The sequence below is a fragment of the Sphingobium sp. genome (assembly GCF_032153725.1).
GTDB lineage: Bacteria > Pseudomonadota > Alphaproteobacteria > Sphingomonadales > Sphingomonadaceae > Sphingobium.
On sequence record NZ_JALDYQ010000048.1, the window covers coordinates 1 to 41439 of the forward strand.

The window sequence follows — 41439 nt, forward strand, 5'->3', positions numbered from 1 at the left end:
GCTGGTGCGCGGGGCGTTGGTGATGAAGCGCTTGGTGCCGGTGATGCGGTAAGTGTCGCCATCCTGAATGGCGACGGTGCGCAGTGAGGCCGCGTCGGAGCCAGCCTCCGGTTCGGTGAGGCCGAAGCTGGCGATCGCTTCGCCAGTGGCGAATTTGGGCAGCCACTCACGCTTCTGTTCCTCTGTGCCGTCCATGACGATGCCCTGGCTGCCGATGCCGACCGTGGTGCCGATGACCGAGCGGAACACGACCGAGGCGCGGGTGATTTCGCGGATGATCGCTGCTTCCTCCGCCATGGTGCAGCCAAGGCCGCCAAATTCCTCTGGCACGGAGATGCCGAACAGGCCCATGTCGCGCATCTGCTGGATGATGCGTTCGGGGACGGCGTCGGCTTCCTCCACCTCATCCTCGGCGGGGATCAGCTTTTCGGCGACGAAGCGCTGGACGGTGGTGCGGAACAGCTCGAACGTCTCGGCGTCCATGGTGCAATCTCCTCTCTGGAACTTCAGTAAGCGACGTCCGCCACCATGGCGTCCATTCCGTCGCAGCGAATGGCGCGGCAGCGGCCGCCCTCATCCTCGCGCAGCAATATGCTCTGCCCCTGGAAGAGCGGCGCGACGGCGCGGAAGGAGAAGCGGCTGGGGGTGCGTCCCCCGCGCCGCGCATGGCCGAACAGTTTCGCGGCGGTGAAGGGGCCATGGATCACGAGGCCGGGATAGCCTTCCCCCCCGGTCGCATAGGGCAGGTCATAATGGATGCGGTGGCTGTTGAAGGTGACGGCGGAAAAGCGGAACAGGTCGACCGTCGAGGGGGTCCATGCCACGTCATCCGCCTCCGCGGGGAAAGCGGCGGGCGCGATCGCGGGCGTGGCGGCGCCGGCATCGCGATAGACGATGGTCTGGACCTCGCGCAGGCGTTCGCTGTCGGCCTGGAGGATGCGATGCTCGACGGTCAGCAGGACCAGTTCGCCGCTGCGCCCGGATTTATGGACGACATCCTGCACGATGGAGATGCGGGTGGCGTCCCGATCGAGCAATAACGGCCCGCTGAAGCGCATGTCCGATGCAGCGAACATGCGGCGGGGCAGGCTGACCGGGGGCAGGAAGCCGCCGCGCCGGGGGTGGCCGTCCGTGCCGATCCGGTCGGCGGCGGCGACAGGCAGGAAGAAGGCCCAATGGGCGAGCGAGGGTTGGACTTCCTCGACGTTGAGTTGTTCGCCTATGGCCGCGGCGTAGCGGGTGAGGGCCTGGACATCGAGTGGTTCAGTGCGGCTCTCGGTCCTGCCGATCCAGCTGCGCCAATGGGCGATATCGGCGTCGGTCACGCTCATGCCACCAGTCCTTCATCATGCAGCCGTCCGATGGCGCCGCTGTCGAGGCCGAGGACGGAAGCGAGGACCTCATCGGTGTGCTGGCCCAGTTTGGGCGCGATGGCGACAGGGCCGCGCGCTTCGTTTGCCAGCGTGCCTGCCGGACCGGATGCGGGATAAATGAGGCCGCTCGGATGGCTTAGCGTTTGGAACAGCGGGTTGGCGGTGAACAGGCGCGGATCGGTCGTCACGGCCTGATGCAGCGTCTGATATTCGCCCCAGGTGACGCCGCCTGCGTCGAAGGCGGGTTTGAGCGCTTCGGCCGTCCGGGTGGCGAAGGCAGTTTCGAACAGGGGGAAGAGGCGGGCGCGATGGGTGAAGCGCGTGCCCTCGTCCTTGGCGAAACTGATACCCAGTTCGGTTTCGATCGCGCCGATCGCATCGCTGAGGTCCAGCGTCTTGAGCAGGCCGGTCCACTGGCGGGGGGTGATGGCGACGACGATCAGCCGCCTGCCGTCCGCTGTCACGAAATCCCGTCCGAAGGCGCCGAACAGGTCATTGCCCATGCGGGGGCGATCACCGGCGGACAGGACTTCCGCGACCGATCCCAGATGCGAGAGGCTGGAAGCCGCCAGATCGGACAGGGGAACGCGGATTTCAGCGCCCTCTCCGCTGATCCGGCGGCGGAGCAGGGCGGAAGTCATGGCAAAGGCGGCATAGGCCCCACCCAGCAAGTCCCATGCGGGAAGCACATGGTTGACCGGGCGATCGTCATCGGCTGGGCCGGTCATCTGCGGCACGCCGACCGCCGCGTTGATCGTATAATCCACCGCCGGCGATCCATCCGCCCAGCCCATCACCCGCACGGTGATGATATCGGTGCGCCGGGCTGCCAGTGCTTCATGACTGAGGAAGCCCTTGACCGGATAGTTGGTGAGGAACAGCCCGGCATTCTCCCCCGGCGCGGTCGCCAGCGCCACCGCCAGTTCGCGGCCTTCGGGGCGGCCAAGGTCCAGGGCGATGGATTTCTTGCCCTTGTTCAGCCCCTCCCAATAGAGGCTGTCGCCATTGGGCGCGACCGGCCAGCGGCGATGGTCCGGGCCGCCGCCGATCGCGTCGAAGCGGATCACTTCCGCGCCCATCTGCGCCAGATGCAGGCCGCAGGACGGCCCGGCGATGAAGGCGGCGCCCTCCACGACGCGCAGGCCTTTCAGCAATTCATACATAGGCTTATCCCAGCTTTACCATGGTGCGGCCGATATTCGCGCCGGTGAACAGGCCCCAAAAGGCGTCCAGCGCCCTGTCGATCCCTTCATAGACGGTTTCCGCCGAGGCCATTTGCCCGGTGGCGTTCCAGCCCGTCATCCGCTCCACCATCTCGGCCTCAAGGTCCATATGGTCGAGCGCGATGAAACCCTCCATGCGGATGCGCTTGGTCATGATCATGGTCAGGTTGCGCGGCACGACCGGCGCGTCGGTGACATTATATTGCGAGATCATGCCGCACACGGCGAAGCGCGCGAAATTGTTCGCCAGCGACAGCGCCGCCTGCAAATGATCGCCGCCGACATTCTCGAAATAGACGTCGATGCCGCTGGCGCCGATGGCTTTCACCTCGCGGGCGAGCGCCTTGGTGAGATTGGGTTCCGCCTTATAGTCGATGGCGGCGTCGACCTTCAGCACGTCGCGCAGGAAAGCGGTCTTTTCCGGGCCGCCCGCCGATCCGATCACCTTGCAGCCGATATTGCGCGCGATCTGGCAGGCGATCGAACCCACCGCGCCCGAGGCGGCGGAGACGAACACCACGTCGCCCGCCTTCAACTGCGCGATCCGCATCAGCCCGGCATAGGCCGTCAGCCCCGGCATTCCGGCGAAGCAAAGGTAGGCCTGAGAAGGCAGGGCGGCCTTGTCCCGCTGCTGGAGCGCGCTGGCGGGGGCGTTGAAAACCTCCCGCCAGCCGAGGCGCGAAAAGACGAGGTCGCCCGGCGCGAAAGCCGGATCGTTGGAGGCGATGACCTCCCCGATCGCGGGCCCCTCCATCGGCGCGTCGAGCGCGAAGGGCGGGACATAGCTTTTGGCGTCGCTCATCCGCCCGCGCATGGCGGGGTCGACCGCCATCCAGAGGTTGCGCACCTGCACTTCGCCGGGTCCGGGTGGGGGCGCGTCGATGGTGACGGTGGCGAAGTCTTCCGCTTGCGGCGTGCCGACAGGGCGGCGCTTCAATTGAATTTCACGCGATTGCATCGACCCCGCCTCAATAGCCATTGAGCCGCGCCCAACGCTCGCGATGCCAGGCGGTCGAGCCATAGCATTGCGCCGCCACCCGCGCGCGCTTCAGATAAAGACCCGCATCATGCTCATGGGTCATGCCGATGCCGCCATGCAGCTGGACCATCTGCGCCGAAATATTGTGCAGCGTCTCTCCCACCGTCGCCTTGGCCAGCGAGGCGAGGGCGGGAAGGGCGGGATCGTCCGCATCGATGGCGTCCAGCGCCACCTCCACCGCCGAACGGGCGAGCTGCAATTCCCCGAACATCTCCGCCGCGCGATGCTGTAGCGCCTGAAAGGAGCCGATGATCGCGCCGAATTGCACGCGGGTCTTGAGATAATCGAGCGTGATGTCGAAGGCCTGGGAAGCATTGCCCAGCATTTCCGCCGCAAGGCCTATGGCCGCCCGGTCGAACAGCGTGTCGAGCAGGTCGGCGCCCTTGCCCACCTCGCCCAGCACGGCATCGGCGCCCACGGCCATATCATCGAAGGTGAACAGGGCAGGTCGGCGCGCGTCGATCTGGTCCAGTGCCTGGCGCGTCAGGCCGGAAGCATCGCATTCCACCAGAAAGAGGGTGATCCCGTTCCGGTCGCCCGGCGCGCCGCCGGTGCGGGCGGCGGCGATGGCGAAGGTCGCGATCATGCCGTCCTGCACGGGCCGTTTGATCCCGTTCAGCACCCAGCCGTCGCCGGAAGCCTTCGCCGTCAGCGCAATCTTCTCGCGCCCATGCTGTGGCCCTTCCTCCGCCGCCAGCGTGCCGATGGCCGATCCATCGGCTATGCCCGGCAGCCAGCGCGCCTGCTGCGCCGCCGTGCCGCCCAGCCGCAGCGCAGACGCCGCCACCAGCCCGGAACTCAGCAGCGGCGAAGCGCCAAGCGTCCGGCCCAGTTCCTCCAGCACCAGCCCCATGCTGCGATAGCCGAAATCCGATCCGCCATGCGCTTCCGGCACCAATATGCCGGCCCAGCCCATCTGCGCCATCTCTGCCCAGGTTTCAGGATCATGGCCCCGCGCATCGGGCCGTCCGCCGCCATCATGGCCATAGAGCGACCGCAGCGCCGTCACGGGCAGGCGATCGCGCACCCATTCCGCCGCCATGTCCTTCAGCATCTGCTGTTCTTCGTTCAGCATCCTCCCGATCCCATCCTTATCGTTTCTCAGGCCGGCAGTTCCAGCGTGCGCTTCGCCGTGATGTTGTTCTGGACTTCGTAGCTGCCGCCGTAGATCGAGAAGGCCTTGCTGTGCAGCCAGGCCCGCGCCGCTTCCTGTTCGGCTTCAGTATAATGCTCGTCCGACCAGCCAAGGCCATTGGCGCCCATCAGTTCGATCAACAGTTCGGCCCGGTCCTGAATGATCCCCGACCAGAGATTCTTGAGCGCGGACACGCCATTGCCGGGGCCGCCGCTGTTCGCTTCCCGCGTCAGGCGCGCGACGGTCGCCAGATAGGCTTCGTGCCGCATCGCGTTGCGGACCATGCGCGTCCGCAGATCGGGACTGTCGATGCGTCCCTGCGCATCGGTTCCGCAATATTCATGGGCCAGCGGGGCGAGGGGCGTGATTTCCGCCTTCACGTCCGACAGGCTGTTGCGTTCGAACTGGAGCAGGCGCTTGGCGATGGACCAGCCCTGATTGACCTCGCCCACCAGATTGCCCTTGGGCACCTTCACATCGTTGAAGAAGACCTCGCAGAAATGAGTGGAGCCACTGATCAGGATGATCGGCCGGGCCTCTATCCCTTCGGATTTCATGTCGATCAGCAGGAAGCTGATGCCGCCCTGCTTCCGGCTGGTGTCGGTGCGGACGAGGGCGAAGCACCAGTCGGCCTGATCGGCGCCCGATGTCCATATCTTCTGTCCGCTGACCAGCCAGTGATCGCCCATGTCGATGCATTTGGTCTGGAGCGAGGCGAGGTCGGACCCCGCGCCCGGCTCCGAAAAGCCCTGGCACCAGCGCCGTTCATTGGTGGCGATGAAGGGCAGATGCGCCTGCTTCTGTTCCTCGCTGCCATATTCCAGCAGCGTCGGGCCGAGCATCATCGTGCCATAGCTGCGGATCGGGTTGAATCCGCCGATCGCCGCCAGCTCCTCGCCAATGATCTTGCCATGCGCTTCCGTCAGGCCCGCGCCGCCATAGCGCGGGTCCCATGTCGGCACGCCCCAGCGCTTTTCCGCCATGCGTTCGCGCCAGAGGCACCAATCGGCGTTGGATTCCGCCGCGCGCCGGTCGCTGACGAAATGGATGGACGGGGCATTGGTCAATGAAGGCGGGAAATTCGCCTCCAGCCATGCGCGCGCTTCCTCGCGGAATAGCTGCGCTTCCTTTCCCTCCAACCCGGCCATGCATCCTGTCCCTGTTCCTGCGCATGGGAGCATCCTGCTTCCATGACCGAATCCTTATGCCAATTCTGCACCGCTGGCTAGGCATAAATTGCACTAGAGGATAAAATTGGCGACGATCGGCCTTCATCATGACGGTGATGGTTGACAGGCTGCTCCTGCGCCATAAACTGTACTCAAATGCAAAATTCATGAGATCGGTCGATGCCTCCGGCGATTCGCGGGGGCGCCGTCCGCACATAGGAGAGAGCGCATATGGAAACCTTTGCGTCCCAACCGGTTCCGGCCCATGTTCCGCCGGCCATGGTGGGGGATTTCAGTCTGTTTTCCTCCCCCGGCATGCAGCCGACGCCCAATGGCGATCCGCAGGCCGCGGCGGCGATCGTGCATCAGGGACCCCGCATCTTCTATTCCCCGGTCAACACCCGCGACGGGCGCGGCACCTGGGTCATCACCCGCGCGCAGGATCAGCGCCGCGTGTTGCAGGACCCGGAAACCTTCTCTAGCCACCGCAGCATCTTCGCTTCGGCGCTGGGCGAAAACTGGCCGATGATCCCGCTGGAACTCGACCCGCCCGAGCATGGCAGGTTCCGCTCGCTGCTCAATCCGCTGCTGTCGCCCAAGCGGGTGATGGCGCTGGAAAGCGCGGTGCGCGAGCGGGCGATCTTCCTGATCGACAGGATCGCGGCGGCGGGCACGAGTTGCAATGTGATGGAGGATTTCGCCTTTCCCTTCGCGGTGAACATCTTCCTGCGCTTCCTGGGGCTGTCGGACGATCGGCTGGACGAATTCGTTACCTGGGCCAATGAGTTGCTGCATGGCGATAATGTCCAGCGGCCCGCTGCGGCCCGCACCATCATCGCCTTTATCGATGAGTTGTCCGCCGAACGGCGCAAGCGGCCGGTCGACGACTTCATGTCCTTCCTGGTCCAGTCGAAGATCGATGACCGGCCACTGACCGATCAGGAAATCCGCGGGACCGGCGTGTTGCTGTTCGTCGCGGGGCTGGACACGGTGGCGGCGGCGATCGGGTTCGACCTCAATTATCTGGCGCGGCATCAGGACGATCAGGCATTGCTGCGCGGCGATCCCTCCCGCATCGTGCTGGCGGCGGAGGAATTGCTGCGCGCCTATCCGACCGTGCAGATGATCCGGGTGGCGACGAAGGATGTGGATTTCGAAGGCGCGCCGATCCGCAAGGGCGATTATGTGTCCTGCGCGACGATGATCGCCAATCGCGATCCGCTGGAGTTTCCGCATCCGGAAAAGATCGACCTCACGCGGGAGGATAATCGCCACACCGCCTTCGCTTATGGTCCGCATCGCTGCCTTGGGTCGCATCTCGCCCGGCGGGAGATCGTGGTCGGGCTGGAGGAATGGCTGAAGCGCATCCCCACATTCCGCATCAAGCAAGGCACCGCGCCGATCACATTTGGCGGACATGTGTTCGGCATTGAAAACCTGATCCTCGACTGGTCCTGAGGAGGAGGAGAAGTCCCATGAAAATCATCGTGCACAATGACAAATGCCAGGGCCATGCGCGTTGCTGGGCCATGGCGCCCCATATCTTCGAACTGGATGATGAGGGCTATATCAAGCCCGGCGACATCGACGTGGCGGAGGCGGACGAGAAGCTCGCCTGGAAGGGCGCGAAATCCTGCCCGGAACGGGCGCTGGAGATCGGGAAGTGAGGGGCTGAAGGAATGGTGTACTCCTGCGAAGGCAGGAGCCCAGTTCAGAGGGCGGGACTGGGTTCCTGCCTTCGCAGGAACACGGTGCTCAAGTCCTGATCCAGACGCCCTTGGTCTGGAGATAGGCGTCGATATGCTCGAAGCCGCCCTCGCGCCCGAAGCCGCTCATCTTGTAGCCGCCAAAGGGCACGGACGGGTCCATCGCGAAATAGTGATTGACCCAGATCGACCCTGCCCGGATGCGCTTCACCGCGGTCATGGCCTTGCCTATGTCCTTCGTCCACACGCCGCCCGCCAGGCCGAAGCGCGTCGCATTGGCGCGGGTGATCACCTCATCGAAATCGTCGAACGGCATGATGCAGGAGACGGGACCGAAAATCTCCTCCCGGGCGATCCGCATCTCGTCCTTCACATCCGCGAAGATGGTGGGCGCCACCCAATGGCCCTTGTTGAAATCGCCGCCCGTCACCCGTGCCCCGCCCGTCACCAGCCGCGCGCCTTCCTGCGGGCCGAGTTCGAGATAGGAGGAGACGCGGGCATATTGCTTCGCTGACACCAGCGGGCCGATCTGGGTATCGGGGTCCAGGCTGGGACCGACATTCAGTCCTTTCGCGAAGGTGGCGATGCGCTGGACCATTTCCTCATAGACCGGGCGCTCCACGAAGAGCCGCGTGCCCGCCGCGCAGACCTGTCCCGAATTGTTGAACACGCCCATCGCCGCTGCTGGCGTCGCCATGTCGAGATCGGCATCGGCGAAGATGATGTTGGGCGACTTGCCGCCCAGTTCCATCGTCACCTTCTTCACCGTTCCGGCGGAGGCGGCGATGATCCGCTGGCCGGTTTCGCAGGAGCCGGTGAAGGCGATCTTGTCGACATCGGGATGGGCGGAGAGGGCGCCGCCGGTGCCGCCCGCGCCGGTCACGACATTGACGACGCCCGGCGGCACGCCCGCCTCCAGGCAAAGCTCGCCAAAGCGAAGCGGGCTGAGGGAGGCATCCTCGGCGGGCTTCAGGACGATGGTGCAGCCGGTCGCCAGAACTGGCCCGACCTTCCACGCCGCGCTGAACAGCGGCCCGTTCCAGGGGATGATCGCGCCGACCACGCCGACCGGCTCGCGCAGCGTGTAGGAGAGCAGGTCGACCGGAAAGCTGTTGGACAACGTCTCGCCATGGATCGCTGTCGCCGCGCCCGCAAAATGGCGCAGCGATCGTTGCAGCATCCCGCGCAATCCCCGCGCTGCGGTGATCGGGCGGCCCATTTCGATGCAATCGAGCAGGGCCAGATCATCGAACTCCGCGTCGACCAGATCGGCAAGCTTCAACAGAACGGCTTGCCGGTCGGCGGGCTTGAAACGGCTCCATGGTCCTTCAAAGGCCATGCGGGCGGCGCGGACGGCACGGTCCACATCCTCCGCACCCGCCAGCGCCAGTTCGGCCACCAGTTCGCCGGTGGACGGGCTGAAGCTCTGGAACGTCTCGCCCGAAAGCGCTTCGACATGCTTGCCGTCGATCAGCAGCTTCTTGAGCTTGCCGTCGATAAAGGCGGGGCGGCGGGTTTCGATCATCGGATCATCCTCTGGCAAGAGCGTCATGGGCGCGGCGCATGGAGGCGCGGCCGAAAGCGAAAAGAAGCGCGGCGGGCAGCAGCACACAGAACACGCTGATGACGAGCGACAGACCGACCTTCATCTCGTCGCCCAGCACTTTATCCGTGACGAGGCCGATAAAGGCAGGGCCGCCCGCCATGGCTATCAGCCCCGATGCCAGCACATAAAGCGCCGACACGCGCCCGCGCAGATATTGCGGCGTCACGACCTGCACCGTCGCGGGTCCCATGCTGGAGGTCGAGAGGATCAGCGCCATGAAGCACCAATAACAGGCGACTGTCGCCCAGGGGCTGCTGACCAGAAAGGCGGCGATGCCGAAGGGCGCGGCGGCCAGCACCGTCAACAGGCACCAGGAGAGATGCGCGTCGCGCTTCCCCCGGCGATACAGCCGGTCCACCGTCCAGCCATGCAACGGGATCAGCGCCGCGGCGCCGATCTGGGCGAGGCCAATCACCGGACCGATCCGGCCCGGCTCCCAGCCATGGACCCGCGCCAGATAAACCGGCGTCCAGAGCTGGAAGCCGATGGTCGCGGCATAGGCAAGGCCGAAGCCGACGAACGTGGCCAGATAAAGCGGTTTGTACTCGCGCATATAGGCCCATGCCTCGCCATAGCCTGCACCTGTGCCGACCGCCTTGCGCCGGGGCGGTTCGCGAAAGACGAAGACAAGGAAGGCGAGAGCCAGGCCGGGCGCGCCGGTCATGATGAACACCTGCTGCCACGGCTGGAGCAGGCCGAAGACCGGCCAGACGGCGGGTCCCGCCTTCATCGCGGCGGCGACGATCGGGCCGCCGAACAGAAACACGATGCCCGCGCCCATCACCCCGCCCATGATGAAGACGGACATGGCGAGCGACACCTTGTGAGACGGAAAGCTGTCACCGACGACCGAATAGCTGCCGGTGCCGAAGCCCGATTCGCCCGCGCCGACGCCCGCGCGGGCCATGGCGAGCGCGGCAAAGCTGCCCGCCAGGCCGCAACTGGCCGCGGCGATGCTCCACACCGTCACCGACAGATAGAGCACGACTCGGCGGCTGAACCGGTCCAGCGCCATGCCCAGCGGAATGGCGCAAAGGCAGAAGAGAATGGCGAAGGCCGGACCCTGCAAAAGGCTGATCTGAAGATCCGAAAGACCCAGATCCTTTTTGATCGGCCCCACCATTAAGGCCATGATATTTCGATCGGTTAATGATAGGATGTAGAGCAGGAACAGGATCGCGACCGTCAACCAGCCCATGAGAGGCGAAGGAAAGCGGTCCTGCTCAAGGAGAGGGGTGGTGATGTCGGATGAGGCATCTCCGTGCGTGCTGCTTGATCCAGGCGATGCCGGCATCGTCGTGGTAGCCTGCATCATGGCTGCGCAATCCCTCTGGAACTGGCGCGCGCTGGCTGATGGTCCTGCGGCAAGGCTGCTCTCCATATCTTATCCGGCCACATCTTATCGGGCGGTCCTCCGTCCGGGCTTCGCCGCCTGGGCCTCTATAACACACATTTTTGCACAGCAGGTCAATATGTGTTCCGCAACGCGCGCTCGTGGCGGGGGCGGCGGGTCGGCTGGGTTCGCGGATTTCGTTGAAATTTCGGGAAAGGAGCAAGAGACGGGATATTTGGAGTAAACTTTTCCCACCGGTGCAAAATTAGTTGACATCAGCTTCGGGTGGGATAACTATAAAAGTGCACACGGGGATAATAATGATCAAGCCGGGTGGCTTTGCCTGGTCAAGATCATGCAGGGAGAGGAAAAGGAAAGATGACGAAGAACAGCCTGTTCGTATCGTCGCTGGCCGTGAGCGCCAGCATCATCGCGATGGCGGTGCCCGCATGGGCGCAGGAAACCGCCGCAGCGGCACCCAATCAGGAAGAAGCGACGCCCCAGGCCGCAGGGCCGGCGAACAACGCCGATATCGTCGTGACCGGTTCGCGCATCGTCCGCGACGGTTATACCGCGCCGACTCCGGTGACGGTCGCCTCGACCGAGGAACTGGCGAAGACGACGCCGTCGGGCGTGGCCGACGCGCTGAACAAGCTGCCGCAGTTCAACAATTCGCTCAGCCCGTCCAAATCGGCCAACAACTTCTCGAACCTGCCGATCCACGGCAATGTGCTCAACCTTCGCGGCCTGGGCACGCCCAGCAACAACCCGAAGGGGCCGCTGCGCACGCTGATCCTGTTCGACGGCATGCGGGTGTCGCCCACCGAATATGTCGGCACCATCGATACCAACGTCCTGCCGCAGCTGCTGATGCAGCGCGTCGACGTGGTGACGGGCGGCGCTTCGGCCCAATGGGGGTCCGATGCGGTCGCAGGCGTCGTCAATTTCATCCTCGACAAGAAGTTCACCGGCTTCAAGGGCGTGGCCCAGGCCGGCGTCGACCAGCGCGGCAATAATGGCAATCAGCGGCTGGGCGCTGCCTGGGGATCGGATTTCGCGGGCGATCGCGGCCATGTGCTGCTGAGCGCGGAATATTCCAACAGTCGCGGCATGCTGCGGCAGGATCGCGACTTTTCGACGCAGGGCTATAATTTCGTCGGCAGCGTGACGAGCACCTGCACGCTCGCCGCGAATGGCCAGTCCCGGACGTGCACGGCGGCGCCGGGGACCGCCGCCAATCCCTATGCGATCGCGTCGGATATCCGCATTTCCGCCCTTGCCGCCAATGGCCGCATCGTGGGATCGAGCGTGGTCGGCAATCCGTTCGTGGGTCAGGTCATCAACAATGACGGTTCGACCCGCGCGTTCAACCTGGGCACCGTGGTCGGCACCACCGGCTTCCAGCAGGGCGGTGACGGCTACAAGATTCCGAACGACACCAACGCGATTTCTCCGCTCAAAAATTATAACGGCTTCGGCCGCATCAGCTATGACCTGACGGACGACATCAATTTCTTCGTCCAGGGCGTTTATGCCCGCAGCAAATATCATTATTTCACGCAGGGCAACTCGCTGATCCCGGCAACGGAATCCGCCCGCATCTACAAGGGCAATCCCTATCTTTCGACGGCGCTGGATTCGGCGCTGGCAACAGCCAATGACTATTATGTCGTGGGCCAGCAGGATGCGGGGCAGCCCAAGCCGATCGCTTACGAAAAGACCGATTACTGGACGGCGACGACGGGCCTCACCGGCAAGTTCGCTGATTTCAACTGGCAGGTCACCTATAATCATGGTGACTCCAAGCATTCGATGGACAATGTCGGCCTGTACGACAATCAGAAGCTTTATGCGGCGCTGGATGCCGTGCGTAATCCGGCCAATGGCCAGATTACCTGCCGCGTCCTCCTCGATCCGGCCTATGCCTCGAAATTCGCGGGCTGCCAACCGCTTGACGTGATGCATGGCGATCCGTCCAAATCGACCCCGGCGGGCTATGCCTATGCCACCGGCACCTCGAGTTATCGGGCGCGCTTCAAGCAGGATGCCTTCGCCGCGAATATCAGCGGCAGCCTGTTCGATCTGCCCGCCGGTCCCGTCGATGTCGCGGTGGGCGTCGAATATCGGCGCCAATCGCTGCGGCTGACCAGCAACGCCGATCCGGCGCTGCTCGACACCAATGTCGAACGCGAGGCCTATTTTGCGGGCTTGCGCGGCGTGCCTCGCGCCGAATCCGCGACGGTTCCCTATCCGACCGGGCCGATCAACACGCTGTTCTACTGGCTGACCAATGTAGGTTCGGGCGCGGGCAAGCTGAACGTCAAGGAAGCCTATGCCGAAGTCGCGGTGCCGATCCTGAAGGATGCGCCCTTCTTCAGGGAACTGAGCGTCAATGGCGCGATCCGCGTCACCGATTATTCGACGTCGGGCACGGTCAAGACCTGGAAGGTTGGCGGCACCTGGAAGCCGGTCGATGACCTGCTGCTGCGCGGCACCTATTCGCATGACATCCGCGCGCCCAATCTGTTCGAGCTTTATGCGGGCGCGCAAAGCGGCATCGGTATCGTCAACGACCTTAAGAATGCCGCCGGAACCTATGGCAGCGGCCTGAATGTCAACACCAACACGGTGACGGCAGGCAATCCCGATCTGAAGCCGGAAGTGGCCGACACCTATACCTTCGGCGCGGTGTTCTCGCCCAGCTTCCTGCGCGGTTTCTCGGCCTCGATCGACTATTATAATATCAAGGTCGACAAGCTGATCGACTCCCTGTCGGCGCAGCAGATCCTGACCAACTGCCTGAATGCAGGCGGCTCGGGCGTGGCGGAGTGCGATCTGATCGATCGCGCGTCGCCGACCAGCTTCCCTTCGTTGGTCCACCTGACGCCTGCGAACATCGCCTTCCTGAAGACGGCGGGCATCGACTTCGATTTCACCTATCGCACGGCGGTCGGGAACGGTGGCCTTGGCGTTCGCCTCTACCTCAACTATCTCGACAAGTTCGATGCCCAGCAATATGCGGGCGCGCCGGTCGCCCATTATGCGGGCGTCAGCGTCGTCACCAGCAATCCGCAGGGCTTCCCGCGCTGGCGCGGCAATCTGACGGTCGATTATACCAACGGGCCGTTCGGCCTGACCATCGGCGAGCAATATATCGGCAAGATGCGGCTTGATATTCCGGGCGGCGCCACGCCGATCCAGTTCGTCAATCCGAAGGTCAAGCCGGTCTGGTATACCGACCTGACGCTGCGTTACACGATCCCGAACGGCAACGGCAATTTCGAGTTCTTCACGACGGTCAACAACCTGTTCGACAAGGACCCGCCGCTGATCCCCGGCACCGTTCCGGGCGTCAACCCGCCCACCAATATCTCGGTGTACGACATTGTCGGCCGCGCCTTCACGGCGGGCGTGCGCGTCAAATTCTAAAGCTCTTCCGGGCGAGGGAAGCGGGGCGGGGGCAGCGATGCTCCCGCCCTTTTTCCGTGTCTAAGCCTCTGATCCGCGCCCATATGTGTTCTGGGAGCGGCGGGCTGCGTTGCATCCTTGCTGCGCGCGGCGGTATGTTGCGCTGCGTCAATGGTCGGCTGGGTCCGGCCACTTGGGCATCGGGCTCGGTCGCCTGAGGTCCAACCCATGATGAGGGGTGAGGGTCCATATATCCGGGGTTTTCCGGAGTGGAATCGTGCGCCTCTTTGATCATCGGTTGACCGTCGGTCGAACTGCCGTTTGAAGAAGGAGAATATTGATGCGGATCGTTATGACCGGATCGGGCTATGTCGGCCTGGTTTCCGGCGCGTGTCTCGCGGATTTCGGCCATGATGTCATCTGCGTGGACAAGGATGCGCGCAAGATCGAACTGTTGCAGGGGGGCGGCGTGCCGATTTACGAGCCCGGCCTGGCCGACCTGATCGCCCGCAATGCGAAGGCGGGGCGGTTGACCTTCACCACTGATCTTGCCGGATCGGTTAGTCAGGCCGATGTGGTGTTCATCGCCGTGGGGACGCCCGCCCGCCGGGGTGATGGCCATGCCGACCTCAGCTATGTCTATGATGCCTCGCGGGAGATCGCGGCCAATCTGAAGGGCTTCACCGTCATCGTCACCAAGTCGACTGTCCCCGTCGGCACCGGCGATGAAGTCGACCGCATCATCCGCGAAACCAATCCCGATGCCCAGTTCGCCGTCGCGTCCAACCCCGAATTCCTGCGCGAAGGCGCCGCGATCCAGGATTTCAAACGCCCCGACCGTATCGTCGTCGGCATTGAGGACGAACGCGCCCGCCCGGTGATGGAGGAGGTTTACCGCCCGCTCTATCTCAACCAGGCGCCGATCCAGTTCACCGGCCGCCGCACCAGCGAGCTGATCAAATATGCCGCCAACGCCTTCCTGGCGATGAAGATCACCTATATCAACGAGATGGCCGACCTGTGCGAAAATGTCGGCGCCGATGTTCAGCAGGTGGCGCGTGGCATTGGCCTTGATAACCGGATCGGTTCAAAATTCCTCCACGCCGGGCCGGGCTATGGCGGCTCCTGCTTCCCTAAGGACACGCTGGCGCTGGTCAAGACGGCGGAGGATGCGGGCGCGCCGATCCGCCTCATCGAAACGACCGTGGCGATCAACGAAAGCCGCAAGCGGGCCATGGCGCGCAAGGTGGTGGCCGTATGCAACGGTTCGGTGCGGGGCAAGACGATCGCCGTGCTGGGCCTGACCTTCAAGCCCAATACCGACGACATGCGCGACGCGCCGTCGATCGCGATCATCCGGGCCTTGCAGGACGGCGGCGCGCAGGTCCGGGCCTATGATCCGGAAGGAATGGACGCCGCGCGGACGATGATGTCCGACGTGGAGTTCTGCGACAATCCCTATGTCGCGGCGGAAGGGGCTGCGGCGGTCGTGCTCGTCACCGAATGGGATGCGCTGCGGGCGCTCGATCTGCCGCGCCTCAAGGCCAGCATGAGCGGTGATGGACTGGTCGATCTGCGGAATATTTATCGCCCTGCGGACGTCGAAGCGGCCGGTTTCACTTATGTCAGCGTCGGCCGTGGCGCCACGCCCGAGTTTGAGGAACTGCTGCAGGCAGCGGAATAGGGTGCAAACAACCCCCCTCCCGCTTGCGGGAGGGGGGAAGCGCGTGTCTTTCACGAAAAAGGGGGCAATGTCCGCAAATCATACCGGATTTGCAATAAAGCCTGGTTTCCCTCATTTTCCTTTACGTATTCCAGCAATTCGTCGCAAATAATCAAACATTGCGACGAGTCGTTATTGACCGGAAGTTTTTATTAACCTTCTTAGAAGACCCTATTGGGGTTTAACTTCGGGGGTCGCAAAATGCCTGTCAAAATGACTGGCTCCATTTTTGGAGCCGGAATATCCGTTTTTTGCATTTTCGCAGCGGGCGCCGCTACGATCATGACTAATGGATCGACATCGAATACGACGTCGACAACAACCACAACTTCGCAGTCGTCCACGACCGCAAGTTCGACATCCACAACGACGTCGACGGCGAGTGGTTCCACCACAGCGGAAACGGCTTCGGATTTTTCCGATTTCGACTTCGCCAATGGGACGAGGTTGCCGGAAAAAGCCACGCTGTCGCTGGGCAATGCCAGCTTCCGGCCCGGCAGCGGCGTCGCCTATGTGCCGGTTACGCTGGATCGGCCGACGCCCAATACGGTGATCGCCCGCGTCGTCACGGTCAATGGTTCGGGCACTTATCGCGCGCTGTCGGGTTATAACTACCAGACCGTCGACACGGTGGTGATATTCCGTCCGGGCGATCCACTGGTCCAGAGCGTCGCCGTGCCGATCATCGCCGCTACGGATGGGCAGCAGTTCCAGCTCAAGTTGCGCGAGGTGCCCTGGGGCGGCCTCCAGGGTCAGGCGACCGCGACGATCACGGCCAGCAGCACGGCCGGAGCGACCGCCAGGGCGACGGGGACCTTCCGCGAGCCGCGCAAATTCGCCGCGACCGGCACGCTCCAGTTCGAATTGCTCAAGGAAACGCATAAGCGCTCGCCCGATGGCGGGTGGGATCGCTGGGCGACCTCCCTTGCCAATGGCCGGACGCAGACCGCCAATGGGGAAACGGGGCTGTATCTCGACTCTTCGCTGTTTCCGGGCATCGAAGGTCCGGTCTATTGGGGCGCGAACGGGCTGGTGCTGCACAGTCAGAAGCTGAAGACGCCGATCAGCTATGGCGGCCAGACCTGGTATTATGGGTCGTCGGTGCTGGATGGCCGCAATTTCCTGGCGTCGCAGATTGGTTATGGCCAATATGAATGGGAAGCGAAAATGCCCAGCCGCCGGGGTTCATGGCCGGCCTTCTGGCTGGTTTCGACCAGCGGATGGCCGCCGGAGATCGATATTTACGAGGGCTTCGGCTATCAGAGCTATTGGGATTTCGACCGGCATGTCGCGCACACCATCCATGTCGGCGCCAACAGCACCCGCTATGATGCGCGGGGGGTTACGATCCAGACGCAGCAGGCCTATGGCCTGAGCGGCTATTCGCAGGATTTCCATCGCTTCGCCGTGGATATCCAGCGCGATTACATCACCTGGTTCGTGGACGGCGTGGAAACCTACCAGTCGGTCAACCCGTTCAGGGGCTTCCGCTTCTATCCGATCATGGACGTCGCGGTGAAGACGACCGGTGCTTATGACGACGGTTCGGGCGACATGACCATCAGGAGCTTCAGCATCTACAGCGCGCCATAATGGTTCTGGGCGCCTCCTGCGAGGGCATAGAGGCGCCCCCAGCTCTTGATCCACTGTCCGGCAATGTCGACGCGGCGCGCGCCGGGCAGCAGCATGGCGGTGAGCCCCGCCGTGCGCAGGGCGAGAATGGCGAGCGAGCGGGCGAGCAGCTTCGCCGTTCCGGCGCGGCCGGGCAGGGCTTTCCGCCGGGCCATCGTTTCGGTGCAGCCAATGCGCCACATGCGGCGCAGCACCCAGGACAGGCGCGCCCGTTCCACCGGCACCCATTCGCTGACCCGCGCATCGGGCGACCAGCCGAAACGCGCGCCCGCGTTGCGAAGCCGGGCCAGGAAATCCAGATCCTCGCCGCCGCTGCGGTTGAAGCGGGGGTCGAAAAAGGGCGCATCGATCATCGCGAATGCCCGGCGGCTGACCAGCAGGTTGTTGCTGGCCCACAGCATCGGTGTGGCCCCCCATGGCCGTTCTTCCGGACGGAAGACCAGGGTTTCCCTGGCCCAGCGCGGCGGATGGCCGACAAAGCAGCTGTCGACCGGCCCGGCGACGACATCCGCGCCGACCTGCGCCTGGCAGATCAGCAGCGCGTCCAGCCAGCCCGGCTGGGGCCATTCATCATCGTCGATCATCGCGACGAAGCGCATGGCGGGATCGGAGAGCGCCGCATCGGCAATGGCATTGCGCACGGCGCAGAGGCCCGGCTGCCCCACCGTCAGCAGCGTCAGGGGCAGGGCATAGCCGTCTGCCTGCAGTTGCTGCGCGACGGCCGCGCCGTCCTGTCCGTGGGGATCATTGTCCGCGACCAGAACCATCACATCATGGCGGCCCGCCACGCCCGGCAGGGTCTTGAGCAGATGCGCGAGCCGGTCAGGCCGGCGGAAGGTCGGGATGGCGATCCATATGGCAGGCATCAGGCGGTTGCCTTCCGCGCGGGCTTGCGCGACCGGCCGCCGCGCTGGAGCCATTTGACGAGCCGATGCCCACGCACCTCGACCAGCGCATAGCTCGCCCAGCAGAGCAGCCATGTCGCGACCAGCATCCCCGCCACGAACAGCCCGTCGAAGCCGGTCATGCCGTGTTTATACGCCACGCCCATGGCGCGCGCCGCCATGTCGCGGACCAGCGGATGCCACAGATAGATGGAATAGCTGATAAGGCCCAGATGGAAGCTGACCGGATTGGCCATCACCGCCCGCGCCGCCGCGCCGTTATAATAGCAGCTCAGCACCAGCAGCGGCATCAGGCAGACCACCAGCACATCGGCCTTGCCCGGCAACAGCAGCGCCAGCGTCAGCAGTCCGCAGGTAATGGCAAAGCCGCCCGTCCGGTCGACCAGCCGCCTACACCAGTCCTTTTCCGCGCAGCGATAGGTGAGGACGCCCAGCGAAAAACCCGCAAGGCAGCGCAGCAGGGTCAGCACCGTATCGCTGTCATTGACGTCGAGCGGCCCGCTCGATCCCAGCCCGGACGAGGCGACCAGCGCCAATATGCCGACGCAGAGCAGTCCCTGCACCCATGCCCAACGCGTGAAGGCGATGATCGCGATCAGCGGATAGATGAGATAGGCGGCGACTTCCGTGCTGACGGACCAGCTGTTGCCCGCAATCGGCTCCGTGCCCCACCCCCAGCTCTGCACCATGAAGATGTTGCTGACGACATTGGGCAGGTCGAGCGCGATCGCCTGATTGCCCGACACGTTGAGGATGATCCGCGCCATGAACACCAGCGTCACGATCAGGTGCAGCGGCCAGACGCGCGCCATGCGGTTGACGAGGAAATCGACATAGCTCGCCCGGCCCGGATGGTTCACGACCCGGTCGTGATAGCCGAAGGAGATGACGAAGCCGCTCAGGATGAAGAACAGGTCGACCGCCAGATAGGCCCGCGAAAACAGGGGCAGGCGAAAGGCTTCGAACGTCGGATTATGCGGTATGTGATACAGCAGCACCGATACCGCCGCGACGCCGCGCAGGCCGGTCAGAGAGGAGATCCTCATGCGCGGCTTCTCCCGATGGGCGGCGCGGCATCGAAGGCGGCGGCGATGGCGTCCCACAACGGCTTGCGGCGCATCTGCCCATCCAGTGGCAGGCCGCGCGACAACTGGCCGTCGGCCCATTTATAATCCTTGAAACTGGACAGCCAGCTATAGCGGTCGGACAGACCCCAGCAGAGGATGGAGCGCATCGCCGGATTGTCGAGCGCCACGTCCAGAAAGGCCTTGGCCACGGCTGCGACTTCGCCATCGCGCTTGCCGGGGTTGGGCGGGCCGCCCTTGTCCGCGACGTCGAATTCCGTCACCGACAGCGCTAGGCCATAGCCGCGCAGATCGTCCAGGAAGCGGGCGAAGCGGGCCTGATCGAACCCTTCCTTATAGGGTTTCAGATGCCCCTGAATGCCGACCGCATCCACCGGAACCCCGCGCGCCATCAGCCGGTCGAGCAGCTTCAGCATCGCCGTCCGCCGCCGCTCGCAGCGGGGCGAGTCATGTTCCAGCCCGAAATCGGTCAGGAACAGCGTCGCCCTGGGGTCAGTCTCCCGCGCACGGTGGAAGGCGATGTCGATATAATCCTCGCCCAGCGCCTGCATCCACATGCTGTTGGCGCGCATGCCGTCGGCGCGGCCATCATTGGGCTCGATGGCTTCGTTGACCACGTCCCATTCGCTGATCTTGCCGGCATAGCGGGGCATGGCGACGTCGATATAGCTGGTCATCAGCCTCTCTCGCCCGGCGCTGTTGGCCAGCTTCAGCGCGGGTTCCAGCCATGGCGGCTGGGCCGCATACCAGACCAGCGCATGGCCGCGCGCGCGCATCCGATGGTCCTGCGCGAAGGCGATGATCTGGTCGGCGCCACTGAAATCATATTTGCCGGGCTTGGGCTCGGTCGTGCCGCGTTTCAGCTCATATTCCTCGACCACCATGTCGCATTCGCGGGCGATGGCGGCGGTGAAATCGGGATCTTCGCGCAATTGGCGGGACTTGATCGCCGCGCCGAAATAGCGGCCCGACCGTCGCGCATGGGCGGCAAGCCCCTCGGGCGAGACGCTTTCCTGCGCCCGGCTGGACGGCACGGGGGAACAGGCGCCAAGCGCCAGAGCGCCGGCGAGGAATTCACGCCGCTTCACCGACCCGATCACAGCCGTTCCCCTTTCCCGGCGATCATATGCGACAGGTCGATCAGGCGATCGGACATGCGCCTGTAGACCGGGTCCGGCACGATGATCTGCAACAGCACCGTTGCCGCCATTCTTGGCCCGAAGGCGCCGCGGCAGACCGCCTCGAGATAATAGCGTATCGCCTGCCGCCGACTGGTGGGCCAGATGCTCTTCGCCGCGTGCCAGCCCATATAGCCGGAAAAGGCGCGGGACGAGATGTGGGGCTTCAGGTCCTTGAGCCAGCCAAGGCTCCCTATGCTGCCGCGCACCTGCGACAGCCGGTCCCCGGCCTGCCGGTCGGCCCAAATGGTGCCGGGCCGCTCCGTCATCAGGAATCGGGCTCCGGCGATGGACAGGCGCATGGCGAAATCGGTGTCGTCGCCGAATTTCACGTCCTCGCGATAGCGGACCCTTTTCGCCAGCGTCCGGCTGAGCGCCATGCTGCTGGTCTGGATGAAGCCCCGGTCGCACATCAGGTAACGGTCCATCGTCTCGCCATGCGCGATCGCGCGCGGGGGCTTCAGGAAATTGCGGCCTTCGCCCCGGTCGGCCAGCACCTGGCCATAGGCGACGACATCCTCGCTATCCTGGAGCAACGCTAGCAGGTCGGCCAGATGGTGCGGCAGGAAACGGTCGTCGCAGTCGAGAAATGCGATATAGCGCGCGCGCGCATGGTCGATGCCCTTGTTCCGCGCCGCCGCCGCGCCGCGATTTTCCTGCACGATGACCTTCAGGCGCGGATCGTTGATCGCGCCCAGAGCCACCTCCGTCCCGTCGGTCGACCCGTCGACCACCACGATCACCTCGATGATCGCGATGGTCTGTTCCAGGGCGGAGATGACGGCGGCCACCACCGCGTCCCTGCGCTGATAGGTCGGGATGATGACCGAAAAAAGCGGCACCGCCGCTGCGGCCCTGAGACTTGAGGGAGGTTGCCATGCGGTCATCACGATCGGACTCCATGGGCGGCTTCCGCCTTGCCGAACCGCAGCACGAAGCCGTTGACCAGCGAGCGGTAGAGCGGCTTGGGAAGGTAGGAGCGCAGCACCTGCCGCGCGATCACCTTGGGCGGGACGCCGCCCGCGACCATCCCGACCGCCAGATCCCTGATCGCCACCACCGGCCTGATCGGGGCCATATGATAAGCCAGCACCGTTGCCCGATAGCCGCGCCGCGCCCGGTCGGTCAGCATGTGGCCGCAGCGGTCGAGCCAGTCGAGCGAGGTTTCATAGCCCTTCACATAGGATGTGCGTCCCGCCTCCGTGGCGTCGAGCCACACGGTCAGGGGCTGGTCGATCATCCGGAACCGCGCCCCCGCGCCCTGGAGCCGGACGCAGAAATCGAGATCCTGTCCTTTCTTGAGCGCCGGGTCGAACAGCACCTGCCTTGCCAGCCCGGTGGGCACCACCATCGTACTGGTCTGCATGAACTGGTTGGCGCAGAACAGATATTCGCCCACATCCTCGCCCTCGCGAATGCCGCGTTCAGGCCTGATCCAGTATCGGTCGACGCCCCGGTCCACCTTCATGCGGGAATAGAGGACCGTGCTGCCATCGTCCCCGGCGAGCGCCTTCGCCATGATGGAAAGCTTGCCCGGCAGAAACAGGTCGTCGGAATCGAGAAAGGCGATATAGCGCCCATCGGCTGCCACTATGCCCCGGTTGCGGGCCGCGCCGCCGCCCGCATTATCCTGCCGGATATAGCGGATGCGCGGGTCGCCAATGGCGTCGATCACGGCGCCGGGATGGTCGCGCGACCCGTCATCGATGACGACGATCTCGAAATCCTGCCAGTCCTGCGCCAGCACGGACCGGATAGTGTCCCCGACAATCTCCGCCCGGTTGTAGAGCGGGATGACGACGGAGAAAAAGGGTTGGCTGTCGCGGAGGGCGGCATTGCTCATGCGCCATGCACCTTTCGATATTCTTCATAATGAATGCCCGCGAGGCCGGCGATCTTGCCTGCCGCGCGATACAGTTTGCCGAGGCGTTCGATCCGCTTGCCGCGATCGAGCGTGGTGAGGGCGCCCAGCGATCCGATGAGGAACCCCGCGATGATGCGCGGCGTTTCGCCCACCAGCGTGTGCAGGCGGCCCTTGTGGAAGCGTTCCACCATCATGTCGGTCATGCCCAGGCGATAGCCGCGCATCAGCAGCCATTTGGCGGTGACACGGCTGGCCGGGATCAGTTCGGTGACGACCGCCTCCTCCGACCAGGCGAAGCGTAGTCCCAGGCGCTGCATCCGGGTGAAGAGCTGCTTGTCCGATCCGCCGGTCAGCGCCATGCGGTCGTCGAAGGGACGATCCCCCATGGCGCGCAACGCGCTCGCCGCCATCAGCACATTGGCGGTGCTGTCGACCAGCGCGACCGGGCCGGACCGGCCGCGCTGCTTGGGAGCGAGCAGCGGATGGCGCGCGGCCCATGGCGCGATGGCGCTGTCCATTTCCCGCAGCACGGCGCCGCCGACCACATCGGCATCCCATGCGGCCAGGGCATCGATCCAGCCGGGGGAGGCGGCTTCGTCATCGTCCAGCATGGCGATATGCGTCACGCCGGGCCGGGCCAGGGCCGCCGCGACCAATGCATTGCGCACCAGCGGAATGCCGCGCTCCGCCACCAGCAGAGCCTCTATCGGCCAGCGATAGCCCTGCGCCGCGAGTTGCTCGACCACCGCCATGCCTTCCTGGCGGGCAGCATCATTGTCTGCCACCAGCACTTCCAGATTATGCTGCGTCCGTTGCGCGGCAAGCGAGTCCAATGTCCGGCGCAGTCCCTGCGGCCGGTTGCATGTGGCGATGCAGACGATGATTTCAGCCATTCGCAGTCTCCGCCTGATGTGGGATTTGCCGCCGCGACCATTGGAGGCGCGGCTTGTCCTTGAAGGTGGCGTGCGCGGTCGCGACCGCCGCGAGGAAGATCACCCAGACCTGCCGGTCCTTGTCGAAGAAGCTGGTTTCCAGCAGATTCTGATACATGACGAACACCCAGATCGCGAAAGCGGGCACCATCAGCGCCTGGTTCTCGCGGGTGGAACCGGTCAGGAACCAGTAAGCGGGCAGGGCAAGGAAGCTGATCAGCAGCAGGATCAGGCCCAGCGGGCCAGTCGTGACCCAGATTTCCAGATAGCCGTCATGCGAATGCGCGGTCAGCATCTGGAATTGCTGGTTCAGATAATCATGGGCAGGCGAATTGGTGCCGACCTGCCAGAATCCGCCGAAGCCAGAGCCGAGATACGGGTGATCGGCCAGATAATCGAACACCACCCGCCAGATCGACACGCGCCCGGTAAAGGCCGTGGGGTCCGCGAACAGCCGCTCGATGGTCGGTTGATAGGCGATGTAGAGGCCGAGGAAGCCGACCATGCCGAAACCAAGCATCAAGAGCAGGATCGCGCGTTTCTGGGTGTTGTCGCTCAGCGCGCGATAGATGTTGCTGATCGCCAGCATGCCGATGCAAAGCGCCAGCGAAGTCTTGCTCTTGGTCCCGATCACGAAGACGAAGGCCATGAGAGCGAACAGGGCGTAATACCACTTGCGCCGATCGATCCAGCTATTGCCGCAGACGATGAAGCACAGGGCCATGACTGCCCCGGCGATATTCTTGTGGAAGAAGAAACCACGCCATGCGCCGATCAGCGCCTTGTCGCTCTCTGTCGGGGGGTGCACGGCGGCGGGCGTCAGGGGCAGCGACACCCAGCATATGATCAGCGACACGATCAGCGCCGCGCGCAGGGCGTTGAACAGCCGCTCCGGTCCCATCAGCGAGAGGGCGCAGAAGGTGATGTAGATCACGATCAGCTGCTGCATCGCCCGCTTGAAGGACACGAACGGATCGACGCCCCATGTGCAGGTGATGAAGAACCAGCACAGCATGATCGCCAGCGGCCAGAAGGTGAACCGGTATTTGAGCGGCTGTTTGCGGATGATCTGCACGGCGGTCAGCAGCAGCGCGAAGCCGATGAACAGCGCCTGCTTGAACAGGTCCGATCCGTCATTTTCCTGCGCCATCGCCACCAGCTCGTCCTGCGTGCGGGAAGCGAAGGGCTGCTGGCCGATGAAGACCATCATCAGAAAGACGAAGTAGAAGACCTGCGCGACCCAGACGAGGCTCAGGCTGCCCTCGGTCCTGGATGCGGGCGTGGCATAGCCGCTGCGGTGCCAGTTGGTGGCCATGATCAGATGGCCTCCCGCTGGTCATGCCGCCATTTGCGGTCGAGCTGCCAGATGCCGAGCATCATGACGAGCTGCGACAGCACGACGCCGCCGATGGAAAAGACCGGCGCCGTGCCCAGCACCAGCAGCGTCACGGCGAAGAGGCCGACGCCGCAGCTGCGCATGCTCTGCGCGGCGAGCGGGCGGAATGCCTTGCGGGCCTGCGTCATGACGCTCATCGGCGTCTGGACGCACTGGACGAGGGAAAGGAGGGCGCACAGGCCGACCGCGATCATGACAAGCCGGTGGTCGAGCGTGGGCTTCAGGATGAGGCCGGGGAAGGCGTAGAGGGCTATGGCGGCCACGACGCAGGTGCCCAGCCAGAGCGTGACCAGCGCCGCCATGAAGACGCGCTCCGACCTGATTGCCGCGTCATGATCGCCGCGCGCGACGGCACGGGTCATGCGGGGGCGCTCCAACTGGGTGAGGGCGGTGATGCAGACATTGACCGGGCGGAAGAACAGCATGCCGACCGCTATCGGCGCGAAGGCGGTGGGTCCTGCAAGCAGCGTCACGATATAGCTGTGCGAATTGGAGGTCGCTTCGGTCGACAGCACGCCAACCAGCGTCCAGGCGGATTGTTCTTTCCACACCGGTCGATAGGCGCTCAAGGCCCGGCCCGGCCCCATGGCGAAATGCCGCCGGACATAGGCGATGCCGAAGGGCAGGAGGCCCATCAGGCTCGCCGCCACCAGCATGCCGCCAATGGCAGGCATGTCGGCCCCCGTTCGCATGGCGATCAGCAGGCCCGCAATGATCGTCCCGGCATAAGCCATGTCCGATCGCGCGGCCCGGGCCGGGGCGTGATGCGCATAGGCATTGGACCTGCCGAACCAGCGGATCAGCGACAGCGTGCCCGCCAGGCCGAACAGCAGGGCCGCCATGGGCGAGGCCGTCGCCCACGCGATCGCTGCGCAGATCAGTCCCTGACTGGCGGCCAGCATCAGATTGACGGGAAAGAAGAAATCGAAATTCCTTGCCTCCGCCTCTTCGCCCTGATTCACCGCGATGGTGTAGGGCGTCGACACCAGCGCATTGGACAGGCTGTAGCCGAATTGGATGATCACCAGCAGGAAGGCCAGCGTGCCGATGGCCGCCGTTTCCAGATGATGGATCGAAAAAAGCTGGACCAGCAAATGGCTGACGGAGACGACCGCCGATGACAGGCTGGCCAACCCAAAGCGGCCGAACAGGCTGCCGAGGCGCTGGACGCGGCCTCCCACAAGCTGAGCTTCAGCCATGGCGGTGTTTCCAGATCAGCCACAGCGCGTGCGGATTGGTGGTGATATAGCGCCAGGCCAGTTCCTTCGGCCGCGTCGCCATGCGGTGCAGCCATTCGAACCCGGACTTCTGCATCCACAGCGGCGCGCGCGGATAATCGCCGGTGATATAGTTGAACAGGCCGCCGCAGGTGACGATCCAGCCCGCCTTGATCCGGTCCCGATTTCGCACGCAGAAAGCCTGTTCGCGCGGCTTGCCGGTGCCGACCCACAGGACATCGGGCGCCGCCGCGTTGATCGCGTCGATCACCGCGTCCTCTTCATGCGGCTTCCAGAAACCGTTGCGGCGTCCGGCGACTTGCAGGCCCGGCGCCATGGTGACGATCTTCTCGACGCAGGCGGCGTTCACCTTTTCTTCGCCGCCGAGGAGGTAGTAGCTGACGCCGGCCTCCGCCGCCGGTTTCAGACTGTCGATGAACATGTCCGTCGTGCTGGAGCGGTCGGCGATAGGCGGCCCGCCGAACCAGCGGGATGCCGCGACGATGATCTGCCCGTCGGCATGGATCAGGTCCGCCTGCGTCATATCGGCCCGGAAAACCGGATCGCTGGCGTTCATCGACAGGCCCTGCCCATTGGCGTCGAATATCAGCAGAGGGGGGTGGTCGAGGCTCCGCCGCAGGGGCGCTTCGACCAGCATCTTCCCGATCAGGGCGTCGAGCGACAATGTGGAGACGGCGACCCCGCCCACATTCGCGACCGTCTCATCCCGATCCAGACCGGGCGAGGGAAGGGGCTGGCGACGCGCCAGCGCCTGTTCGGCGCTCATGCAATCACCGTCCCGGCAATGGGCACGCCATGGCGGTCGAGATCGTCGATCACGCGGCGCATGTCGGCAATCGCCGTATCGCCGCGCCGCGCGACGATGACCACCGCGTCGAAGCCCGCCAATATGCTGCCATAGGGCGTCTGGTCGCCCTTGCGTTCGGCCAGGTAGAACAGCATCGATGTGTCGCGCAGGCCCCAGCCATTGGCCGTTTCCGCCAGTGGGCCGCGGGTGATGAGGCTCGCCGCGCTGCCGGAAGCCCGGCCAGCGGTCATCAGCCAGAGCCCCTCAACCGCCGTCTTGGCGGCGGGCAGCAGCGCCGCGCTGCCCATCAGTTGCTCGGCAAGGCCAGCCTTGTTGGCGATCCGGAACAGCCGGTCCAGCGAAGGCCGGCCCATGTCGACGTCGATCAGCATCGTCTGCCCATCCATCTGCGCCAGCACGACCGCGAGGTTGGCGGCCATGATCGCCGCTTCGTCTCCTGCCTCTATGGCCAGCACCGCCAGCCGCAGCGAAGCCGGATCGCCATCCTTGGCCGCCGCGCGCATCTTGGCGCGGATCGTGCGCACCTTGGCGGCATAGGGATTGGCGGGATCGAAGGCCGCGACCACTAGCGGATCGACCCTCTGGTCCCCTTCAGGCAGCAGGGCGAAGCCACCCTGCAAGGCCGCGAGTATCCCGGCATCCTCCGGGTTCAGCAGCCCCAGATCGACTGCCGCGTCATGCAGCGCCAGACCTTGCGAGCGGGCATGGGCCTCGACCTTGTGGACGTCCGCTTCGGCCAGAAAGCCATGCTCGACCGCGAGGCGGGCGAAATTATGGCTGTCGCGAGCGCGGGGACGCAGCGTGGAGCTGCTGCCCCCAAGACCGCCGGAAGATGTCAGTTGAGGCGGGGCGCCTGCCGTGGAACGCAGTCTCATGCGGCCTCCTGCTGTTTGAAGAACCAGCCACCACGGACGGGGACCGGCATCAGTTCGGTAATGACGTCCACTTCGGTCGCGCGGGCCACGCCTGCGGCCGAGCGAACGCGCGGATGGATGATTTCCATGAGGATGACGGCGGCGACACCGCCGACCAGACCCAGAGCGATCCCGCCGATCAGCCACAGCATGATGTTCGGCTTGGCGGGCAGCAGAGGCACGGTCGCCTCGTCCAGCGGGCTGGCATTGGGCTGCGAGATCTGGCTTTTCAGCGCCGCTTCGTTGAAGCGCTGGCGCACCGTGTCATAGGTCTGCCGCGCCGCATCGACGTCGCGCTGAAGCACCATCAGCTGGTCCTGCACGTCGGACATGCGGATCATGCGATCCTCCTGGCCCGCCATGTTGGACTTGAGGTCGCCCTCGCGGCGGTTGGCCGCCACGCTGTTGGCGCTGACCGCGCCCGCCTGGCTGGAGCGTGCCGATGCCAGTTTCGACTGAAGCTCCGACAATTGCGCATTGGCCGCCGCCATGGACGGATGATTGGGACCCAGCGTCTTTTGCAGTTCGGATACCTTGGCGGACTGTTCAGCCACCTGTTCCTGCAAATTCTGGACGATCAGCGACCCTTCGATGTCGGACACCGCGCCCGCGCCAGCCTTCGACCGGGCAGCGGCGGCTTCCGCCTGCGCCTGCGTCAGCTGATAGGACATGTTCTTCAGCTTCTCGGCCTCAAGGTCCATGCGGTTGATGCCGATGATGTCATGCGCCCGCTGGAAGTCGGACAGCTTCTTCTGCGCCAGTTCGTACCGGCGACGCACTTCCTGCGTCTGTTCGTCGAACCATTTGGCCGATCCGCGGGCAGGGGACGCGCGCAGTTCGACCTGCTCGCGCATGTATATCTTGGCGATCAGATTGGCGACCTTGGCCGCCAGCTGCGGATCGGGGTCCAGATACTGGATTTGCAGCACATTGCTCTGCCGCCCGGTGGTGACGATCATGTTCTTCGACACGACAGCGGCGGCGGCTTGCAGCCGGGCGTCAGCAGGCATGTCGGTCGGCTGGGCGTCGACGAAGCCCGCTTCCTTGGCGACGGCATTCATCACCTTGCCGCTGCGGATGATGTCCGTCTGCGTGCCCAGGATGGAATCCGTATCCGGCTTGACGCCCTGCGCGCTGCTGGTGTCGGTCGGGTCCGTCTGCGACAGGTCGAGCAGCAGCGAGGCCGTGCCCATATATTGCCGCGGCTGGATGAAAGCGGCGATCGCGATCATCAGGAACAATATGCCCCCGATCATCACCGCCCTGCGCCAGCGCGCCTGAAGCGCGGCCAGCAAATCCATCGGGTTCATGGTCATAGCCCGTCCACTCCCTTGAGCAGCGCGCGCATTTCCTCGGCGGGCGTCTGGACAGGCGGCGCGCTCTGCACCGGCTGCTTCGCCATCAGCAGCAGGAATTGCGGCGCCAGCGTATCTTCGAACATCCACAGTTCGCCATTGGGCGTCGGGACCAGCGCCGGTTGCAACCGCGCCATGGCGTCACGCGCCTGCCCTTCATTGATCGACCCGCCGCCCAGCACTTCATGGCCAAGATTCACCAGCCGCTCATAGGATATGGCCGACATTTGGGAGGCGACCACGGCGGCCAGCGCGATCATCTTGCGGCTGGAACCGGCTTCCCAGAGGATGCGGCGGAACAGCGCATAGGTCTGGCCGCTCATCTCCTCCCAATCATCAAGGGCGGACACCAGCCCCTGCTCGATATCGGACAGCACCATGCGATCGCGCCCGCCCGCTTCCGTCACCAGCGCCGCCGACATGCCGAACAGGCGTGCATGATAGGGCGAACCCATCGCCGCGCTCGCCAGCATGTCCAGCGCATCATCATCGATGGCGAGGCGCGCATTATTGGCGCAGGCAAGCAATAGACGCTCCAGCTCCGGCTTGGGGATCGGCGCGACCCGCTGCGGCGCGAGGTGACGGCGCAGCGAGGGATGGGCCGCGATCAGCCCGTCAATATCACTCGCAATGCCCACCAGCACGACCTGCACCGGCGAGTGGATGTCGGTCAGCAGCTTCAGCAGCGTCGCCACTTCCTGCTTCGCCGTGTCGGACTGCACCCGGTCATATTCGTCGATGATGAGGATGGAACGCTCTCGCACCTCCTCCACCAGCAAGGCGGAGAGCCGGGAGACGTCCAGCGGTTCGCCCATCATCTTGCGCGCCCGTTCCTGTCCCGCGCTGCTCATCGGCAGTTCGGTCAGGAAGGGACGGAAAAGGGAATCGAAATCCGCCTCGCCATTGGCCGAGCCATAAAGCGCGATGCAGCCCGCCTCATCGGCCAGATCGCCGAACACGCGGGCGAGCGAGGTCTTACCCGATCCGCGCGTGCCGAAGATCACGGCATGCTTGCGCTGCACGACGATCGCCTCGACCAGCTTTTCCAGCTCGCTGTTGCGCCCGGCCAAGCCATGGCGATCCGTCACCGGCATGGCGGTGTTGAAGGCGGCGTAGATGCTGTCGCGGCGCAGGCTGATCGGCTTGATCGGCGCGGCCATGGCGCTCATCGACAGCGGTCGATGTTCCGGCTCGGCCGACAGCGCATCCTGTCGGAATCCGGGCAGCGCGGGCACGTCCAGATGCAGCGGCACATCGTCTGCAATGACGCGCTCGCCGCGCTTTTCGGTGCTGCGCGTCAGGGACAGGAAGCGGTCGAAAAGACCGGAGCGTTGTTGCATGAAGCCTTGATCGATTGTCGTCAAAACAGCTTCTCCCGGATGATGAGGACATCTTCAGGCTTCACCGGATCGTCCAGATTGGCCTGTATTTCCTTCCCCTCCCGCCGGACTTTTATCCGTTTCGTTGAACCCGCCAGCGTCGGTCCCCCGGCAAGCGCCAATGCCTGCCGGAAGCTTTGCCCCGGCACATAGGAAAAGGCGCCGGGCTGCTGGACCTGGCCGTAGACATAGACTTTCTCGGCCGGCGGCACGAACAGCGTGTCGCCCGCCTTCAGCGGCCGCATCGCGCCCGCCGCCATGTCGGCCAGCGAAATGCGCACCGGCCCGCTGCCGTCGGCAGGCGTCAGGATGACGGCATTGGCGCCATCCTTGGTCGACCCGCCTGCCTTGGCGAGCATCGACGCCACCGTATAGTCGCGGTCGAGTGGGTAATTGCCCGCCTGCGGCACATTGCCGAGGACCGTGACGAAGCGGCTGACATAATTGCTGACCTCGACACTGACCGAGGGCTTGGTGAGATAACCGCCGCTGGCATATCCCGCCTCGATATCCTGGGCGAGTTGCGAGGTCGTCTTGCCCTTCGCCGTCAGCGGTCCCACCAGCGCGAGGACGACGGTGCCGTCCTCCTTGATGCGGGTGGTGGTCGACAGGTCGGGCTGGCCGAAGACGGATATCTTCAGTTCGTCATTCGGCCCCAGCTGATAGCCGGCGCTCGCCGCAGTCGTCGCGGCATTTTGTGCAATCGCCGTTACCGGCCCCGCAATCATCAGCAAGGCGGAAAGGCATTTGACGAGAGTTTCAGCTTTCACAGCCATTGGCTCCCAAAATGTGAGGATCTAGAAATGCAGAGCTGCACCAAGCGTCACTTGCGTGCCGCTATAGTTGGAAACGCTGGTGTCGGTTCTGCGGATATAATGCTGGGCATCGAGCGTAAGATCGAAACGGTCTGAAAGTTTCCTCGTCAGCAGCGCTCCGAACCGACGATTACGGTCAGCCGTGATCGAATAGGGACGAAGTGCCGCATCCTGCCGGAACCTGCGCCGGTCCCATTCCGCGTACAGCCCCGCCGATGTGAGTTCGGAGATCGAGAACTCGCCCTGAATGCGGTAGCTGGTGTCAATGGCAAAACCGCTGGCGATCAGGCTGTCGTTGATGATCGCCCGTTCGGTCGTCGCGGTCAGCTTCAGCCGCGAAATGGCCTGCGTCGACAGGCTGACCTTCCAGCCAAGCCCGTTATAGCTGCCCACCGCCGCGCTGTCGCTGTTGACGTCCAGCCAGCGGACATCGGCGTCGATCTGCGTGATCGGGGAAACGGAACGCTGGAAGCGCAGGCCATAGCTGTTGATCCGGTTCTCGATCCCCAGCGTGTCACGCTTGCTGTTCACCCGCTCATAATAAGCGGTCAGCGTACCCAGGCTCGGCATGGAATAGCCAATGCCGCCCATGAAGCTGTCGCTGGTCTGGTCGGCATAATCGAACTGATCGGCGTTGCGCGTGGTGTCATGCTCATAGCTCGCCACCGGGAACAGGCCCGGCCGCTCGCAGGTGAAGTCCGCGCCGATGGTCGAGAATTTCTGGAGATTTTCGGTGGCCGAATTGATGTCACCATAATCGGCGCGCTGCTGGCGATAGGCCGCTCGCGGCGTGATCAGGCAGGTGGCGCCGAAGCGGATATTCGCCTTCGCTTCTGTATCCAGCCGTAACTTGCTGCGCTGGCCTTCGGAGATGAAGCGGTCATAGCCCATCTTTCCGCGCAACAGAATGTCGTGCCGCCCGATCGGCATGCCATAGGTGGCTTCGATCGAAGGCGTGACGATCAGGTCGCCGGTGGTGTCTTCGACGCGATCGTCCACGCGATAGACATTGTCATCGTACAGAAGATCAAGACCTGCCGTCAGATGAAGGCCGTAATCCTTGATCCTCTTCTCCTCGGCAGCATTTGCGACGCGCTTTGGCTCAGTCGTGCCGTCATCTTCCTGAGCATGCACGATTGCGGGAATGGCCGCGACCATTGCCGCACCACTTAAGGCTGCCGTCAGGCAATTGCGTGACCAGAAAGCTTCTCGATCGCAGGACGCGTGAAAGCGCCGCCGCAATCGCGGATTATTATATATGTTCAAAACCAATCGACCCTTATTGCATTGCAGCAATCAGGGGCATGCTAGAAGGATTTCACCGTAAAACCACTGCCTGGAAAGCAGCTTGTCGTGTCAAAACAACGGCTCGGTTCATCGCAAAAGAGGGCGCGCCGGGGTCATCCCGCCGCGCCACGAAGCTGTTAATCTGGGAGAAAGCTAAGCCGCGCCGATTCCGCTTCAGATGATCAGCCAGCCAATGGCCGCTATCGCTCCGACGAACGCGACAATGCCTGCCCATCGCGAAACCAGCTGTACGCCGCGCTCGGCCCGATCGGCCATGGTGACGGAGCCGACGCGCATCGGAACGTCCCGATGCATGTCCGCCGTTTCGATCAGTGATGGTGCCACTGCAACCGCTGCAAAATCTTCCGCCACGTCGATATTCCCGCCGCCGATTGGTGATGACGATCATATCCGATTTCGCGGTTAACAAATAGTTGGGAAGCCGTGGCCGGGGACATCCATTCGTCGCATATGACGGTCGGGCAGCGACGAATTGTTGATTTGGATTGTTGTTTTCAACGACGAACCGTTTTTCTTGACGGTTCGTCGTCAAAGACGCTTTTTTCGCGGAACCTTTTTCCGCTCGCGGCGTCCTGCGCGCTTTTCCGAGTCGCGAGGCTCTAATAGGCGTTCTTGTGAACCAGCACATTCACCGTGCCAAACAGGATCGCGATATCGCGGGTCAGGCTCCACCCATGCAGATATTCCAGATCCGCTTCCACGCGGTTCAATATGTCCCGCCGCGTTTCGGTCGCCCCCCGGAAACCCCGGATCTGCGCCAGCCCGGTAATCCCCGGCTTCAGCGCATGGCGGTGCCAATATTGCCGATCGACCTGCCAGAACAGCTGCTCTTCGGCCGTCGACCCCAGCGCGTGGGGGCGCGGCCCCACCAGGCTCATTTCTCCCAGCAGCACGTTGATCAGCTGCGGCAGCTCGTCAATGCTGGTTTTGCGGATGAAGGCGCCAATGCGAGTGATGCGATTATCGTCGCGCTGCGTGGAAGTGGCCCCCGCGCTGTCGCATTGTTCGACCTTCATGCTGCGGAACTTCAGGATATGGAACAGCATGTTGCCGCGCCCGATCCGCTCCTGCCGGAAGAAGATCGGCCCCGGCGAGTCCAGCTTGATGAGGACCGCCACCGCCGCCATGAGCGGCGCGAGCAGGATCAGCACCGGCACCGTCAGCGTGATATCCAGCAATCGCTTCTTGGCCCGGTTGGCAAGGTTCAGCGGTCCGCGCGACACCACCAGCGTGGGCGTGCCGCGATAGGCCTGCACGGCCAGCGGCGCCATCGGGTCCAGTTCCGGCACGATGATCTCGCCCAGAATGTTTCCGCCCTTCAGCATTTGCGCCCAGTCGGCCTTGCGCTCCGCCGGACAGGAAATCACCGCGCGATCATAGTCGCGCAGCAATGTGCCCAGCCGATGCAGCATATAGGGATCGTCCAGATCGGCCTTCAGCCCAATCGCGCCGGCATCCACGATCACCATGCCGCTGACATCGTCGGGAACGACCCCGTCGTCGATGATCAGAAGTTGCGCGAACAGCCCGTCGGCAAAGTTTCGGCGAACAGTCTGCACGATCAGCAGGCGCTGAAGCACCAGCAATGTTCCGCTGCACAGGATTCCGGCCGATACGCCCAGGCGGGACAACTGTCCGGTTGCCTTCAGGGAGAAGACCACAAGCAGGAAGATCAGCAATGTTCCTGCAAAGGCCATGGTCGCGCTGCGGCAGGACTGTGTCATGCGGGTCAGGCAATGGGGGTTATACGCCTGATTATGGAAAGCGAGGACGGCATAAACGATCATCCCGCCAGCCAGCGGTTGCCATTGCCCGTCCGCCAGCCATGGCATGCCGGCAGCGCGCAACCCCAGGGCAAAGCCCGTGGCGAGCGCGATCATGTCGGCAAGCAACAACAGCAGGCACAGCCAGAGCCGTGCGTTCCGTTGCCCCGCGGCCGTGGCAGGCTGGCGACTGGGGACACCTTCGATCGCCAGATCAATTTTCGACATCTGCAACCCTTTTTGTGTCTTGACGTCAAACTGGGCACCGCCGGTCGGCAGTGTGTTAACCATCAGACATCCGCTGCGTTTTGATTATGTTGCGCAGCAGCAGCGCAGAAATGAGTCAGGGTGGCAATCGGTTGTGGGATGCCCGGACCCGCTTTTCCGACGATCCGTTTATTCTGAAGGACACTCCGCCCCGCATTTGCGACGACCTGAAGACAGGTCAAACTGTGGCATGACGGAAAATCGATGAACGGAAACCCGTACGGTCCGAATCATGAGCAGGATCAGTGGATTATCCACCAGCCCAGCAAGCAGAGCGTCGCCAGCAGCGCCACGGGCCCGGCCCAGCGCGACAGTCGCCGGACCGCGCCCTCGGCAACGTCATGGGTGGGAAGCCACCGGGGTCCTACGCGTTTCCGCTCCTCGCGTTCGTGGCGCACAGGGTCGGAACCGGGCGCGGGATGGGCGGCCCCCGATCCGGAACCCTTGTCTTGCGGTTGAGGAGAAAGGTCGATCATTCACGCAATCCCGGCCATCATGATGCGACCTGTCGTCAGAATAGCCCGGCTGGCCGAAAAAGAAAGGGGATTTGGGCAATCGCGCCTGAACGAACGCATTGGGTGCCGGGCAGAAACGCTCTTGGATGAAACGGAACAGGCGTTTATCCTGCAACCATGAAACCAGAGCGACAGATCGATGCCATCGACCGGAAGATCATTGCAGCCTTGCAGGAGGATGCCACGCTCAGCCATGCGGAACTGGCTGAGCGGGTGGGAGCATCCAGCGCCTCCTGCTGGCGCCGTATCAAGGCGCTGGAGGGGGCGGGCATATTGGCCGGAACGGTCCGCCTGGTCGATCCTGAAGCGGTGGGACGGGGCGTCAACGTCCTCTGCAACATCCGCATGCGCAGCCACGCGCAGGAGGCGCGCCGCGCCTTCGAACAGTTTGTCGACAGCCGGCCGGAAATCGTCGAATGCTTCTCCATGTCGGGGGAATGGGATTATCTGTTGCGCGTCGTCGTCGCCGACGTCGCCGATTATAACCGCTTCCTGATGATGACGCTGCTCGGCCATCCTTCGGTTGCGGGGGCGGCCTCGCATTTTGCCCTGTCCATGACGAAATTCACGACCGCGCTGCCGGTCTGAACATCGGGGAAAAAGGACCGGGAGCCGGTGCCAGGCATGAAACATGCCGATCAGGATCAAGTCATCGGGGAAATCTGGTGGACGCACTAGGGCTCGAACCTAGGACCCGCTGATTAAGAGTCAGCTGCTCTACCAACTGAGCTATGCGTCCACGCCGGCTTTCGGCTGATGCCGTCGGCTAAAAGATATGGTGGACGCACTAGGGCTCGAACCTAGGACCCGCTGATTAAGAGTCAGCTGCTCTACCAACTGAGCTATGTGTCCAAAACGCCAGAAATCCGAGGATTATCAGGTGGTAAAGTGCTGTTAGCACTGGGTTTCGAGCGTGTAAACCCGATTGTTGCCGGATGAAGGTGCCTGTCTCACCCAATCTCACTAAATTACTGTAAAATAACAGGATAACGCCAGGCTCTGCATCACGTTGTTGCTCACCATCTCACCCAAGCGCAGGGAATGTGTGGCCAAAAGTGTGGCCAAAAATTATTGCCCCAAACCCCCCTTCATGCGAGTTTCTCACCCATGGACCGCGTCGAATTTACCCCCCGATGGTTGGACAATCTAAAGCCGGCCGTCGTTGCCCCGCAATATGAGGTTGCGGACACGCTGGTCAGCGGATTGCGGGTGAGGGTCGGTAGCAAGGTGGTCGCCGAGGGGCGTCACAAGGGCAGGGCTGCGAACATCTCCTTCATCCTCGTTGCGCGGTTTCCTCCGTCAAAACAGCCAACCCGCCGGGTCATTGGACAGTATCAGCGATCAGAAGTGGGCATGACACTTCAAGAGGCGCGGGCCACGGCTGCGGCTTGGAAGGATGCAATCCGAACGGGAGTAGATCCAACTGCTCGTTCGGCCGATGAACGGGATGGGGCAGCCACCTGCGATTCTCCTGTGGAGGACGCTGCGCCTTCAACTTCGGTGGCCGATGCTCTCGATCTCTACGAAACCAACAAGCTGGCCCTCCTCGACCGCGGATCAGGCGTGCGCCGCGCTCTTGATGGTCGAGAAGGCGTTTTGAAGGAGCTGAAAGATCAATCTATCCGGTCGCTCACAAGGGCGGATCTCGCTCAGCGAATTCGTGACCGTGCGAAAATCGCCCCTGTCTCTGCGAATCGTCAATTGTCCTACTTGAAAACCTTCCTAAGTTGGTGCGTCGATGAAGAGTTCGTGGACGGCAATGTTGCCGAGACCATCAGGAAGCCCTCGGCGGAGAACGAGCGAGATAGGTATCACTCTCTTCCAGAGTTGGCGGAGATCTGGACTGCGACGGCTGCACTCGGATATCCATTCGGGCCTCTAATCCAGCTTCTGATCACGTTGCCGATGCGGAGGGAAGAAATCGCGGCAATGAAGGTGGCTGAGCTGTCGCTTGGAGATGACAAGCGTCCGGACGATGCGGAATGGGTACTCCCTGGCGACCGAACAAAAAAGAAGAATGCGCTCCGTGTTCCGCTTTCCGCACTGTCGCGCTCGATCATCAAGGCTGCCATTGCCCACCCGGATCGACCTACCGACTCGCCTTTCGTATTCACAACGACCTCTGAAACGTCGGTCTCGGGTTTCAGCAAGGCGCGTAAGCGTCTCGACGAAGCTATCAGTGCCTCACGGAAACGGGCTGCGCTTGAAGCTGATGAGGAAGCCGAGGAAATGCCTCATTGGGTGCTCCACGACTTGCGAACCACCTTCAATACCCATGCCTGCGACCGTCTTCAGATCGATGCGGCAGTGGCGGATCGTATCCTCAATCATATTGCGACGGCGACGCGCTCCAAGGTCATGCGGATCTACAACCGGTCCGAGATGTACGAACCCAGAAAGCATGCGTTGGCAGCGTGGGCCAATTTGCTCACAGAAGAGGTCATCAAGACGAAGCAGAAGCGGAACAGTAAAGAGCGGAGGACATCTTCCCGACGATCCACGGCACTCCCGGTCGGTCAACCCGAGGCGCACGCAACGACCCGGTAGGCCGCTGGGTTAGCAACCCAGCGAGACACCTCCGACGCGTGCCAACCGGACGCATTTTCGCTCAGAGACATCTGTCTCGGAAACGTGCCGTTCGCGATCTTTCGATAGACTGTTGCTCTGCTCAAACCCGTTAGTCGCAAGACCTCACTGATCCTGAGAATACGCTCTTCGCTCTGCATTTGGCACGACCTCTAAGGGCCTGCCCGCCACAAGCTCTTTTTTACGAAGAATCTCCAAGTTTGCAAGCCTGAACCGCTACGTTGAACCACCGCATATCAGCGAAAGGTTATTCCCCTTGAGGTCCACATGTGGGACTGCGGGCTTCGCGGGAAAGCTACTTCTGGCACTTGATTGCACAATACAGCGCGCTTCAGAAGCGACTGGATGGACCGGAGGCAGAGAGGGGTAGGGTCAGCCATGATGGAATACAAGACCAGGGACGTAAGTCACTTGACGGGTAAGGGGGTAACACGCATCAGCTGATCATTGACACAATTCCTGCAGAACTGGACCGTTGCAGGGTCCTGCGTATCAAGTCTAGGGGGCTAACTCGATTAACTTTGAGGCCGTTGCGACCGTCATCGGCCGCGCCACGGGTCTTGGTGGGTAATCCGCGCGTGCTCTGGCAAGGCAGGGCGCTAAAGTTGCGATTGTTGATCTCAACGATCGATCGAGGTTATCCGCCTCGAAGGCGCCATCCCGATGGCACCGCGCTGATACAATGGTGGCCCGCCGGAACGACCTCAAACAGGCGGACCCGAACAAGCTGATCACGCTGGCGGAGCTAACCAGGGAAGGGCCTGCCACCGGTCGAGCACCCGTTACCCCGGCGCGCCGCTGGCATGCTGGTCAAGGGAAGCTATGACAGAGTCTTCGGGGCGGTGTTCGATGACGAGTTCCCCTCGATGACTGTCGCAGCATCACAAACAGCGCTCCGCCAAATTTCAAAGGAGACTGAGCAGTCATGTCGGAAGCTTATATTGTTGAAGCGCTGCGCACTGCCGGCGGCCGCGCGCGCAAAGGCGGACTCATCGGCATGCATCCAGCCGATCTTGGTGCAACCGTGCTCAATGCGCTTGTTGAGCGCACGGGCATCGATCCGGGCGCTGTGGAAGATGTTCTCGTCGGCTGCGTGACGCAAGGGGGCGAGCAAGCGTTCGCCTTCGGGCGCAATCTGGTCCTCGCATCCAAGCTTCCGGACAGCGTGCCAGCAGTAACGATTGACCGCCAGTGCGGTTCTTCCCAGCAGGCATTGCACTTCGCGGCCCAGGCGGTGATGTCGGGCACGCAGGATATCGTCATCGCGGCGGGCTGCGAGAGCATGACGCGGGTGCCAATGGGCTCAAACTACCAGCTGCACTCCCAAGCCGGCTTCGGCATTGGGCCGTGGCCCCAGTCGATCCAAGATCGCTATGGCGTCGCCGACTTCAGCCAGTTTCACGGCGCGCAGGCGATCGCGAATAAATATGGCTTCACGCGTGAGGCGATGGATCAATATGCGCTCGCCAGCCACGTCAAGGCCGCAGCCGCAATCGATAGCGGCGCATTTAAGGGCGAGATCGTGCCCGTCCAAACCCCCGAGGGTGTGTTCGACACCGATGATGGCGTACGGCGTGGCGGAACGCTCACCTCTCTTGGGGAGGTGAAATCACTGGAAGAAGGCGGCACTATCACCGCTGCCAATGCCAGCCAGATGACCGATGGGGCGTCCGGCGCGCTGGTGGTGAGCGAGGCGGCGCTGAAGCGCTTCGATCTTACCCCGCTCGCCCGGATCGTGAACCTGACGGTCACGGCCGGCGATCCCGTGATCATGCTTGAGGAGCCGATCCCGGCGACGCGAAAGGCGCTGGATCGCGCCGGCATGACGCTCGACCAGATCGACCTCTTCGAGGTGAACGAAGCGTTCGCGTCGATTCCGATGGCGTGGCTCAAGGCTCTCGGCGCCGATCCGGAGAAACTGAATGTAAATGGGGGTGCGATCGCGCTCGGCCATCCACTGGGCGCGTCCGGGACCAAGCTCATGGCGACCCTGATTCACGCGCTCAAGACGCGCGGCGGCCGCTACGGCCTGCAGACCATGTGCGAGGGCGGCGGGGTTGCCAATGTCACCATCATCGAACGGCTTTGACTCTACATGGCGTAGTGTGGAACGCTCCTACTCGAGGCGAGGTGCAGTCTGCTAACGCTGCTCAATCGGTCGGAAGCGCGCCACGGTCTAAGATCGGTGCTTGAGGATCTGATCGCGGGCTCAGCGCGCTATAGTGCCGACGCATACAAGCGCGATTGATACTCCCGTAACAACACCGGGATTGCGGCGGGCGCTGATATCTAGGCGATGGATAACTGAGGGCAAATTCTTCAGCGATCAGACTGCCGCGACAGAGCCCAGTGCATCAACAGGGCCACCGGACCGGGGAGCAGAGCGTGCGATGAGGCGATTAGGTTTCGCCAGCGCGGTCGTTCACACCTAGCTCCAAAAGATGCGCTGTGCGCACCTCGCTCGGGCGTGCTCCAGCTTGGACGCGCGCCGAAAACATCTGCTTGCGTAAGTCGCGCCGCAGGTGCTGGACGAGAAGGCTAACTTTCGGCAGCAACTGGCGCCGCGGTGGATGAACGGCCCAGATCGCTTGCTCGGGCGGTTCTAACGCGTCAAGCAGCGTGACCAGTCTGCCGTCGGCCACCGCCTGATGAATATAGAACCCAGGGAGCTGACAGATCCCCAACCCGGCAATAGCAGCGTCCAGAATTGCTGCGCCGCTGTTGCATCGCCATCGACCGCGCGGCGTGATCGTACGTTCCATCCCCTCCAAATTAAAATGCCATGTCGTGCTCGCACCAATCAGGCACTCGTGCTCTGTCAATTCTGCCAGATCGATCGGTGCGCCTGCTTGGCGAAGATAAGCAGGTGCTGCGCAAAGGTGGAGTTTGCGCGTCGCGAGCTTCTGGTAAATGAGACGAGCGTCGTTCACATCGCCGGTGCGCACTCCGAGGTCGAACCCCTCAGCAATCAAGTCGACAACCCTGTTCGACAGCTCGAAGTCGATCCGGATGGCCGGAAACTGCTCGGCGAATCGCCGAACAATGGGGGCAACATACCGCTCGCCGAGCGTGGTTGAGCAGGTCAGCCGAATTTCGCCGGAGGGCTCGCTGTCGCCTTTGGCCAGCGCCAGCAATGCATCCCGATCCTGAAGCACGCTCCGTGCTTGATCGATAAAAGCGCGGCCGACATCAGTAAGGGTGACGACTCGCGTTGTCCGATTGAACAGCTGCGCGTCCATCCGCTGCTCTAACCGGTTCACGGCCCGGCTAACATGAGAAGTAGACACGTTTAGCCGCCGCGCTGCGCCGACGAACGTGCCCACGTCTGCCACAGCGACAGCCTCCTCGAATCCGATCCACGTGTCCATACTATCCCCGTCTTGCAATGATGCGTTGTCAAAGAGGCATATTATCTCACATTCGCATCTGATGTAGAGAGGGCAAAAGGAAGGGAAGCGTATATGAGGACCCGTGCGGCTGTAGCATTTGAGGCGAAGCAGCCACTTGAAATCGTGGAGCTTGACTTGGAGGGGCCAAAAGTGGGCGAGGTGCTCGTCGAGATCATGGCCACAGGCATCTGCCACACCGACGCCTACACGCTCGACGGCTTAGACAGCGAGGGGCTGTTCCCGAGCGTGCTGGGCCACGAAGGTGCCGGCATTGTCCGTGAAGTCGGCGTGGGCGTGACGAGCGTAAAGCCGGGCGACCACGTAATCCCGCTCTACACCCCCGAGCGCCGCCAGTGCAAAAGCTGCCTCTCGGGCAAGACCAACCTCTGCACCGC

At 63.3% G+C, this 41439-nt stretch carries 37 protein-coding genes and 2 tRNA genes; 9 read left to right on the forward strand and 30 right to left on the reverse strand.

What is annotated here, in order from left to right:
* The 6 genes from RUH75_RS15335 to RUH75_RS15360 form a co-directional block, all read right to left on the reverse strand.
* Positions 1-483: acyl-CoA dehydrogenase family protein (locus RUH75_RS15335; protein ID WP_313807513.1), on the reverse strand; the 483-nt coding region annotated here is incomplete at its 3' end.
* Between the two features lie 23 nt (positions 484-506).
* Entirely contained in the window at positions 507-1331 is an 825-nt protein-coding gene (locus RUH75_RS15340; protein WP_313807515.1) for a MaoC family dehydratase N-terminal domain-containing protein, read from the reverse strand.
* Positions 1328-2536 (reverse strand): CoA transferase, encoded by a 1209-nt coding sequence (locus RUH75_RS15345; protein WP_313807519.1) that lies wholly within the window; start codon positions 2534-2536, stop codon positions 1328-1330. Before RUH75_RS15345 ends, RUH75_RS15340 begins: the two co-directional genes overlap by 4 nt.
* A 4-nt stretch (positions 2537-2540) precedes the next feature.
* Positions 2541-3554, reverse strand: coding sequence for an NADP-dependent oxidoreductase (locus RUH75_RS15350; protein WP_313807521.1), 1014 nt, complete (start codon positions 3552-3554; stop codon positions 2541-2543).
* 10 nt (positions 3555-3564) lie between these two features.
* Positions 3565-4710, reverse strand: a complete 1146-nt coding sequence (locus RUH75_RS15355) for an acyl-CoA dehydrogenase (RefSeq protein ID WP_313807523.1) — start codon at positions 4708-4710, stop codon at positions 3565-3567.
* A gap of 26 nt (positions 4711-4736) precedes the next feature.
* Positions 4737-5918, reverse strand: coding sequence for an acyl-CoA dehydrogenase family protein (locus RUH75_RS15360; protein ID WP_313807525.1), 1182 nt, complete (start codon positions 5916-5918; stop codon positions 4737-4739).
* 252 nt (positions 5919-6170) lie between these two features.
* Between RUH75_RS15360 and RUH75_RS15365 the strand changes: the two genes are divergently transcribed.
* A complete protein-coding gene (locus RUH75_RS15365; protein WP_313807527.1) occupies positions 6171-7397 on the forward strand; it encodes a cytochrome P450 in 1227 nt (408 codons plus the stop codon).
* Positions 7398-7414: 17 nt separating this feature from the next.
* Entirely contained in the window at positions 7415-7606 is a 192-nt protein-coding gene (locus RUH75_RS15370; protein ID WP_313807529.1) for a ferredoxin, read from the forward strand.
* A gap of 88 nt (positions 7607-7694) precedes the next feature.
* On the opposite strand, the gene RUH75_RS15375 is transcribed toward RUH75_RS15370, so the two are convergent.
* Entirely contained in the window at positions 7695-9170 is a 1476-nt protein-coding gene (locus RUH75_RS15375; protein WP_313807586.1) for an aldehyde dehydrogenase family protein, read from the reverse strand.
* Between the two features lie 4 nt (positions 9171-9174).
* Complete coding sequence (locus tag RUH75_RS15380; RefSeq protein WP_313807531.1) at positions 9175-10566, reverse strand: MFS transporter; 1392 nt, start codon at positions 10564-10566, stop codon at positions 9175-9177.
* A gap of 396 nt (positions 10567-10962) precedes the next feature.
* Here RUH75_RS15380 and RUH75_RS15385 point away from each other — a divergent pair, with 396 nt between their 5' ends.
* Both RUH75_RS15385 and RUH75_RS15390 read left to right on the forward strand, forming a co-directional pair.
* On the forward strand, positions 10963-14013 hold the full coding sequence (locus tag RUH75_RS15385) for a TonB-dependent receptor domain-containing protein (RefSeq protein ID WP_313807533.1): 3051 nt from the start codon (positions 10963-10965) through the stop codon (positions 14011-14013).
* Between the two features lie 319 nt (positions 14014-14332).
* Positions 14333-15676, forward strand: a complete 1344-nt coding sequence (locus RUH75_RS15390) for a UDP-glucose/GDP-mannose dehydrogenase family protein (protein WP_313807535.1) — start codon at positions 14333-14335, stop codon at positions 15674-15676.
* A gap of 200 nt (positions 15677-15876) precedes the next feature.
* Here the strand turns inward: RUH75_RS15390 and RUH75_RS15395 are convergent, their stop codons facing one another.
* Positions 15877-16179 carry a hypothetical protein gene (locus RUH75_RS15395; protein WP_313807537.1) on the reverse strand — a complete coding sequence of 101 codons (303 nt, stop codon included), beginning with the start codon at positions 16177-16179 and terminating at the stop codon, positions 15877-15879.
* Between RUH75_RS15395 and RUH75_RS15400 the strand changes: the two genes are divergently transcribed.
* A complete protein-coding gene (locus tag RUH75_RS15400; RefSeq protein ID WP_313807539.1) occupies positions 16163-17308 on the forward strand; it encodes a family 16 glycosylhydrolase in 1146 nt (381 codons plus the stop codon). The two genes, RUH75_RS15395 and RUH75_RS15400, sit on opposite strands and share 17 nt — an antisense overlap.
* On the opposite strand, the gene RUH75_RS15405 is transcribed toward RUH75_RS15400, so the two are convergent.
* From RUH75_RS15405 to RUH75_RS15485, 17 genes are all read right to left on the reverse strand, one after another.
* Positions 17293-18213 carry a glycosyltransferase family 2 protein gene (locus RUH75_RS15405; protein WP_313807541.1) on the reverse strand — a complete coding sequence of 307 codons (921 nt, stop codon included), beginning with the start codon at positions 18211-18213 and terminating at the stop codon, positions 17293-17295. The genes RUH75_RS15400 and RUH75_RS15405 overlap by 16 nt on opposite strands.
* The gene (locus RUH75_RS15410) at positions 18213-19298 is read right to left on the reverse strand and encodes an acyltransferase (RefSeq protein ID WP_313807543.1); all 1086 of its coding nucleotides are present in this window, start codon (positions 19296-19298) and stop codon (positions 18213-18215) included. Before RUH75_RS15410 ends, RUH75_RS15405 begins: the two co-directional genes overlap by 1 nt.
* Positions 19295-20425 carry an endo-1,4-beta-xylanase gene (locus RUH75_RS15415; protein ID WP_313807588.1) on the reverse strand — a complete coding sequence of 377 codons (1131 nt, stop codon included), beginning with the start codon at positions 20423-20425 and terminating at the stop codon, positions 19295-19297. The genes RUH75_RS15410 and RUH75_RS15415 overlap by 4 nt, the downstream gene beginning before the upstream one ends.
* Positions 20426-20433: 8 nt before the next feature.
* The gene (locus tag RUH75_RS15420; RefSeq protein WP_313807545.1) at positions 20434-21402 is read right to left on the reverse strand and encodes a glycosyltransferase family 2 protein; all 969 of its coding nucleotides are present in this window, start codon (positions 21400-21402) and stop codon (positions 20434-20436) included.
* On the reverse strand, positions 21402-22358 hold the full coding sequence (locus tag RUH75_RS15425) for a glycosyltransferase family 2 protein (RefSeq protein ID WP_313807547.1): 957 nt from the start codon (positions 22356-22358) through the stop codon (positions 21402-21404). The genes RUH75_RS15420 and RUH75_RS15425 overlap by 1 nt, the downstream gene beginning before the upstream one ends.
* Positions 22355-23272 (reverse strand): glycosyltransferase family 2 protein, encoded by a 918-nt coding sequence (locus RUH75_RS15430; RefSeq protein WP_313807550.1) that lies wholly within the window; start codon positions 23270-23272, stop codon positions 22355-22357. The genes RUH75_RS15425 and RUH75_RS15430 overlap by 4 nt, the downstream gene beginning before the upstream one ends.
* A complete protein-coding gene (locus tag RUH75_RS15435) occupies positions 23265-24626 on the reverse strand; it encodes an O-antigen ligase family protein (RefSeq protein ID WP_313807552.1) in 1362 nt (453 codons plus the stop codon). Before RUH75_RS15435 ends, RUH75_RS15430 begins: the two co-directional genes overlap by 8 nt.
* A gap of 2 nt (positions 24627-24628) precedes the next feature.
* Positions 24629-25906 carry a polysaccharide biosynthesis protein gene (locus RUH75_RS15440; protein ID WP_313807554.1) on the reverse strand — a complete coding sequence of 426 codons (1278 nt, stop codon included), beginning with the start codon at positions 25904-25906 and terminating at the stop codon, positions 24629-24631.
* The gene (locus RUH75_RS15445) at positions 25899-26711 is read right to left on the reverse strand and encodes a WecB/TagA/CpsF family glycosyltransferase (RefSeq protein WP_313807558.1); all 813 of its coding nucleotides are present in this window, start codon (positions 26709-26711) and stop codon (positions 25899-25901) included. The genes RUH75_RS15440 and RUH75_RS15445 overlap by 8 nt, the downstream gene beginning before the upstream one ends.
* Positions 26708-27628 (reverse strand): capsular biosynthesis protein, encoded by a 921-nt coding sequence (locus tag RUH75_RS15450; RefSeq protein WP_313807559.1) that lies wholly within the window; start codon positions 27626-27628, stop codon positions 26708-26710. Before RUH75_RS15450 ends, RUH75_RS15445 begins: the two co-directional genes overlap by 4 nt.
* The gene (locus RUH75_RS15455; RefSeq protein WP_313807561.1) at positions 27625-28983 is read right to left on the reverse strand and encodes a GumC family protein; all 1359 of its coding nucleotides are present in this window, start codon (positions 28981-28983) and stop codon (positions 27625-27627) included. Before RUH75_RS15455 ends, RUH75_RS15450 begins: the two co-directional genes overlap by 4 nt.
* The gene (locus RUH75_RS15460; protein ID WP_313807563.1) at positions 28980-30386 is read right to left on the reverse strand and encodes an ATP-binding protein; all 1407 of its coding nucleotides are present in this window, start codon (positions 30384-30386) and stop codon (positions 28980-28982) included. Before RUH75_RS15460 ends, RUH75_RS15455 begins: the two co-directional genes overlap by 4 nt.
* On the reverse strand, positions 30383-31171 hold the full coding sequence (locus RUH75_RS15465) for a polysaccharide biosynthesis/export family protein (protein WP_313807565.1): 789 nt from the start codon (positions 31169-31171) through the stop codon (positions 30383-30385). Before RUH75_RS15465 ends, RUH75_RS15460 begins: the two co-directional genes overlap by 4 nt.
* A 27-nt stretch (positions 31172-31198) precedes the next feature.
* Positions 31199-32374, reverse strand: coding sequence for a hypothetical protein (locus RUH75_RS15470; protein ID WP_313807567.1), 1176 nt, complete (start codon positions 32372-32374; stop codon positions 31199-31201).
* A 303-nt stretch (positions 32375-32677) separates the two neighbouring features.
* Entirely contained in the window at positions 32678-32875 is a 198-nt protein-coding gene (locus tag RUH75_RS15475) for a hypothetical protein (RefSeq protein WP_313807569.1), read from the reverse strand.
* A gap of 248 nt (positions 32876-33123) precedes the next feature.
* Positions 33124-34515: a sugar transferase gene (locus RUH75_RS15480; protein ID WP_313807590.1), complete on the reverse strand. Its 1392-nt coding sequence runs from the start codon at positions 34513-34515 to the stop codon at positions 33124-33126.
* 281 nt (positions 34516-34796) lie between these two features.
* On the reverse strand, positions 34797-35030 hold the full coding sequence (locus tag RUH75_RS15485; RefSeq protein WP_313807571.1) for a hypothetical protein: 234 nt from the start codon (positions 35028-35030) through the stop codon (positions 34797-34799).
* Positions 35031-35186: 156 nt separating this feature from the next.
* Here RUH75_RS15485 and RUH75_RS15490 point away from each other — a divergent pair, with 156 nt between their 5' ends.
* The gene (locus RUH75_RS15490) at positions 35187-35657 is read left to right on the forward strand and encodes an Lrp/AsnC family transcriptional regulator (RefSeq protein WP_313807573.1); all 471 of its coding nucleotides are present in this window, start codon (positions 35187-35189) and stop codon (positions 35655-35657) included.
* A gap of 75 nt (positions 35658-35732) precedes the next feature.
* Here the strand turns inward: RUH75_RS15490 and RUH75_RS15495 are convergent.
* Positions 35733-35808 (reverse strand) — tRNA-Lys (locus RUH75_RS15495).
* 37 nt (positions 35809-35845) lie between these two features.
* Positions 35846-35921, reverse strand: a tRNA-Lys gene (locus RUH75_RS15500).
* Between the two features lie 255 nt (positions 35922-36176).
* On the opposite strand from RUH75_RS15500, the gene RUH75_RS15505 reads away from it, so the two are divergent.
* Entirely contained in the window at positions 36177-37616 is a 1440-nt protein-coding gene (locus tag RUH75_RS15505) for a tyrosine-type recombinase/integrase (protein ID WP_313807575.1), read from the forward strand.
* On the opposite strand, the gene RUH75_RS15510 is transcribed toward RUH75_RS15505, so the two are convergent.
* On the reverse strand, positions 37586-37795 hold the full coding sequence (locus tag RUH75_RS15510; protein WP_313807577.1) for a helix-turn-helix transcriptional regulator: 210 nt from the start codon (positions 37793-37795) through the stop codon (positions 37586-37588). The genes RUH75_RS15505 and RUH75_RS15510 overlap by 31 nt on opposite strands.
* Positions 37796-38580: 785 nt before the next feature.
* Between RUH75_RS15510 and RUH75_RS15515 the strand changes: the two genes are divergently transcribed.
* Complete coding sequence (locus RUH75_RS15515; RefSeq protein WP_313807579.1) at positions 38581-39744, forward strand: acetyl-CoA C-acetyltransferase; 1164 nt, start codon at positions 38581-38583, stop codon at positions 39742-39744.
* Between the two features lie 310 nt (positions 39745-40054).
* On the opposite strand, the gene RUH75_RS15520 is transcribed toward RUH75_RS15515, so the two are convergent.
* Positions 40055-41023 (reverse strand): LysR family transcriptional regulator, encoded by a 969-nt coding sequence (locus RUH75_RS15520; protein WP_313807581.1) that lies wholly within the window; start codon positions 41021-41023, stop codon positions 40055-40057.
* A 93-nt stretch (positions 41024-41116) separates the two neighbouring features.
* Here RUH75_RS15520 and RUH75_RS15525 point away from each other — a divergent pair.
* Positions 41117-41439, forward strand: a 323-nt coding sequence (locus RUH75_RS15525) for an alcohol dehydrogenase catalytic domain-containing protein (RefSeq protein WP_313807583.1), incomplete at its 3' end; no start/stop codon positions are given.

What these genes read in the sequence shown, in the direction of transcription:
- RUH75_RS15340 (WP_313807515.1), bottom strand. Translation starts at nt 1,331, where the DNA reads ATGAGCGTGACCGACGCCGATATCGCCCATTGGCGCAGCTGGATCGGC.
- RUH75_RS15345 (WP_313807519.1), bottom strand. Translation starts at nt 2,536, where the DNA reads ATGTATGAATTGCTGAAAGGCCTGCGCGTCGTGGAGGGCGCCGCCTTC.
- RUH75_RS15350 (WP_313807521.1), bottom strand. Translation starts at nt 3,554, where the DNA reads ATGCAATCGCGTGAAATTCAATTGAAGCGCCGCCCTGTCGGCACGCCG.
- RUH75_RS15355 (WP_313807523.1), bottom strand. Translation starts at nt 4,710, where the DNA reads ATGCTGAACGAAGAACAGCAGATGCTGAAGGACATGGCGGCGGAATGG.
- RUH75_RS15360 (WP_313807525.1), bottom strand. Translation starts at nt 5,918, where the DNA reads ATGGCCGGGTTGGAGGGAAAGGAAGCGCAGCTATTCCGCGAGGAAGCG.
- RUH75_RS15365 (WP_313807527.1), top strand. Translation starts at nt 6,171, where the DNA reads ATGGAAACCTTTGCGTCCCAACCGGTTCCGGCCCATGTTCCGCCGGCC.
- RUH75_RS15370 (WP_313807529.1), top strand. Translation starts at nt 7,415, where the DNA reads ATGAAAATCATCGTGCACAATGACAAATGCCAGGGCCATGCGCGTTGC.
- RUH75_RS15375 (WP_313807586.1), bottom strand. Translation starts at nt 9,170, where the DNA reads ATGATCGAAACCCGCCGCCCCGCCTTTATCGACGGCAAGCTCAAGAAG.
- RUH75_RS15380 (WP_313807531.1), bottom strand. Translation starts at nt 10,566, where the DNA reads ATGATGCAGGCTACCACGACGATGCCGGCATCGCCTGGATCAAGCAGC.
- RUH75_RS15385 (WP_313807533.1), top strand. Translation starts at nt 10,963, where the DNA reads ATGACGAAGAACAGCCTGTTCGTATCGTCGCTGGCCGTGAGCGCCAGC.
- RUH75_RS15390 (WP_313807535.1), top strand. Translation starts at nt 14,333, where the DNA reads ATGCGGATCGTTATGACCGGATCGGGCTATGTCGGCCTGGTTTCCGGC.
- RUH75_RS15405 (WP_313807541.1), bottom strand. Translation starts at nt 18,213, where the DNA reads ATGCCTGCCATATGGATCGCCATCCCGACCTTCCGCCGGCCTGACCGG.
- RUH75_RS15410 (WP_313807543.1), bottom strand. Translation starts at nt 19,298, where the DNA reads ATGAGGATCTCCTCTCTGACCGGCCTGCGCGGCGTCGCGGCGGTATCG.
- RUH75_RS15420 (WP_313807545.1), bottom strand. Translation starts at nt 21,402, where the DNA reads ATGACCGCATGGCAACCTCCCTCAAGTCTCAGGGCCGCAGCGGCGGTG.
- RUH75_RS15425 (WP_313807547.1), bottom strand. Translation starts at nt 22,358, where the DNA reads ATGAGCAATGCCGCCCTCCGCGACAGCCAACCCTTTTTCTCCGTCGTC.
- RUH75_RS15430 (WP_313807550.1), bottom strand. Translation starts at nt 23,272, where the DNA reads ATGGCTGAAATCATCGTCTGCATCGCCACATGCAACCGGCCGCAGGGA.
- RUH75_RS15435 (WP_313807552.1), bottom strand. Translation starts at nt 24,626, where the DNA reads ATGGCCACCAACTGGCACCGCAGCGGCTATGCCACGCCCGCATCCAGG.
- RUH75_RS15440 (WP_313807554.1), bottom strand. Translation starts at nt 25,906, where the DNA reads ATGGCTGAAGCTCAGCTTGTGGGAGGCCGCGTCCAGCGCCTCGGCAGC.
- RUH75_RS15445 (WP_313807558.1), bottom strand. Translation starts at nt 26,711, where the DNA reads ATGAGCGCCGAACAGGCGCTGGCGCGTCGCCAGCCCCTTCCCTCGCCC.
- RUH75_RS15450 (WP_313807559.1), bottom strand. Translation starts at nt 27,628, where the DNA reads ATGAGACTGCGTTCCACGGCAGGCGCCCCGCCTCAACTGACATCTTCC.
- RUH75_RS15455 (WP_313807561.1), bottom strand. Translation starts at nt 28,983, where the DNA reads ATGACCATGAACCCGATGGATTTGCTGGCCGCGCTTCAGGCGCGCTGG.
- RUH75_RS15470 (WP_313807567.1), bottom strand. Translation starts at nt 32,374, where the DNA reads ATGGTCGCGGCCATTCCCGCAATCGTGCATGCTCAGGAAGATGACGGC.
- RUH75_RS15480 (WP_313807590.1), bottom strand. Translation starts at nt 34,515, where the DNA reads ATGTCGAAAATTGATCTGGCGATCGAAGGTGTCCCCAGTCGCCAGCCT.
- RUH75_RS15485 (WP_313807571.1), bottom strand. Translation starts at nt 35,030, where the DNA reads ATGATCGACCTTTCTCCTCAACCGCAAGACAAGGGTTCCGGATCGGGG.
- RUH75_RS15490 (WP_313807573.1), top strand. Translation starts at nt 35,187, where the DNA reads ATGAAACCAGAGCGACAGATCGATGCCATCGACCGGAAGATCATTGCA.
- RUH75_RS15505 (WP_313807575.1), top strand. Translation starts at nt 36,177, where the DNA reads ATGGACCGCGTCGAATTTACCCCCCGATGGTTGGACAATCTAAAGCCG.
- RUH75_RS15510 (WP_313807577.1), bottom strand. Translation starts at nt 37,795, where the DNA reads ATGCAGAGCGAAGAGCGTATTCTCAGGATCAGTGAGGTCTTGCGACTA.
- RUH75_RS15515 (WP_313807579.1), top strand. Translation starts at nt 38,581, where the DNA reads ATGTCGGAAGCTTATATTGTTGAAGCGCTGCGCACTGCCGGCGGCCGC.
- RUH75_RS15520 (WP_313807581.1), bottom strand. Translation starts at nt 41,023, where the DNA reads ATGGACACGTGGATCGGATTCGAGGAGGCTGTCGCTGTGGCAGACGTG.